The sequence below is a fragment of the Streptomyces sp. NPDC002573 genome, assembly GCF_042889625.1.
Classification (GTDB): Bacteria; Actinomycetota; Actinomycetes; order Streptomycetales; family Streptomycetaceae; genus Streptomyces; species Streptomyces gibsoniae.
In genome coordinates, this window is sequence record NZ_JBIARC010000038.1 from 1 (window position 1) to 57,370 (window position 57,370).

The 57,370-nt window shown below is 72.3% G+C and carries 45 protein-coding genes and 1 pseudogene; 16 read left to right on the forward strand and 30 right to left on the reverse strand.

The genetic code is table 11. The features are described 5' to 3' along the window. Nucleotides 1-689 precede the first annotated feature (689 nt). Nucleotides 690-1,160 (forward strand): GNAT family N-acetyltransferase, encoded by a 471-nt coding sequence (locus ACFYX0_RS29910; RefSeq protein ID WP_355922577.1) that lies wholly within the window; start codon nt 690-692, stop codon nt 1,158-1,160. Between the two features lie 141 nt (nt 1,161-1,301). Here the strand turns inward: ACFYX0_RS29910 and ACFYX0_RS29915 are convergent, their stop codons facing one another. The 11 genes from ACFYX0_RS29915 to ACFYX0_RS29965 form a co-directional block, all read right to left on the reverse strand. After that, complete coding sequence (locus tag ACFYX0_RS29915) at nt 1,302-1,895, reverse strand: hypothetical protein (protein ID WP_388974644.1); 594 nt, start codon at nt 1,893-1,895, stop codon at nt 1,302-1,304. A gap of 183 nt (nt 1,896-2,078) precedes the next feature. Then, entirely contained in the window at nt 2,079-2,744 is a 666-nt protein-coding gene (locus tag ACFYX0_RS29920) for a response regulator transcription factor (RefSeq protein ID WP_355922572.1), read from the reverse strand. After that, nucleotides 2,741-3,847: a sensor histidine kinase gene (locus ACFYX0_RS29925; RefSeq protein ID WP_388974738.1), complete on the reverse strand. Its 1,107-nt coding sequence runs from the start codon at nt 3,845-3,847 to the stop codon at nt 2,741-2,743. Before ACFYX0_RS29925 ends, ACFYX0_RS29920 begins: the two co-directional genes overlap by 4 nt. Before the next feature lie 89 nt (nt 3,848-3,936). Continuing rightward, on the reverse strand, nt 3,937-4,479 hold the full coding sequence (locus ACFYX0_RS29930) for a hypothetical protein (protein ID WP_388974646.1): 543 nt from the start codon (nt 4,477-4,479) through the stop codon (nt 3,937-3,939). Nucleotides 4,480-4,618: 139 nt separating this feature from the next. Then, entirely contained in the window at nt 4,619-4,981 is a 363-nt protein-coding gene (locus tag ACFYX0_RS29935; RefSeq protein WP_355922566.1) for a DUF488 family protein, read from the reverse strand. 277 nt (nt 4,982-5,258) lie between these two features. After that, nucleotides 5,259-5,651 (reverse strand): hypothetical protein, encoded by a 393-nt coding sequence (locus tag ACFYX0_RS29940; protein WP_355922563.1) that lies wholly within the window; start codon nt 5,649-5,651, stop codon nt 5,259-5,261. Beyond that, nucleotides 5,651-8,146 carry a DUF4132 domain-containing protein gene (locus ACFYX0_RS29945; protein WP_388974648.1) on the reverse strand — a complete coding sequence of 832 codons (2,496 nt, stop codon included), beginning with the start codon at nt 8,144-8,146 and terminating at the stop codon, nt 5,651-5,653. Before ACFYX0_RS29945 ends, ACFYX0_RS29940 begins: the two co-directional genes overlap by 1 nt. Before the next feature lie 192 nt (nt 8,147-8,338). Beyond that, a complete protein-coding gene (locus ACFYX0_RS29950; RefSeq protein ID WP_388974650.1) occupies nt 8,339-12,268 on the reverse strand; it encodes a kelch repeat-containing protein in 3,930 nt (1,309 codons plus the stop codon). A gap of 51 nt (nt 12,269-12,319) precedes the next feature. Continuing rightward, a complete protein-coding gene (locus ACFYX0_RS29955; RefSeq protein WP_388974652.1) occupies nt 12,320-12,610 on the reverse strand; it encodes a hypothetical protein in 291 nt (96 codons plus the stop codon). A 102-nt stretch (nt 12,611-12,712) separates the two neighbouring features. Further along, nucleotides 12,713-15,643, reverse strand: a complete 2,931-nt coding sequence (locus ACFYX0_RS29960) for an ATP-binding protein (protein WP_388974653.1) — start codon at nt 15,641-15,643, stop codon at nt 12,713-12,715. 284 nt (nt 15,644-15,927) lie between these two features. Beyond that, on the reverse strand, nt 15,928-16,134 hold the full coding sequence (locus ACFYX0_RS29965) for a hypothetical protein (protein WP_388974740.1): 207 nt from the start codon (nt 16,132-16,134) through the stop codon (nt 15,928-15,930). A 488-nt stretch (nt 16,135-16,622) separates the two neighbouring features. Between ACFYX0_RS29965 and ACFYX0_RS29970 the strand changes: the two genes are divergently transcribed. Beyond that, nucleotides 16,623-17,162: a hypothetical protein gene (locus ACFYX0_RS29970; protein WP_388974655.1), complete on the forward strand. Its 540-nt coding sequence runs from the start codon at nt 16,623-16,625 to the stop codon at nt 17,160-17,162. 166 nt (nt 17,163-17,328) lie between these two features. Here the strand turns inward: ACFYX0_RS29970 and ACFYX0_RS29975 are convergent, their stop codons facing one another. Continuing rightward, nucleotides 17,329-18,495 (reverse strand): Ku protein, encoded by a 1,167-nt coding sequence (locus ACFYX0_RS29975; RefSeq protein WP_388974657.1) that lies wholly within the window; start codon nt 18,493-18,495, stop codon nt 17,329-17,331. A 41-nt stretch (nt 18,496-18,536) separates the two neighbouring features. Between ACFYX0_RS29975 and ligD the strand changes: the two genes are divergently transcribed. Then, the gene (gene ligD, locus ACFYX0_RS29980; RefSeq protein ID WP_388974659.1) at nt 18,537-19,421 is read left to right on the forward strand and encodes a non-homologous end-joining DNA ligase; all 885 of its coding nucleotides are present in this window, start codon (nt 18,537-18,539) and stop codon (nt 19,419-19,421) included. A 37-nt stretch (nt 19,422-19,458) separates the two neighbouring features. Here ligD and ACFYX0_RS29985 read toward each other — a convergent pair whose 3' ends face one another. Next, a complete protein-coding gene (locus ACFYX0_RS29985; RefSeq protein ID WP_388974661.1) occupies nt 19,459-20,262 on the reverse strand; it encodes a nuclease-related domain-containing protein in 804 nt (267 codons plus the stop codon). Between the two features lie 97 nt (nt 20,263-20,359). On the opposite strand from ACFYX0_RS29985, the gene ACFYX0_RS29990 reads away from it, so the two are divergent. The 4 genes from ACFYX0_RS29990 to ACFYX0_RS30005 all read left to right on the forward strand — a co-directional run bounded on the left by ACFYX0_RS29990 (nt 20,360) and on the right by ACFYX0_RS30005 (nt 24,565). Then, nucleotides 20,360-20,866, forward strand: a complete 507-nt coding sequence (locus ACFYX0_RS29990) for a dual specificity protein phosphatase family protein (protein WP_388974663.1) — start codon at nt 20,360-20,362, stop codon at nt 20,864-20,866. A gap of 123 nt (nt 20,867-20,989) precedes the next feature. Continuing rightward, nucleotides 20,990-22,378 (forward strand): FtsW/RodA/SpoVE family cell cycle protein, encoded by a 1,389-nt coding sequence (locus ACFYX0_RS29995; protein WP_388974664.1) that lies wholly within the window; start codon nt 20,990-20,992, stop codon nt 22,376-22,378. Then, nucleotides 22,375-23,961: a penicillin-binding transpeptidase domain-containing protein gene (locus ACFYX0_RS30000; RefSeq protein WP_388974666.1), complete on the forward strand. Its 1,587-nt coding sequence runs from the start codon at nt 22,375-22,377 to the stop codon at nt 23,959-23,961. Before ACFYX0_RS29995 ends, ACFYX0_RS30000 begins: the two co-directional genes overlap by 4 nt. A gap of 73 nt (nt 23,962-24,034) precedes the next feature. After that, nucleotides 24,035-24,565, forward strand: a complete 531-nt coding sequence (locus tag ACFYX0_RS30005) for a DUF3291 domain-containing protein (protein WP_388974667.1) — start codon at nt 24,035-24,037, stop codon at nt 24,563-24,565. Between the two features lie 3 nt (nt 24,566-24,568). Here the strand turns inward: ACFYX0_RS30005 and ACFYX0_RS30010 are convergent, their stop codons facing one another. Beyond that, nucleotides 24,569-25,483 carry an ADP-ribosylglycohydrolase family protein gene (locus ACFYX0_RS30010; RefSeq protein ID WP_388974669.1) on the reverse strand — a complete coding sequence of 305 codons (915 nt, stop codon included), beginning with the start codon at nt 25,481-25,483 and terminating at the stop codon, nt 24,569-24,571. 266 nt (nt 25,484-25,749) lie between these two features. Here ACFYX0_RS30010 and ACFYX0_RS30015 point away from each other — a divergent pair, with 266 nt between their 5' ends. From ACFYX0_RS30015 to ACFYX0_RS30030, 4 genes are all read left to right on the forward strand, one after another. Beyond that, on the forward strand, nt 25,750-26,679 hold the full coding sequence (locus ACFYX0_RS30015) for a diiron oxygenase (RefSeq protein ID WP_355911358.1): 930 nt from the start codon (nt 25,750-25,752) through the stop codon (nt 26,677-26,679). Nucleotides 26,680-26,765: 86 nt separating this feature from the next. Next, the gene (locus ACFYX0_RS30020) at nt 26,766-27,506 is read left to right on the forward strand and encodes a TetR/AcrR family transcriptional regulator (protein ID WP_388974671.1); all 741 of its coding nucleotides are present in this window, start codon (nt 26,766-26,768) and stop codon (nt 27,504-27,506) included. A gap of 34 nt (nt 27,507-27,540) precedes the next feature. Continuing rightward, nucleotides 27,541-27,858, forward strand: coding sequence for a hypothetical protein (locus ACFYX0_RS30025; protein WP_355911352.1), 318 nt, complete (start codon nt 27,541-27,543; stop codon nt 27,856-27,858). 99 nt (nt 27,859-27,957) lie between these two features. Beyond that, the gene (locus tag ACFYX0_RS30030; RefSeq protein WP_388974673.1) at nt 27,958-28,683 is read left to right on the forward strand and encodes a coiled-coil domain-containing protein; all 726 of its coding nucleotides are present in this window, start codon (nt 27,958-27,960) and stop codon (nt 28,681-28,683) included. Nucleotides 28,684-28,704: 21 nt separating this feature from the next. On the opposite strand, the gene ACFYX0_RS30035 is transcribed toward ACFYX0_RS30030, so the two are convergent. The 5 genes from ACFYX0_RS30035 to ACFYX0_RS30055 all read right to left on the reverse strand — a co-directional run bounded on the left by ACFYX0_RS30035 (nt 28,705) and on the right by ACFYX0_RS30055 (nt 34,509). Then, nucleotides 28,705-29,940 (reverse strand): styrene monooxygenase/indole monooxygenase family protein, encoded by a 1,236-nt coding sequence (locus ACFYX0_RS30035; RefSeq protein ID WP_388974675.1) that lies wholly within the window; start codon nt 29,938-29,940, stop codon nt 28,705-28,707. A 76-nt stretch (nt 29,941-30,016) separates the two neighbouring features. Next, nucleotides 30,017-30,664, reverse strand: coding sequence for an ATP/GTP-binding protein (locus ACFYX0_RS30040; RefSeq protein WP_388974677.1), 648 nt, complete (start codon nt 30,662-30,664; stop codon nt 30,017-30,019). Continuing rightward, complete coding sequence (locus ACFYX0_RS30045; RefSeq protein ID WP_355911340.1) at nt 30,645-31,049, reverse strand: DUF742 domain-containing protein; 405 nt, start codon at nt 31,047-31,049, stop codon at nt 30,645-30,647. Before ACFYX0_RS30045 ends, ACFYX0_RS30040 begins: the two co-directional genes overlap by 20 nt. Continuing rightward, nucleotides 31,046-31,549: a roadblock/LC7 domain-containing protein gene (locus ACFYX0_RS30050; RefSeq protein WP_311692778.1), complete on the reverse strand. Its 504-nt coding sequence runs from the start codon at nt 31,547-31,549 to the stop codon at nt 31,046-31,048. Before ACFYX0_RS30050 ends, ACFYX0_RS30045 begins: the two co-directional genes overlap by 4 nt. Next, on the reverse strand, nt 31,546-34,509 hold the full coding sequence (locus ACFYX0_RS30055; protein ID WP_388974679.1) for a nitrate- and nitrite sensing domain-containing protein: 2,964 nt from the start codon (nt 34,507-34,509) through the stop codon (nt 31,546-31,548). Before ACFYX0_RS30055 ends, ACFYX0_RS30050 begins: the two co-directional genes overlap by 4 nt. A 357-nt stretch (nt 34,510-34,866) precedes the next feature. On the opposite strand from ACFYX0_RS30055, the gene ACFYX0_RS30060 reads away from it, so the two are divergent. Further along, nucleotides 34,867-35,655: a protein phosphatase 2C domain-containing protein gene (locus ACFYX0_RS30060; RefSeq protein WP_388974681.1), complete on the forward strand. Its 789-nt coding sequence runs from the start codon at nt 34,867-34,869 to the stop codon at nt 35,653-35,655. A 19-nt stretch (nt 35,656-35,674) separates the two neighbouring features. On the opposite strand, the gene ACFYX0_RS30065 is transcribed toward ACFYX0_RS30060, so the two are convergent. From ACFYX0_RS30065 to ACFYX0_RS30090, 6 genes and pseudogenes are all read right to left on the reverse strand, one after another. Continuing rightward, complete coding sequence (locus ACFYX0_RS30065; protein ID WP_355911331.1) at nt 35,675-36,166, reverse strand: MarR family transcriptional regulator; 492 nt, start codon at nt 36,164-36,166, stop codon at nt 35,675-35,677. A 207-nt stretch (nt 36,167-36,373) separates the two neighbouring features. Further along, nucleotides 36,374-38,791, reverse strand: a complete 2,418-nt coding sequence (gene lon / locus ACFYX0_RS30070) for an endopeptidase La (RefSeq protein ID WP_388974683.1) — start codon at nt 38,789-38,791, stop codon at nt 36,374-36,376. 179 nt (nt 38,792-38,970) lie between these two features. Beyond that, nucleotides 38,971-39,679: pseudogene (locus tag ACFYX0_RS30075) on the reverse strand (hypothetical protein). Next, a complete protein-coding gene (locus ACFYX0_RS30080) occupies nt 39,673-40,047 on the reverse strand; it encodes a hypothetical protein (RefSeq protein WP_388974745.1) in 375 nt (124 codons plus the stop codon). The pseudogene ACFYX0_RS30075 and the gene ACFYX0_RS30080 overlap by 7 nt, the downstream one beginning before the upstream one ends. Next, nucleotides 40,044-40,754: a hypothetical protein gene (locus ACFYX0_RS30085; protein WP_388974685.1), complete on the reverse strand. Its 711-nt coding sequence runs from the start codon at nt 40,752-40,754 to the stop codon at nt 40,044-40,046. The genes ACFYX0_RS30080 and ACFYX0_RS30085 overlap by 4 nt, the downstream gene beginning before the upstream one ends. A gap of 106 nt (nt 40,755-40,860) precedes the next feature. Next, a complete protein-coding gene (locus tag ACFYX0_RS30090; protein WP_388974687.1) occupies nt 40,861-41,655 on the reverse strand; it encodes a rhomboid-like protein in 795 nt (264 codons plus the stop codon). 205 nt (nt 41,656-41,860) lie between these two features. Here ACFYX0_RS30090 and ACFYX0_RS30095 point away from each other — a divergent pair, with 205 nt between their 5' ends. From ACFYX0_RS30095 to ACFYX0_RS30110, 4 genes are all read left to right on the forward strand, one after another. After that, the gene (locus ACFYX0_RS30095) at nt 41,861-42,547 is read left to right on the forward strand and encodes a spermidine synthase (protein ID WP_388974689.1); all 687 of its coding nucleotides are present in this window, start codon (nt 41,861-41,863) and stop codon (nt 42,545-42,547) included. Nucleotides 42,548-42,659: 112 nt separating this feature from the next. Further along, a complete protein-coding gene (locus ACFYX0_RS30100) occupies nt 42,660-43,397 on the forward strand; it encodes a response regulator transcription factor (RefSeq protein WP_311692794.1) in 738 nt (245 codons plus the stop codon). Continuing rightward, entirely contained in the window at nt 43,394-44,500 is a 1,107-nt protein-coding gene (locus ACFYX0_RS30105; RefSeq protein ID WP_355911319.1) for a HAMP domain-containing sensor histidine kinase, read from the forward strand. The genes ACFYX0_RS30100 and ACFYX0_RS30105 overlap by 4 nt, the downstream gene beginning before the upstream one ends. 281 nt (nt 44,501-44,781) lie before the next feature. Continuing rightward, the gene (locus ACFYX0_RS30110; RefSeq protein WP_388974691.1) at nt 44,782-48,597 is read left to right on the forward strand and encodes a multifunctional oxoglutarate decarboxylase/oxoglutarate dehydrogenase thiamine pyrophosphate-binding subunit/dihydrolipoyllysine-residue succinyltransferase subunit; all 3,816 of its coding nucleotides are present in this window, start codon (nt 44,782-44,784) and stop codon (nt 48,595-48,597) included. A 93-nt stretch (nt 48,598-48,690) separates the two neighbouring features. Here the strand turns inward: ACFYX0_RS30110 and fxsT are convergent, their stop codons facing one another. From fxsT to ACFYX0_RS30135, 5 genes are read right to left on the reverse strand one after another with little or no spacing between them, the layout of a single operon-like run. Next, the gene (gene fxsT, locus ACFYX0_RS30115; protein WP_388974693.1) at nt 48,691-51,660 is read right to left on the reverse strand and encodes an FxSxx-COOH system tetratricopeptide repeat protein; all 2,970 of its coding nucleotides are present in this window, start codon (nt 51,658-51,660) and stop codon (nt 48,691-48,693) included. Nucleotides 51,661-51,717: 57 nt separating this feature from the next. Then, nucleotides 51,718-52,869: an FxsB family cyclophane-forming radical SAM/SPASM peptide maturase gene (locus tag ACFYX0_RS30120; RefSeq protein ID WP_355911310.1), complete on the reverse strand. Its 1,152-nt coding sequence runs from the start codon at nt 52,867-52,869 to the stop codon at nt 51,718-51,720. Next, nucleotides 52,866-53,066, reverse strand: coding sequence for a hypothetical protein (locus tag ACFYX0_RS30125; RefSeq protein WP_388974695.1), 201 nt, complete (start codon nt 53,064-53,066; stop codon nt 52,866-52,868). The genes ACFYX0_RS30120 and ACFYX0_RS30125 overlap by 4 nt, the downstream gene beginning before the upstream one ends. Next, a complete protein-coding gene (locus ACFYX0_RS30130; RefSeq protein WP_388974697.1) occupies nt 53,063-56,317 on the reverse strand; it encodes an SAV_2336 N-terminal domain-related protein in 3,255 nt (1,084 codons plus the stop codon). The genes ACFYX0_RS30125 and ACFYX0_RS30130 overlap by 4 nt, the downstream gene beginning before the upstream one ends. Before the next feature lie 7 nt (nt 56,318-56,324). Beyond that, complete coding sequence (locus ACFYX0_RS30135) at nt 56,325-57,362, reverse strand: AAA family ATPase (RefSeq protein WP_388974699.1); 1,038 nt, start codon at nt 57,360-57,362, stop codon at nt 56,325-56,327. Nucleotides 57,363-57,370: the final 8 nt, after the last annotated feature.

Consider the following 57,370-nt stretch of genomic DNA (forward strand, 5'->3'; position numbering starts at 1 on the left):
TCGCTACGACAAGCTCGCGGTCCGCTACGAGGCGACCGTCCTCGTCGCAGCCATCAACGAGTGGCTGTGACCAGCACATTCGATACACGCCCTAGCTAGGACGCGGTCTGTGGACTCTTCGTGGACAGGGCCTTGTGGTGTTTACCCAGGTCAGCCCATCTAGCTGACGAATGGGCTGTGCCCCCGCCTCGGGTCGAAGAGCAGCATGCAGCATGCCGTTGTCGGCAGGCTGTCGGAGCACGGTCCCCTCGCTCCGTACTAACCACGTCTCGGGCTCATCGTCCGACATCCCGTCCCGTTCCTCGTGTCGTTCTGCCTCTGTCCGCACGTTCGACACGTTCGACACGTTCGACACGTTCGACACGTTCGACACGTTCGACACGTTCGACACGTTCGACACGTTCGACACGTTCGACACGTTCGACAGTGGAGGTTGGGCCACATCGTGCTGCCGCCGCAATACCCCTGGGCCGCCGGCTCCGCGCGTGATCGCCAGGACATGCGGTGGAGCTGTCTTGCACACGGTCGCATCCGGGCGTGCCAGTCCCGGTCCCGATCGCCTGTGTCGAATACGCTGCGAAGACGTCCGATCTGGCGTCCTCGACAGCGGACGCATGGGAATGCCGCCCGGTGGCGGCTCTTCACGCAGACGCTGATGGCGTAGCTGCCGGATGCGGAAGGGATGGGGCATGAGATCCCCAGGCGTGCACCTACGGGAGATCACCGACGACAACCGGGATGCCGTTCGCGCCCTCCACGTCCGGCACAACCAGAAGCAGTTCGTCGCCTCCGTGTCCAAGTCGCTCAAGGAGGCGGCGAAGAAACCGGAGGCCAACCCCTGGTACCGGGCCGTGTACCGCGGCGACGAGCCCGTCGGCTTTGTCATGCTGTCGTGGAAACCGCCGGCCGGTCCTTACAAAGGGCGGCACTTCCTCTGGCGCCTGCTCGTCGACAAGCAGTACCAGGGACAAGGGATCGGCCGAGAGGCGCTCGTACAGGTCGCCGCCCTGGTGCGCGCGGACGGCGCCACCGAGCTGCTGACCAGCTACGAGCCCGGCGACGGCGAACCGTGGCCCTTCTACCAGAAGTTCGGGTTCGAGCCCACCGGGGAGATCGACGACGGTGAGATCGTTCTGCGGCTCACCTTCCCCCATCGGTGAACTCGAGCAGGAGAAACAGGCGAACCTCGCAGTCGGCGCTGAGGGGTCGGCCGGGGATGGGGCCGGTAGGCACCCGATGCCGAGTTTCCGGTTTCCGGTGGCGGCTGCCCAGGCTGCGATGGTCTTCAGTCCGCCATGTGATCAGCCTCGCGTCTGGTCGTCGACGCCCAGATCGGCGCGCATGGACTGCTTCAGTGCGCCCAGGTAGGGCCAGACGTCCTCATGGAGATCCCCCTCCAGGGCCGCCAGTTCCTCGGCGTATGTGGAGGGTGCCGCTCCGTACTTCCTGAGCTTGCCGTATGCGGTGTTCAACTGCGTCTTCGCCGTGCTGGAGGCACGCAACACCGCGTCCGGAACGATCATCCGGGAGACCGCGTAGCTGTCCCTGTAGGCCAGCCTGCACGCCTCCAGATTCTGGAGGGACGCGGCAACGTCCTCACTGCGCTGAAGCGCGTGGGGGTAGTTGGTCATCGCCGTCAGATACTGGCGTGAGGCAGTGTTCAGGGTGATGTAGCAGGTGCGCCGCCGTTCAAGGCTCTCGCGCTGCCCTTGCTTGGCCTGCTCCGCCCGGAGCAGTTCCTCGGCATGACCGCGTTCCTCGCGCCGTTGTTCAGCGGCGGCCTGGAGCTCCATGCGCTTGGTGCGGTCCGCGCGGTTCTGCGTCAGCAGCGCGGCCCCCAGCGTTCCCGCCACGCCCACCACGGCGATCAGCAACCCCGTCCAACTGGCGTCCACAATGCCGCTTTGTGAAGTCGGAAGGCCTCGCCCCCCGGCAGCCCCCGTACGCCTTCCGGGACCTCGGACATCCCCCAGGCCGCCGCCGGCAGCCGTGAAGCAGGGTCTCGCCCATCATGCCGGAACACACGTGCCGCGTCCGGCGGTGCGGAACGTGCGGTGGGCAGAGGCAGGGAAACCTGGTCAGGCCAGCCCGGCGTCGATGGCGCGGCGGACGGCGTCGGCCCGGTCGCGGATGTCCGCCTTGGCGAACAGGTTGTTGATGTGGGTCTTCACCGTGGCTTCGCTGATGAAGAGCCGCTCGGCGATAGCCCGGTTGGGAAGGCCCTGGCCGATCAGGGTGAGCACCTCGCGTTCCCGGGGTGTGAGGTCCGCCGGCAGAGGCTGCTGGGGGGCCGGCTGCCTGGTCCGTACGGCGGCGAGGAGCCGGTCCTGGACCTCACGGTCGAGTACCGACTGGCCGGAGGCGGCGGCCCGGATCGCTCGTGTGATGTCCTGGCGTCCGGCGTTCTTGGTCAGGTAGCCGCGGGCTCCCGCGCTCAGGGCGGCCATGATCGAGTCGTCGTCTGCGAAGGTGGTCAGCACCACCACGGCCACGTCCGGGTGCGCCTCGCTCAGCCGGCGAGTCGCCTCGGTCCCGTCCATGACGGGCATTCTCAGGTCCATCAGCACGACGTCCACCGGGCCGGCGGCCACGGCTGTCAGAACCTCACTCCCGTTGGCCGCGGTCGCGACGACGTCGATGTCCTCGGCCAGTGAAAGGACCGCGGCCAGCGGTTCCCGGACCGCGGCCTGGTCGTCGGCGACGATCACTTTGACAGGCCGGGAGACGTCGGTGGACTCGCTCATCCCGGGATCACCGCCTCCACCTGCCAGCCGCCCCGGTCCGGTCCCTCGGTGACCGGTCCCGTGGTGATGGTGCCGCCCAGCAGGGCGACGCGTTCGCGCATTCCGATCAGTCCCATCCCGCTGCCTGGGCCCGTGGCCACCGGGTTGGTGGCGGGGCGGTTGCGGATCGTCAGTGTGGTCGATCCCTCGGCGAACCTCAGCTGCACGCCGACCTCGCCGCCGGGCGCGTACCGGGCGGCGTTGGTCAGTGCCTCCTGGGCGATCCGCAGCAGGTTCTGCGTCACCTGCGCCGACAGCTCACGGACGGCTCCGGTGACGGTGAGGGCGTTTCTGTGGCCCGACGACTCGAGCATCGCGGTCAGGCTCTCCCGCAGCGGCAGGGAGTCCTCGCGCAGGGCGTGCACGGTCCACTGCGCCTGTTTCAGGCTCTCCCTGACCAGACTGTGGGCCTTGCCGGTGGCCTCCCGGACCTTCTCCAGGTCGCCGGTGTCGATCAGGGCGTCTGCGAGTTCCAGTTGCATGTTGATGCCGGCCAGCGAGTGCGCCAGGACGTCGTGGACGTCCCGGGCGATCCGGCTGCGCTCGGTGAGCACCGCGGTCCGGGCTTCGGCCCGGGCGGCGCGCTCGGAGGCCTCGGCCGCGGAGATCGCCGCCTGTGTGGCCTGGGCCCGGCTGCGTGCGGCCATCCCGGGCAGTACCGCGATGCCGGTGGCGAGACCGACCACCACGGTCAGCGCGTGGTTGTCCGGTCCGGCCCGGAAGTACAGGACACCGCCGCACAGCAGGCTGCAGAACGCGGCGAGCGCGAGGGCCGGCCTGGTGTCCAGCCGGTACCCGATGTGGCCGGCGAGGAAGAATGCGAAGAGGTAGGCGGACCCGGTGCGGCTGGTGCCGAGCAGTGCCGCTGCCGCCACGACGCCGAGCGCCAGCCACACGACGACGAACCGTTCGGGGACGAGATCCTCCGGCAGCAGCCGGGCTGCCAGCACCGCGCAGTTGACGAGGAAGAGAAGGGCGACCACCAGACCCAGGCCGCTGAAACCCATCGGCCGGATGGTGACGATGCCGGCGATAACGGTCGCGGCCACCATCAGCCACGGCATACGGACGTCCCACCGCGGAAGCCGATTCCCGGCCGCCGCGGGGGGACGGTCGGTCTTCGCCGCTGCCATACCGCGACCATAACGCACGGTCAGCCCACACGGTCCGTGACGAGTACGGGCTTCGCAGCAGCCTCGACCGGCCCGCGACGGGTCAGCATCCGGCTGCGGACGAAGATCGTGGCCAGCCGCGTGACCACCTCGGTCAGTGCCATCAGCAGCAGCGCCGCCACCCACGCCTGCTCGCCGGTGATCTGGTGGTCGATGCTGAAGCGTGCGACGTCGTCGGCGCCGCCGTGCTCGACCCACTGCTGGAAGCCGAGGCGTGCGCCCATGCCGATCACCCACAGGACCGCCGAGATCACACCGGCCTTGATCAGGACGTGCTCGCCGGCGGTCCGTATGCGGGTGAAGACGCCACCGCTGACGCCGAGCACGACGCCGACGCCCACCAGAGCGCCGATCAGGACCAGGTCGTTGCCTCCGGTGGGAACGGTGTGGAGGTATTTGTAGGCCACGAAGGAGACGATCCCGAGCGGAAGCAGATAGGTCCTCGGGCCCAGACGGCCTTCCCGCAGCTGCCGGAAGACGATCAGGATGAGGGCGGTGTCGGTGAACCATTCGGTCGTTGTCATGCCCTCAAGGCTGCTCTGACCAGACGGGAAGCACCTGGACCCATAGGTGGAGCCAGGGGTGGAGATCGGAGCGCGAGCGGTGTCCACCCAGGCGGACGGTCCGGGGGATGGCCCGGATTTTCTCCGTCATTCCCGCACGTCACCGCTTCTTGGTCAGCCACTCGGCCAGGACAGCGGCCTGGCTGTGATCCACGTCCTTGGTGGCGGTCAACAGCATGAGCTTGTCGTGCGCCGCCAGGTCTCGCAGATGCTCGGCCGCCTCACGATGCCCCGCATCCCGCAGTTCTGCCAGGTAGCGACGGCGGAACTCGGTGAAGCGGCTGGGCTCATGGCCGTACCACTTGCGTAGCTCGGTCGTCGGGGCGACATCACGCAGCCACTCGTCCAGATGCGCGTCCTCCTTGCGCATGCCCCGTGGCCACACCCGGTCGACGAGTACGCGCTTTCCGTCCTGCGGCGAGGTCTCCTCGTAGACCCTGCGGCAGGTGATCTGTTTGGCCATAACGGTGCCTTTCCAGATCCGCCGGCCGACCCGGCCGCGCGCGGATGGACAGATCCGCCTCCGCTGCGGAGGGGATTTTTCCTGATTCGCCCATTTTATCGGAGACCGGTCATGCGAACCGGGTCGAGTTTCTGCGCACCATTGACGATCCACCGGCAGTCCCTGACCACCACCTCGAAAGGCCACATCCGAATCCGAGTCACAGTTTCATGCGGCGGCTTCCGCGTACCGGTCCCTCGTGTGCAGACCAGGTTGGCGCGTTCGGGGTGTGCGTCCTTCAACCGCCCACAAGCGCGACGAGCTTGATGAAGACCAGGTCCGGGGCCGTGGTGAGGTCCACGACTTCGTCGAGGGTATCCGCCTGCTGGTTGCCCGTCAGGACGAAGAAGCCGTTCGTCAGGAAGGCGCGTTCGGCGATTTCCGCCTGGCGCTCCCAGTTGATGTGGCGGGGCTCGCGGAGGTGGTAGCCGTTCAGTTCCGTTTCGGCGTCGTCGGGGCGGACGAGGCCGTTGAAGTGGTTGCTCGGGCGGGCGTTGTACCGGGCGACCTCCTCGCGGACCCGGAGTCTGATCAGCTCCCGTACGGTCATCCGTTCCGGCAGCCCGGCCACCTCCCACTCGGTGACCGGCTTGCCCGTCGCGGTCTCGTCCCGGAATGTCACGGTCGCCATCAGGTACCCCTCTTGATCTGGCGGAGGATCGTCATGTCGGTGATCTTCGTGTCCGCGGCGAGCAGGAACGCCTTGCTGAGGATCAGGGAGAGGCGGTCGTCCTCGAACGGGAGGAACACCTTGGCGTCGGCACTGCCGCGTGACGGGACGATGCACAGGTAGGCGTCGTCCGGTTCCATCAGGATGTTGGACGAGCCCAGGTGGATCTTGTACGTGCACAGGTCCCCGCGGACGAGCAGGAAGCGGCCGTCGAGCGTGCACCGGTCGGCGATCTTCAGGCGGGGCACGATCCGTTCCAGCGCCGCGCGGCGGACCTCGGCGCTCTCCGTCAGGGCGCCGAACGTGGCCGTCCGCCAGTACCCGGCATAGCGGCCCTCGCCCCGGTCGGTCCAGTCGGGATCCGCGGCGATCGAGGTCACGCCCACGAACAGGTCCACGTCCCGCATCGCCTCGCTGAACACCGGCGGGGGCACCTCGGCCAGCGGGACCTCCTGCCAGCGCCGGCCGTTCCGCCGCTCGAAGCGAACCTGGTCCGTCGCGGCGTGCTCGGGCGCGTAGCTGCCGTCGTCGTCCGCGGCGGGCTCGTGGTGGAAGCAGGCCCGCCACTCGCCGTCCCCGAACTCGGCCCGCGCGAGCCCGTCGTAACCGCCGTCGTACGGGCCGAGGAAGTTGGACTGCCAGCCGCGTTCCTTGAACAGCGCGTAGAGCTGCCGGTAGTGGACGATGTGGGCGGCGAACCGGTTGGAGTAGACGCCGGTCTCCTCCTCCGCCGGGGTGAGCAGGTAGATCTCCCGGAAGGCCTGTTTGAACGGCTGCCGCAGCCGCTCGGCCACGAGCCGCTCCCGCCATGCCCTGATCTCGTCCGCCGACGCCCGGATGGGATGCCACAACCGGACGCGCTCGGGTTCGCCGGGCGGCTCGGCCATGGGTGCCACCGCATGCCACTGGCCGACCGTGTCCTGGAACTCCCATATCAGGCCGCGGACGAGCGTCCCGGTGACCGGATGGTCGCGGTAGTGGCGGCACCACTCGTCGTACGGCCACTCGCGCCCCGTGGACATCAGCGCCTCGACGCGGGCCCGCTCACCCGACAGGGTCCCCCGCACTTCCTTGGCCAAGGCCTTCAACTCCCGGAGTTCGTCCGGGAAGCCGTCCTTCACCGCCGCCGGAGCCGTAAGGGACCTCCCTCCGTCGGGGCGCGTGAAGGTCAGCCGCACGGTCGCGGCGTCCTCGATCGTCATCCGGACCCGGTGTCCGCCCAGCTCCCTTTCCAGCGAGCCGTCCGCCGCCAGGCCGTGGTCCGGCACGCTGCGCTCGACGAGCTGCTCCGCCGTGATGCCCTGCTTCCCGGCTGCCGTCACCAGCGCGGTGTCGAGCTGCTTGCGCAGCGCCCGGTGCCTGATCCGGGACCGCAGCCGCCACAGGGTTTCCAGAGAGGCCGGATCGCCGGTCTCGGCCAACGCGTTGATCGTCGCACCCGCGAGCTTGAGGTCCTCGATCACGTCGGACCCGGGTCCGCCGGCTCGCAGGGCGAGCGCGCCGAGGTGCCGCACCGTGGCCTGGCCGCCGGTCAGCGCGGCCGCCCAGACGACGCCACGGGCCAGGTCGCCGTCGCTCTGCTGGACGAGGTAGTGATAGTGGTGACGGCCGCTGAGCCAGCCGGTGTGCGCGCCGCTTCTCCTGCTGCACAGCGGGTCGTCCTCGGCCAGTGCCCGCAGGGCGCCGGCCACGAGGTTCCGCGCCGTCGCCGCGTCCGCGCGTTCGAGGCACGTCCGTCGCCACCGCTGCGTGGGACGCGGTCCGGACAGAGCTGCCAGGTGCCGGACGAAGTCGGCCAGCTCCGCGGTCGGCAGCGTGTTCGCACGGTCGCGCAGCGGGGCGGCCCAGGGGGCGTACGGCGGGATCAGCCCCTCGGGGATGTCCGCCTCGTCCGCTCTGGTGAGCAGCGCACGGAGGCGTTTGACGAGCGGCCCGCGCACATGCGCGGAGGCTTCGCCGCTCATGAGCTTCGCGTGGGCGCGCCGCAGCCAGGGCGCGACCGCACGGCAGCCGTCGGCGCCGAGCCGCTCGGCGGCGTCCAGCGCCGTCCCCAGGGGGCCGGCGGACCAGTAGCCCATGTCGAACTCGGTGACGCGGACCAGCATCACCGCGACCTCGTCCGGCGTCCAGCCGTGCACCCGTGGGAACGCGGTTCCGATCTCGGAGTCGTACCGCCAGGATCCCGCGCTGTCGAAGCGGGAGGCCAGCATGAGGCACAGGACCGCGGCCCGGCCCTCCTCGTCCGCGCAGGCCGCGAGCCGACCGTCGATCCGGGCCCGGATCGCCGCTTCCTCCGCCTCGGACGGCCGGTGTTCGGGTCCCATGGACCATCGGGCCTCGGTCCGCTGACGTTCCAGGAGGTCGACGAGCCAGCGGACGCGGCCGAGCGCGGCGGACCTCACGTCGTCGAGCGGGTCGTTCTTGCGGGATTCGGCCACCAAGGAGTCGTACAGCATGGGGGGATGGTGGCAGCAGGCACTGACAATGCGATCAACTCGGAGGTGCTCGCGGCTCGATGACTCCGGGAAGCTCGCTACGGGCGCGGTGCCGACATCGGAACGGGGCTCCCGGTGCGGTTCCCGGGAGCCCCGTCAGATCGTGCAGGTCGTGCCCAGTCGGTCGGCCGTGGGCCGGTCGACCGTCCGCGGTCAGTGCTTGGCGGTCACCTTCATCGTCGCGGGAAGCGCCGGGACGGCGTACGGCGAGTCGGTGCCGACGGTCAGCCCGCTCGTGTAGGTGCCGGCCCGGTCGACCTCGTTCGCGTCGAGGGTGACCGGTACCGTCACCGCGGCGCCTGGGGCGACGGTGACGGTGTGCGGCGCCGACAGCCAGGTGACGGCGCCCGAGTCACCGCAGTCGCCGTACCCCGGCAGCTGCTCGACGCCGGAGACCGGATGGTTGCCGCCGTCCGCGCCGCCGACGACGTACAGACCGCAGGTGCCGCTGCCGCGGTAGACCAGCGCGTCGGCCGCCGGGAGAGCCGACCAGGAGTCGGTCGCCGGGTCGTACTCCTCGGCCTGGTTGGTCAGCCGGCCGCCGGTGACGCCGCCGACCAGCTGGAGCCGTCCGCCGGAGGAGGCGGAGGCCATCGCCCAGTCCGGGTACGGCAGTTCGGCCCGCGCGGTCCACACGCCGGTGGCCGGGTCGAAGGCGTACGTCGCCGTCGTCTCCTCGCCGCTGACCGGGTCGGTCCCGCCGGCGCAGACGACCTGGCCGTCGATGCCGGCGCAGGAGAGCCACGAGTCGGTGATCGGGTAGTTCGCGACCTGGCTCCAGGCGTCGGCCCGGGGATCGTAGACGTAGGTCGCCTGCGAGGCCGGGAAGCAGTTGCCGCCGCAGCCGGCGACCACGTAGATCCGGCCGCCGAGGACCGCCGTACCGCCGGCCACCACGCCCGCGGGAAGCGAGGCCGCCGTGGACCACGAGTCGTGCTTCGGGTCGTAGCGGTACACCGCCGCCGAGGCGTTGCGGGTGCTGTTCCAGCCGCCGACGACGTAGATCTCGCCGCCGACCGCCTCCACGCCGGGCTTCTCCAGCGCCTGCGGCATGTTCGCCAGCCGTCGCCACCCGCCGGTGGCCGGGTCGTGGACGTAGGCCTTGAACAGCACGTTCGCCCCGTCGGTCCCGCCGAAGGCGTACACCTTGCCGCCGAGCGTCACCGTGCCGCCGTCCATCACCGACGTCGGCAGGGCGTCGGCGGTCGTCCACGCGGTGGCGCCCGCCACGGTGGCCGCGCCGGTCGAGCCCGCCCGGGTCGCGGCCTCGTGCGACCCGCCTGTGAGCAGCGACCCACGGGTGAAGTCGCCGGCGGCGTGCCGGACCGGTGCGCCGGTGCCGCGTTCGCCCGTCTGCCCGGAGTGCGACTCCGGCGTGTACGAGCCGTCCTGCGGGTTGAGGACGACGTGGACGGGTGCGGTGCCGGTGTTGCGGAGCGTCACGGTCCGGGTCGCCGACCGGCCCAGCGGCTGGGTGACCCGCAGCGAACCGCCGGACACGCTGATCCGGCCGGCGCCCAGGCGCCAGTCCTTCCCGGTGACCCGGTCGCGGGCGACGGCGACCTTCGCGGTCGAACCCGTGTACGCGCCGTCGACGACCCCGAGCGTGGTCCGGCCGGAGTTGTCGGCGGCCGAAGCGGGCGCGAACAGCTCGTAGGCGCCGTCGGTCGTCGTGGCCGTGGGGGTACCGGCCACGCTGACACCGGCGCCGGAGAGTGCCTTGCCGGTGTTGGCGTCCTCGACGGTGCCGGCCACGAGCCCGCCGGCGGCGGCGTCGCAGGAGCGGTTGCCGATGAAGACGTCGTCGACCTTCCAGTACCACGAGTGGACCGCGTCGTAGCGGAACCGGACCTGCACATCGCTCTTTCCGGCGGCCTGCGGGATCGCGACGGCCTCGGGGCCGTAGGCGATCGTGCGGGACATGTGCCAGACCGAGGTCCAGGTCTGGCCGCCGTCGACGCTGACCTCGACGTAGGCGTTGGAGTTGTAGCGGGGGGAGGTGAAGGAGTTGTCGAAGGAGACGATCGGCGTGGCATCGCCGCTCAGGTCGAGCACCGGCGAGACCAGGCTGGTCGTCTCGTGCGTGTCGATGCCGCCGTCGCGGGAGTCGACCTCGGCGAACTCGCCGGTGCCGCCGGTGTCGTTGCCGGTGCCGCTCGGGTCGTCGAAGCGCCAGGTGACCCCGGAGCCGGCGGTGTCGGTGACGGTCCAGCCGTCCTTCGGTGCGGCGCCGGTCCAGCCCTCGAAGCCGGTCGTGGTGCCGTCGTATCCGAAGCGGTAGCCGAGCGCGGTGCAGGCGCTCGCGTCCACCGGCAGCGCCATGTCGTGGCGTACGTCGCCGGTACCGACGGCGACGGTGTCGTCCGACGTCCGGTAGCCGGGCAGGGTCGCCGCGACGTGCAGCTTGTAGTTCCCGTCGTCCGGCAGCCGGACGGCGTACCGGCCGGTGGCCGGGTCGGTGTCGACCGCGCCGCCCGGATAGCCGTCGACGGTGATCGTCGCGGCGAGCGGCCAGGCGTGGCCCGAGGCGTCGGTCACGGTGCCGGAGACGACGTGGGTGGGCAGGGCGCGCAGCGTGAGGGACTTCTTCGCGGTGAGCCCCTCGGTGACCTTCAGCGTGGTGGTGGCCGTCGCGTAGCCGAACTGCGCGACGGTCAGGGTGTAGTCGCCGGGCGCGGGGGCGATGGTGAAGTCGCCCGACGCGTCGGTCGTGGCGGTGTAGCTGCGGCCGTCCGCGTCCGTGGCGGTGACCGAGGCGCCCGGGACAGGCCCGTGGGCCGTTGCCGAGCCGGTGCCGCGCACGGTACCGGTGACCATACCGTGCGGGCCCTGGCGGAACGCGCCGACGCCGGCGGGCGAGCCGAGCCCGGTCGGGCCGTCCCAGCCCGTGCGGGCGTTGCAGAGCTGGTTGCCGCAGTAGCCGTCGGAGCCGGAGGTGACGTCGGTGAGGTCGCCGGCGTTCGTGTCTGCGTACGGGTAGGTCACCGGGTAGGTGCCGGGCGTCGGGGTGCCCGCGAGGGCGTACATCGCGGCGACGAGCGGCGAGGAGAGCGACGTGCCGCCGACCCGGAGCCAGCCGCCGACCGCGGGGCTCGAGTTGTAGATGCCGAGGCCGGTGGCCGGGTCGGCGTCCGCGGACACGTCGGCGATGGCACGGTTGTCGCAGCCGGTGTCGATGCCCTGCTGGTACGCCGGCTTCGGCTCGACGCTCGAGCAGCCCGAGCCGCCCCTGTCCCAGGCCGCCTCGGTCCAGCCGCGGGCGGTGGTGCCGTCGCGGGTCAGCGTCGTCCCGCCGACGGCGACGACGTTCCCGTTCGACGCCGGCCAGTTGACGATGTTGCCGTAGTCGCCGCTGGACGCGGTGACCGCGATACCGGGGTGGTCGTAGTCGTGGTCGTACGCCGTCGCGAAGCTCCCTCCCTCGCCGGGGATGCCGTAGGAGTTGGAGATGGCCACGGGGTGGTGGGCGGCGGCGGTGTTCTCGGCCTGGCCGAGGTCGTCGATACCGGGTGAGTCGGCCTCGACGAGCAGGATGCGGCACTCCGGGCAGGCGGCGGAGACGGCGTCGAGGTCGAGCGCGGTCTCCATGGACCAGTCGGCGTCCTCGGGCGGGAGGTTGTGGCCGCCGTTCTGGTCGAGCTTGGTGAAGCAGCCGTTCGCCGTCGTGCACGCGGGAAGGCCGTAGGTGCTGCGGTAGACGGCCAGATCGGCTTCGGCGGTCGCGTATCCGCCGGCGTCGACGATGGCGACCGTCGTGCCCGAGCCGCCCTTGGGCAGCTCGTACGCCGCCCTGAGGTCGTTCGGGGTGAGGGCGTCGGCGGGCGGGGCGGACGAGCCTGCGGCCAAGGCACCGTGACTGTCGGTCACGCCCATGAGGTCGCAGGTGGCGTAGGGCGCGTCACCCTTCCGCTCGGAGGCGGGTACGGGTTCTGCGCATCCGGCGGGCTTGTAGCCGGCCGTGCTCGTCGGGGTGCCGTCGCTCGCGGTGGGCGCCGCCTGCGCCGGGGCGACGGCCGTCAGGCCGAACGCCACGGAGCAGGCGACCGCCAGTCCGGCGGCCCATATGCGTAGTCGTCTGTGCATCGCTCTTCCCGGGAGGGTGCGTCGGCCGGGCCGACTCGAGTGGGTTGCTGGTCAGACCGGCCGGTACACCACGCCGGTCTTCCGCCGGTACTCACGCGGCCGGTCCGCGCTCGTCGCCGGGGCCGGGTCCGAGGCCGGACCGACGGTGGTGTCCGCCGCACCGTCGTCGGCGCCCTCGTGGGAGTCCACGCCGAAGTCCTCGTCGGAGTCCTCGTGTGAGTCCTCGGTGGAGTCCTCGTGTGAGTCCTCGTCGGAGTCCTCGGTGGAACCCTTGAGGGGTCCGTCGATGGGGCCGACCGCCGACTCCTCGCCGGACCGTTCGACGCCGTTGCCAGAGGTCATCGCGGCTGCTCCGTTCTGTCCCAGAGCCAGCAGTGAACGCCGCACGCCGAGGAGCCGACAATGCGCAGAACTACCCGGCAAATTCCGGTGGCTGTACGGCGACTACTCCGTCAGCAGCTGCCGCGGCACGCTCCCCGGCAGCGGTACGTCACCGGACTCCACCGCGACGACGGCGAGCGCGGTGCGCGAGGGCGCGCCCCGTTTGCGCATCGCGGAGTGGACGTGCTTCTCGACGGTGCGGGGCGAGAGCCCGAGGACGCGGGCGATCTGTGCGCTGGTCCGGCCCTCCACGAGCAGGCGGACCACGTCGAGTTCGCGCGGCGAGAGCCGGTCACCGTAGCCGGGCCTGCCCACCCGCGCTCCGATGCGGACCCCCTCGTCCGCGAGGGTGCGCCGCACCCGGTCCGCGTCCCCGGTCGCGCCGAGGGCGGTGAGGCCGTCGAAGACCTCCCGGAGCACGCCGACGGCCCGGACCCGCTCGCCGCCGACGAGGCGGCAGCCGGCCGCCGCCTCGCGGGCCAGCAGGGCGTCGTACGGTCTCGGCAGTGCGGTCCAGGCGGCGCTCGCCTCCTCGAAGTGCCCGGCGGCGCCGCTGAGATCACCGTCGGCGCGGGCGAGCAGGGCCGTGATCTGCCGGCGGGCCGCCGTCGCCACCGGCGCGTCCAGACCGCGGGTACCCGCCGCGAAGTCCTCGGCCGCGCGGGCGGCCTCCGCGACGCGCCCCTCTTCGAGCAGGGCGCCGATCCGGAGCGGGGCGATCTCGGCGGCCCAGAGCCAGAGCCCCTTGGCCTCCACCAGCCGCCAGGCGGCGTCGGTGGCGGCCAGCGCCTCCCCGGGCCGGCCGGCGGCGATCGCCAGCCGCGCGAGCACGGCGGACGGGTCGCGCGAACCGTCGGCGGGACCGCGCGGACGCCCGACAGCGAGCGCGGCGCGGACCTGCTCCTGTGCCCGACGGTGGTCACCGCGAGCGGCGTCGAGCAGACCGGCCAGCAGCAGTGCGTCGGCGCGCAACACGGGTTCGTCGGCGTCGAGGGCCGAGGCGTGCCACTTCGCCGGTCCCGTCCAGTCGCCGGTGAGCCAGTCGAGGTGAGCGAGGGTCGCCCCGACGAGGTCGCGCAGGCGCAGATGCTGGTGCTGCTCGGCCAGGGCGGCGGCCGCGTCGAGCCGGCGCCGGGCGTCGTCGTAGCGGCCCCACAGCATCGCCGCCTCACCGAGGTTCGCGAACCCCCGGGCACGCTGCAGCACTTCGCCCGGGGTCCGCCCGTCGGCGGGAAGGTCGCGCGCCGCCGCCCAGCCGGTGGGATCGCCGAGTACGAGGAGCGTGGCGGCGCGGTCCATGAGAAAGGCGAGCCGGACCTCGGCCGACGGGCCCGGCGCGGCCTCGATGAGACGTCCGGCGCGCTCCAGCCAGGCACGGTGATGCGCCGCCGGGTGGGCGGTACCGAGCGGGCGGGCGAGCATCATCATCGCGTGGACCGCGGCGACCGGCCGGTCCTGGACCAGCCCCGGCACGGCCCGCTCCATCTCGACCGAGGCGGCGTCCACGTCACCGACATGGAACATCAGCCGGGCCAGCTGCCAGGCGACCTCGGTACGTTCCGCCGGCGGGAGTTCGCCGGCTGCGGTCTCGCGCAGCACGGTGACGAGTTCGCGCAGTGGTCCGTCACCAGGTGCGGCGTACAGCGGCATGCGCTGCACCAGACGGGACACCGCCGCGCCGCGGACGGCACCGCCGGTCAGGAGGGCGAGGAGCAGTCCGAACGCCGTGCGCGGGTCGCCCGACGAGATCGCACGCTCCGCCGCCTGCTCGGCGTACACCGCCCAGCGGCCCGGATCGCCCGCCTCCCGGAAGTGCCGGGCCAGCTCGGCGACGCGGCGTACCGGCTCCCGTTCGAGGGCTTCCCCGGCGCGGCGGTGGAGACGACCGCGCTCCAGGGCGCCGAGGGCGTGGTGGACGCTGCGCGCGGCCAGCATGTGACGGAACCCCACCCGGGCGTCGCGGTCCTCGTGCAGGAGCCCCCCGGCGAGCGCCTCGACCAGACCGTCCTCCGCCTCGGCCAGGGGTATGCCGGCGACCTCGGCGACCAGTGCCGGGGCCCGCTCCCCCTCGAGTACGGCGAGCGCGGCCAGCGCCGCGCCGGCCGCCGGGCCGAGACGGGAGGTCCGCTCGAGCACGGCGTCGCGGATGCTGGGCGGAACGTCGAGCTCCGCGACGTCGCGCCGCAGCCAGGCGCCGTCCTCGCAGACCAGGTCCGCACGGTCGTGGAGCAGGCGGACGGACTCCTCGATCGCGAGCGGCAACCCGTCGGTGTGGCCGCGGAGGAACTCGGCGAACTCCTCCGAGACCGGCTCCCCGCCAAGCATCGAGGACACCAGGTCCGCCGTCCCGGCGGTGTCCAGGGGCCCGGGTTCCAGGCGGGTGACCCCGGCCTGGGCGAGCAGCCGGCGCAGCAGCGACGCCGGGCGGACGTCCTCGGGCCGGTAGGTGAGGACGAGGCGCGGGCTCGGCTCCCGCCGGGACCGCAGGAAAAGCAGGAGTTCGAGCGTGGTCTCGTCGGCCCAGTGGGCGTCCTCCACCACGAACAGCCCGACGCCGAGGGCGTCGACGAGTTCGACGAGCGCGCGGAGCAGACGGTGCCGGGCGGCTGCGGCGTCGGGCAGCGGCTCGGGCGCGGGCGGCAGTTGCCCGGCCCACTCCGGGAAGACGGGCCGCAGCGCCCCCGCCAGCCCGGTGAGCGGCAGACCGGCGACACGGTCGGTCAGCCGGCGTACGGCGTCGACGACCGGGCCGAGCGTGTAGGGCTCCCGGAACGGCGGGCACACCGCGACCAGCGCCGTCTCCGGGCGCCGCCGCAGGAGTTCGTGGAGCAGCCGGGTCTTCCCGATCCCCGCCTCACCCGCCACGACGACGAATCCCGGCCGCCCGTCGAGGGCCTGCTCGAGCAACGAGAGGTCGCGGTCGCGGCCGACCAGGCGGGGTACGCCGAGATCGGATCGGCGTGACGACGCACCGGCGCTCTCCGCAGCAGTCATCTCCGCCTCCGATCCGGCCCGTCGGACTCATTCCGCCGGGCGCCCCTTCGCTCTCTTCCTGGCGCTCCGCGCGCCCCTTGCGGGGCCGGTTCCTACGCTCGAAGCGACCTGATGAGCGGGGATTTCGACGGGCCTACGGAGCGCCGCCGTACAGTAGCGCGCCTCCGGTCTCGGCAGATCGGTCCCCTGCCGGAGGCAGTGCCGGGTACAGCCCGTGGTGCTTGGCGGCCAGGGTCTGGTCGGGCGGGACGACTCACCACATCGCCGGGGCCGGTCGCGCGGGCTCAGGGCAGGTGCTCAGTGAGCTGCTCGGTCGCCCACCGGGCCCACTCCTCCGCGGTTCGGGGGCCGCGGATGCCGTATTCGAGGATGAGCCAGCCGGCGATCTGGGTGGGGTCGCCGGTCCACTCGACGTTGTCGCGGATGGCTTCCAGCGTGGCGAGGCGCTCACGGTTCTCGCGGGCGAACGGATCGCGCGATCCGCGCATCATCACTAGCGGACGATGTCGTTCAACTCCCCCGGCCATCGAACACTCATACGATCGCTGGCGGCCTCGGGAGACACCCGTACGGCCGGCGAAAGAGGGGGCACTGTGTCAGGAATTTCCAGACGATCCCTGCTCGGACACTCCGGTACGACCGCCGCGGGCGCGATGCTCGGCGGCGCGGCGGCAGCGCAGCCGGCCCAGGCCGCGGAGACCACGGAGGCTGCCAGGGCCACAGAGGCCGACGCGCAGACCGCCACGTCGACCGACTCCCCCGGAGGGACACTCTTCAGCCGGACGGTCACCTTGTCCGGCATCGACAGAGGGTTACCGGCGCATGCTGAGCTTCGTCGACTCCATCCACCGGCCGGGGACTCTCCGTGAGGATCTCCACTTGATCTGACTGTCCGTCAGTTACACTGGCGCCGTCACACACCGTGAGGGGTCATGTGATCAGCGTGAACGAAATCCAACGAAGGCCGCGACGTCACCTCGTGCTCGGTGCTGCACTGATCGCCGCGCTCGTCGTGCAGTCCTTTGCGCTCATCTCCGAGCAGGCGCAGATCGACGATCTGCAGGCTCATCAGATCGAAGTCGGCCCCTCGGGCCCGCCCGGCCCGGCCGGGCCGGCCGGTCCGCAGGGCATCCAGGGCAAGGACGGGAAAGACGGCAAGGACGGAAGAGACGGACATGAAGGCCAGGACGGCCAGGACGGGCAGGACGGCCGCGAGGGCAGGGACGGAACGGACGGCCGGGAGGGCAAGGACGGAACGGACGGAAAGGACGGGCAGAACGGCCAGAACGGCCAGAACGCCAACGGCTCCCCGAGGCCGTCCGCGTCCCACAGACACCACAGGTACAGCTTCGACAGGGCCCTGCCGAACGACATGCCGTCCCCCCTGCCGTCTCCCTACCCCGGCTCGGATTCCGTGACGCCTGCCGCCACCCCGAGCGACAGCCTTCCGCCCCAGGTTCCCGGCACCCCGCCGCCCGACGGGACGCCGTGGGGCGACTTCGGGGCCCCGGGTGCGTGACGTCGGGGTGCGAGGGGAGAGCCGGCGGGAGGCACAGGGCGCGTAGTCGTCGGGCGCCGCCCCGCGCCCCCCCGCCCCGTACGCCTCCCCCGTCTCGCCCCGTCTCGCCCCGTCTCGCCCCGTCTCGCCCCGTCTCGCCACGGCCGCTTGCGCTCCAGCACCCGCCTCACCCCGCCCGCTGCCGCCCGGACGCCTTCTTCGCGGTCGTCTTCGCGGTCGTCTTCTTGGCCGCCGTCTTCTTGGCTGCCGTCTTCCTGCCCGCCGACTCCGACCTCGCCGCGGTCGACTTCGCCTCGGTCGACCTGGCCGTGGGCGTCTTCTTCGCCGTCGCCTTCTTGCCCACCGTCTTCTTCGCCGTCGTCTTCCTGGCCGTGGGCGTCGACTTCGTCGTGGCCGCCGTCGTCTTCTTCGGCGCGGCCCTCGTCGCCGTCGCCTTCTTCGCCGTGGACGTCGACTTCTTGCCGCCCACCTCCTTCGGAGTCGCACGCGACGACTTCCGGGACGGCATCTGTCGTACCTCAGCCTCCTGGCCCGGCTCCGCGCCCCGGGACTCCCGCGCGGCGCGCACGCTCTTCTCCAGGGCCGCCATCAGATCCAGGACCTTGCCGCCCTCGGGCTCGGGGACCGGCGGTGGCTCCCGGCCCTCCGCCTTCGCGGTGATCAGCTCTTCCACCGCCTCGCGGTACTCGTCGTGCAGCTCGTCCAGGTCCACCTCCCCCAGCGTGTCCATCAGCGTGTCGGCGAGGTCCAGCTCCTTGTCCCGGATGGCGACGTCGGCCTCCGGCGCCACCCCCTCCGCCGCCCGGATCTCGTCCGGCCACAGCAGGGCGTGCATGGTGAGCACGTCGTCGACCACGCGCAGCATGCCGAGCCGCTCCCGGCCCCGCAGCGCGTACTTCGCGACGGCCACCTTGCCGCTGCGTCTGAGCGCCTCCCGCAGCAGCGCGTAGGGCTTGCCGGCCGGGGCGCCGTTCGCCGACAGGTAGTACGCCGTGTCCATCTGGAGCAGGTCGATCCGGTCGGCCGGTACGAAGGCCACGATCTCGATGGTCTTGGCGGTCGGGAGCGGCAGCTGCGCCAGGTCCTCGTCCGTGATGGGCACGACCGAGCCGTCCGCGTCCTCGTACCCCTTGCCGATCTCCGGCGACGAGACCTCGCGGTCCTCCAGCTCGCAGAACTTCCGGTAGCGGATGCGGCCGCCGTCCTCCAGATGGATCTGGCGAAAGGAGAGCGAGTGGTTCTCGGTGGCGTTCATCAGCTTGACGGGGATGCTGACCAGGCCGAACGAGATGGCGCCGTTCCAGATGGATCGCACGTGCCGCACCTTTTCCATCGTTGCGTCGATATCAGCCGGTTTCGTGGGATTCTCATCGTATGACGCCGATCACCGAGGTGGAGGGGCACCGGCTCGCGCTCAGCAATCTGGAGAAGGTCCTCCATCCCGCGACCGGCTTCACCAAGGGCGAGCTGCTGCACTACTACGCGACCACCGCGGACGCCCTGCTGCCCCACCTCCGCGACCGGCCGCTGTCCTTTCTGCGCTACCCGGACGGCCCGGACGGCCAGGTCTTCTTCGCCAAGAACGTGCCGCCGGGTACGCCCGACTGGGTCACCACGGCCGAGGTGCCGCGTGCGGAGGGCCCCGCGCGCATGGTGCTGGTCCAGGACCTGGCGAGCCTGATGTGGGCGGCCAACCTCGTCACCGAGTTCCACACGCCGCAGTGGCGCGTCGAGACCCCCGACGTCGCGGACCGGCTGGTGTTCGACCTGGACCCGGGCGCACCGGCGACCGTCGTCGAGTGCTGCCGGGTCGCGCTGTGGCTGCGGGAGCGGCTCATCGCGGACGGGATCGAGGCGTACGCGAAGACGTCCGGCTCCAAGGGGCTGCATCTGCTGGCCCCGGTGGAGCCCACGCCGTCGCAGCGGACGACCGAGTACGCCAAGCGGCTCGCCGTGGAGGCGGAGCAGGCGATGCCCCGTCTGGCGCTGCACCGTATGACGCGGAGCCTGCGGCCCGGGAAGGTCTTCGTGGACTGGAGCCAGAACGCGGCCCGCAAGACGACGGCGGCGCCCTACACGCTACGGGCGCGCCCGGAGCCGACCGCGTCCGCGCCGGTCACCTGGGAGGAGGTGGCCGACTGTGGGTCGCCGGGGGCCCTCCTCCTGTGCGCCCGGGACATCGCTCCGCGCCTCCAGGCGTACGGCGATCTGCTGGCCCCGCTGCTCGATCCCGCCCGCGCCCGGCCGCTGCCCGCCTGAGCCGCTCGCCCTGCGCCTCGTCACGCCCCCCGTCCGGTCACACCCGGACCCAGGTGTGCCGGTCCCGTGCCATCGCGTGCAGGGCCTCCACGTCGGCCGGCTTGAGGACGCCGCCCAGGCGGGCGAGGCCGGACAGGTCGGCGTCCGCCAGCACGCGGATCTCGCGCAGCGGGGCCGTGACCTCCAGACGGGCGGGTTCCGTCACCGCCAGGACCGGATGCACCTCGGCGGTGAGGGCGTACGACGCCCGGTCCGCGTCGGCGCGCACCCGGCGCAGCAGCGGGCTGGGCTCGCCACGGCCCACCGTCACCACCGGGTCGGCCACGAGGACGCGCTGTCTGCGGGCGTGCAGCGCGTGGACGACGAAGAGGCCGCCGGGGCCGATCACCAGGTGGTGGACGCGGTCCCCGCCGGGCAGTGGCACCGAGTGCAGGGTGCGCCAGCCCGCGCCCTCCAGTTCGTCCAGTGCCTCCCCCACCGCCTGCTCGGCGGCGAGCGCCCGCCGCCGGGGGTCGGCGCGCAGCCGGTGCGCGGGCCCCGGGTCGCGGTCCAGGGCGATCAGCAGGGCCTCGCCGGGCCGGTTCGGTGCCAGGTCGTCGTCCGGATGGAGGGAGAGCCGCGCCAGCTCGGCGGGGGTGGGGACGGGCGGCGGCCCCACGGTGACCGGGCCGGTCAGATACGGTCGCAGCACGTCCAGGACGTCCTGCCGCCGGTCGTCGCCGAGCACGTTGACACGGCCCGTCTCGCGGTCGTACCAGGCCAGGTTCCTGCCGTGAGCGTCGCACACGTACAGGCGTTCCAGGCCGTGTCGCCAGGTCGGTATGACGCGCAGTCCGTCCATGCACCATCACCCCATGACCATGGGAACAGGCGGGGTGCTCCAGGGGCAAGAACCCGGTTACCTTTGTGAGCAGTTGGGGACTCGGTGGGAGGCGCCGTTGCGGACCCGCAGAATGCAACCCGAGGTTCCCGCGCCGGACGTCCCGTGGAGCGAGATCGTGCCTGGCCTGTGGATGGGCGGGCACGAGTTCGCGGGACGTTCCGGGCAGCGGGAATTCGCCGTCGTGAGCGACGAGTTCGATCTCGTGCTGACTCTGCTGCGGCTGCCGGGATACGGGCCGGACGCGGGGGTCGAACACCATGTGTGGCCCATTCCGGACGGGCCGCTGGACGGGACGCAGCTCGCGGGTGTGATGCGGCTCGCGCAGACGGCCGACGACGCGCTGGAGGACGGCCGGAGGGTTCTCGTCCGCTGTTACCACGGGTACAACCGTTCGGGGCTGGTCGTCGCCCAGGCGCTGATCCGGGCCGGTCACAGCGCCGAGGAGGCGATCCGGATGATCCGCGCCCGCCGTGGCCCCTGGGCGCTGCACAACGAGCTGTTCGTGGAGTACCTGCGGGCCGGTCTGGACACGGCCCGGCTGCTGGAGGAACTCGCGGAGTGACGGACCTGTCCGGCACGCGGCGGACCACGGTCGAGGGCCGGCGTTGGCGCGACGTGTACCGGAACGGCCCGATTGACCCCCTATAACGGGACATGTCACTCGCACGCTTGCTACGTTCCGCACATGATCGAGCCCGGAACGCGAGGAGCGGAGACGGCGCAGAAGGCCCAGCCGGTGACGGAGGCCCTCGCTCCCGTCGCGCTGCGTCCGCCCCGGCGCCGTGGCATCGAGTGCGCCCTCATCGTCCTCGCCGTCCTGCTCTCCGTGTACGGCTACTGCGCCGTCGGGCTCGCCGACCACGGCAGCGTGCCGCCCGGAACCGTGCGCTACGGCGCCGGGCTCGGGCTGCTCGCGCTGCTCGCGCACGGCGCGGTGCGGCTGCGGGCCCCGTACGCCGATCCGCTGCTGCTGCCGATCGCCGTCCTGCTCAACGGCATGGGCCTGGTGCTGATCTACCGCCTCGATCTGGCGACCCCCGGCGACCGGGCCGCCCCCACCCAGCTGTACTGGTCGACGGTGGGCGTGGCCCTGTTCATCACCGTGGTCCTGCTGCTCCCCCACCATCGGGTGCTCCAGCGCTACGCCTATGTCTGGGTGGTCGCCGCGCTGCTGCTACTCATCCTGCCGATCTTCTTCCCGGCGGTGAACGGCGCCCGGATCTGGCTCAGGATCGCCGGGTTCTCGATCCAGCCCGGGGAGTTCGCGAAGGTACTGCTGGCGGTGTTCTTCGCGGGGTATCTGGCCACCAACCGGCATGCGCTGGTGTCGACGGCCAGCCGTGCGGGACGGCTGCGGCTGCCCGCGGGGCGGGTGCTCGGCCCGGTCGTGGCGGTCTGGCTGCTGAGTGTCGGCGTGCTGGTCCTGGAGCGCGACCTCGGGACCTCGCTGCTGTTCTTCGGCCTGTTCGTGGTGCTGCTGTACGTCGCCACGGGCCGTACCGGCTGGATCGCCGTGGGTCTGGTGCTCGCCGTCCTCGGGGCACTCGCGGTCGGCCGGCTGGAGCCGCATGTGCACAGCAGGGTCGCGGACTGGCTGCATCCCTTCGCCTCGATCGAGGCCGGGCAGGGCGCGGGCCAGCTCGCGCAGTCGCTGTTCGCGTTCGCGGCCGGAGGGGCCCTCGGCACCGGGCTCGGGCTGGGGCACTCGGTGCTCATCGGTTTCGCCGTCAAGTCGGACTTCATCCTGGCCACGGCGGGCGAGGAGCTGGGGCTCGCGGGTCTGTCCGCACTCTTCCTGGTCTACGCGCTGCTCGTGGAGCGCGGCTATCGGGCGGGCCTCGCGCTGCGCGACCCGTTCGGGCGGCTGCTCGCCATCGGGCTCGCGTCGATCGTCGCGCTCCAGGTGTTCGTGATCGCGGGCGGGGTGACGGGGCTGATCCCGCTCACCGGCATGGCGATGCCCTTCCTGGCCCAGGGCGGCTCCTCGGTCGTGACGAACTGGATCATCGTGGCGCTCCTGATCCGGATCAGCGACTCGGCACGCCGCCAGCCCGACGGGACGGCGATGCCATGAGCCTCCCCCCGGATCTCGACGTCACCCGGCGCTGGGAGATCCCCACCATCCGCCGGGCGGCGGCCCTGTGCGCGGTGCTGCTGCTGGCGCTGCTGGTGAACGCGACCCGGGTGCAGATCTTCGAGTCCGAGCCGTACGGCGACAACCCCGCCAACCACCGGCAGGCGATCGACCGCTACGGCCGGCCGCGCGGCGACATCCTGGTCGACGGGCGGTCGGTGACCGGCTCCCGGGACACCGGCGGGATCTTCCGCTACGAGCGCACCTACACGGACGGCCCGCTGTACGCGCCGGTCACCGGCTTCGCCTCGCAGCGGTACGGGACGACGCTGCTGGAGAACACGCAGGACCCGGTGCTGACGGGCACCGATCCGACGCTCTCGCTGTTCCCCCTGTGGAACGACCTGGTGCACAAGCACCCGCCGGGCGGCCAGGTCGTCACCACCCTCAACGGGGCGGCGCAGCGGGCCGCCTACCGGTACCTGGCCGGGCGCACGGGCGCGGTGGCCGCGATCGAGCCGTCCACCGGGCGCATCCTGGCGCTGGTCTCGGCGCCGTCGTACGACCCCGGGCAGCTGTCGGGGGGCTCGGCGTCCACCGCCCGCGCCTGGGCGCGGCTGACCGGGGACTCGGCGCAGCCCATGCTGAACCGGGCGATCCGGCAGACGTACCCGCCGGGCTCCACCTTCAAGGTGGTGACGGCCGCGGCGGCGCTGGACTCGGGGCTGGTGTGGAACCCCGACGATCCGACGCCGTCCCCGGATCCCTACCTCCTGCCGGGCACGACGACCCGGCTGACCAATGAGACGGACGGCTGCACGAACGCGTCCCTGCGCTATGCCTTCGCGTGGTCGTGCAACACGGTGTTCGCGAAGCTGGGCGTGGCGGTGGGGCTGCGGACGATGGCGGCGACCGCGGAGGGCTTCGGCTTCAACGACCCCGGGCTGCGGGTGCCGTTCGCGGTGGCGCCGAGTACGTTCGACCGGAAGCTGGACCAGGCGCAGCTGGCGATGTCCTCGATCGGGCAGTTCGACACGAGGGCCACGCCGCTGCAGATGGCGATGGTCGCGGCGGCGGTGGCGGGCGGGGGTTCGGTGCAGGCGCCGTACCTCGTGGAGAGGACGACGACGAGCGCCGGCGCGACGGTCAGCATGACCGGCCCGCGCACCCGGTACCGGGCGATGAGCCCGATGACGGCGGCGCTGCTGCGGCAGATGATGACGGACGTGGTGCTGGGGGGCACGGGCCGCAACGCGGCGATCCCCGGCGCCGTGGTGGGCGGCAAGACGGGCACGGCCCAGCACGGGGTCGGCAACTCCGGCATGCCCTACGCCTGGTTCATCTCCTGGGCGCAGCCGGACGGGGCACCGGAACCGGCGGTGGCGGTCGCGGTGGTGGTGGAGGACGCGGCGGCCGAGCGCGGGGAGATCAGCGGCGGCGGGGACGCGGCGCCGATCGCGAGGGCCGTGATGCAGGCGGTACTGGGCTCCCGGCCGGGATACGGGCCGAACTCACGCCCGGGGTCCGGGGCGGACCCGCGCACACCGCACGGGAGCAACTCTCTCTCCCCCACGGCCCGTTGAGCAGGCGTCGACCGGGCCCGCATGGCGAGACGGGGCTGCCGCGCACCGGGCACGGCGACCTACCGTTCGGTCCATGACCCACACCGACCGCCCCGCAGCCGCCCATGAACTCGCCCAGGTCAACATCGCCCGCCTCCTGGCCCCGCTGGACTCACCGCAGCTCAAGGACTTCGTGGACGCCCTGGACCCCGTGAACGCGGTGGCCGACGCCTCGGCCGGTTTCGTCTGGCGCCTGCAGAGCGAGGCGGGCAACGCCACGGACATCCCGGTCCTCGGCGACGAGTGGCTCATCGTCAACATGTCGACCTGGCGGGACACCGACGCCCTGACGGCGTTCATGTACCAGGGGCAGCACCGGGAGCTGCTGGGGCGGCGGCGGGAGTGGTTTGCGCGGATCAAGGAGGCCGTCACCACACTGTGGTGGGTTCCGGCCGGACATCGTCCGACCGTGCCGGAGGCCGAGGAGCGCCTGCTGCATCTGCGCGCCCACGGGCCGACGCCGTACGCCTTCACCCTGCGCACCTCGTTCCCGCCCGGGAAGGCGGCGCCGGCGGCCGGCCTGCCCGGTGGGGTCGTCCACGAGGATCCGGGCAGCCCGGTGTGAGCGTCAGCGGACGCGCTCGCCGGGGAGCGGCTCCCTGCGCCGCAGCCACTCCGGTGGTACGCCGTCGAGTCCCGTGGCGGCGGCCACGATGCCGCCCGTGATGGCGCAGGTGGTGTCGACGTCGCCGAAGCCCTCGGCCGTGGCCCACAGGGCGGCCGTGAGGTCGTCCGGATGCCGGGCCGCGGTCCACACGGCGAACGGGACGGTGTCGTCGGCCCTGATCCGCTGTCCGTTGCCGAGGATGTCGGAGGCCTTCCACGGCTCGGTGGCGAAGGGGAGCTCCGCCGCGCGGACGAGACCGTCGCGCACCGCGCTCGGCGGGGTCAGCGAGACCACCGTGTCGATGTCCGGCCGGCCCTGCGCGCTGAGCGCGGCCGCGACCGCCACGGCGACCGCGCCCGCGACGCCCTCGGGGTGGGCGTGGGTGACCTCGGCGGACAGGGCCGCCTGCTCGACGACCCGGGGCAGGTCGGCATGGAACCATGCGCCGAGGGGCGCCACCCGCATGGCCGCCCCGTTGCCGAGGCTGCCCTCGCCGTCGAACAGCTCCCGCGACAACTCCCGCCAGCGCTCGGCCTCGTCGAGCAGCCGGGGCAGCAACTCGTGCATCCCGCGGCCGTATCCGCGGGCCGGGTCGGCGTCGTAGCCCAGCGCGAAGGCCTGGGCGAGGGCCTCCTGGCGGATCTCCCCGTGCTCGTCCAGCACCCGGAGCACGGCGAGGGCCATCGCCGTGTCGTCGGTCCAGTGCCACTCGGGCTCCTCGGGCGTGCGCCGGGCGCGTATCTCCGCCAGCGCCTGCGCGGGGGCACGGAGGAGCGGGAACCAGCGCTCTCCGAAGGCGTCGCCGAGGGCGAGGCCCGCCAGGCTGCGGCGGGCGGCGGCGCTGTCCGCCGTGGGGACCCGGTCTCGAACCTCCACCGTTCAAGCCTCCGTTCACCGGTCACGAGGGAGATGCCCCGGCCGGTCGCGGCGACCGGCATCTCGTCGACCCGCTGATTCTCCTTCGCCGTACGGCGTTCCGCGCCCGGATTTCGGCCGTCCTGCGGTCCTGAGTTCGGCGCCTCCTGGTAGACGCGGCGTCAACAAGTGGCGCCCAGGGGATTGACGCCCTTGCTGACACGCAGTCTCATAAGGCGTGACCGCCGGTAACAGCGGCCCGTACGACGACGTGGTGGGGAACAGCGATGACGACCGTGACCGAAGCCGACGTACTGCGCGACGCGCTCGGCCTGATCAAGGACCGGGAACAGGTGGCCGAGCGGCTGCTCGCCTCCTCCGCCAGGCACTCCTTCGACCCGGACAGCGAACTGGACTGGGATGCGCCCTTCGAGGACGGCAAGTGGTTCTGGCCGCCGGAGCTGGTGTCGCTGTACGGCACCCCGCTGTGGAAGCGCATGGGCGAGGAACAGCGGATCCTGCTCTCCCAGCACGAGGCCGCCTCGCTCGCCTCGCTCGGCATCTGGTTCGAGATCATCCTGATGCAGCTGCTGGTGCGGCACATCTACGACAAGGCGGCCACCAGCGCGCATGTGCGCTACGCGCTGACCGAGATCGAGGACGAGTGCCGGCACTCCAAGATGTTCGCCCGGCTGATCACACACGGCGGCACGCCCTGGTACCCGGTCAGCCGGGTCCACCAGAGCCTGGGCCGCGTCTTCAAGACGATCTCGACGACCCCCGGGTCCTTCACGGCCACGCTCCTCGGCGAGGAGGTGCTGGACTGGATGCAGCGGCTGACCTTCCCCGACGAGCGGGTGCAGCCGCTGATCCGCGGCGTCACGCGCATCCATGTCGTGGAGGAGGCCCGGCACGTCCGTTACGCGCGCGAGGAGCTGCGCCGCCAGATGCTGACCGCCCCGCGCTGGTCGCAGGAGTTCACCCGGATCACCTCGGGCGAGTTCGCACGGGTGTTTTCGGTCGCCTTCGTGAACCCCGAGGTGTACGCGAACGTGGGTCTGGACAAGCGGGAGGCCGTGGCCCAGGTGCGGGCCAGCGGCCACCGCCGGGAGGTCATGCAGACGGGCGCGCAGCGCCTGACCGGCTTCCTCGACGACATCGGGGTGCTGCGGGGAGTCGGCCGGCGACTGTGGAAGGCCTCGGGGCTGCTGGCTTGAGCACGGCGCGCGGGCGGGCGACAACCGGACGCCCGCTTCTCCGGGCGACCGCCCCTTCCCGCAGCGTCCCGATTACGCTGCGGAACATGACCTCCGAGACCCCGGCCCGCGCGTACCGCAGGCTCAGCGTCGAAGAGCGCAGGACCCAGCTCCTCGACGCCGCGCTGTCCCTGTTCGCGCACCGCGCGCCCGAGGAGGTCTCGCTGGACGACGTGGCGGAGGCGGCCGGGGTTTCCCGTCCGCTGGTGTACCGCTACTTCCCGGGCGGCAAGCAGCAGCTCTACGAGGCCGCGCTGCGCTCCGCGGCCGAGGAGCTCCAGCAGTGCTTCGCCGAGCCTCCCAAGGGCCCGCTCACTCGGCGTCTGGGCCATGCCCTGGACCGTTACCTGGCCTTCGTCGGCCGGCACGACGCCGGGTTCAGCGCCCTGCTCCAGGGCGGCAGCGTCGTCGAGACGTCCCGCACCACCGCCATCGTGGACGGGGTGCGACGGTCCGCCGTCGAGCACATCCTCAGCCACATCGGCGCCGAGGAGCCGGGACCGCGGCTGCGGATGACCGTGCGGATGTGGATCACCACCGTCGAGGCCGCCTCGCTGATCTGGCTCGACGAGGACAAGCAGCCGCCGGCCGAGGAGCTGAGGGACTGGCTCGTGGAGCAGTTCGTGGTGTGTCTGCTGTTGACGGCGGGGCGCGACGCGCAGACCGCCGCCGTGGTCCGTGCCGCGCTGGCCCTGGAGAGCGCCGAGGGGCCGGTCGGCGCCCTGGTCCGCCGCGTCGTGCCGGTGCTCGGTGACGCGGGGCACCTGCTCCGGCCCGGTGCCGCGTGACCCGGTCCGCTGCCCGGCGGAGGACACTGGTGCCGTGAAGAGCCAAGACACCCCGTTCGTGGGCGGCCCCCTGGACGGGCGCGTCCTTCCGGTCCTGCTCGGCCTGACCGGCCATCCGCCGAAGACGTACCGCGTCCCGGTCCCGGACGCCGACGGCGGACCGCCCACCGTCCTCGTCTACCGCCGCGTCCCGGCCGGGCCTCCCGGCAGATTCGGACTCCACCCCGGTTGGAAGTACACCTACGACCCCGAGGGGGACCTCGGCGGACGTCAGCGGTGGCCGTGGCCGAAGCCGCGCACGAAAACGGGCGGCACGCCGCACGGCGACGGACCGGACACCACCACCGGGTGACCTCACTGCGCCGACCGGACCACCGGGCGCGCGCCCGGCCGGTGCGCGTCCCATGCTGCCGGTGCGAGGGGGAAGCACACCCGCACCGGAGGTGATCACATGGCGCAGCGGGTGCTCCGCCTGATGTGCGCGGCGGCGGTGACGGCCTCGGTCCTGCTCGCCCCCACGCCCGCGCTGGGGGCTCCGGACCCGTCCCCCGACTCCGGCCGGGCTCCGGACGCGGACCGTACGCTCTCCGATCTGCTGAGGGACCTCCGGGGGACCTATCGGCGAGCCGAACAGGCGACCGAGACCTACAACGTCACCGCCGAGCAGCTGAAGAAGCGGGAGGCCGAGGCCGCACGGCTGGACGGACAGCTCACCCGGGCCCGGCTCGCCCTGGAGGACAGCCGCCGCGCGGCCGGACTGCTGGCCCGGCAGCAGTACCGCAACAGCATGGAGATCTCCTCGTACGTACGCCTGCTGATGGCCCGGAACCCGCAGCTCGCCCTGGACCAGGGCCATGTGATCGCGCAGTTGGCCCAGCAGCGGGCGGAGCAGGTGCGCGACATGACCGACGCCGAGAACCGCGCGGCCGAACGGGCCCGCGCGGCCCACAAGGCCCTCGACGCCCAGCGCGCCCTGACCGACCGGCAGCGGAAGGAACGCGACGCCGTCGAGCGCCGGCTGAGCGACATCGAGAACCGCCTCGCCTCCCTGAGCCCCGACCAGCTCGCCGCCCTCACCGACTACGAGCGCGCCATGGCCGAGACGGCCCGGCAGCGACTCCTGACGCACGAGACGGCCCCGGCGGCGCTGCCGGGGCCGTCCGGGGACGGTCGGTGACGGCCGACGGTCGCAGGCCGGTCAGAGCCCGGCGACCGAGGCCAGGTACTTCTCCGTCAGCTCCGGGTCGTAGAAGAAGTCCTCGAAGTCGGCTGGGTCGTTGAAGCCGTTGGCGAAGCGATCGGCCACCGGGGGGAGGGAGCCCGCCGCGCCGATCAGGTTCAGGACGTGCTCCGGCGGCACGCCGAGCATGGCGTTCGTCCACTTGGTGACGTACTGGGCCACGTCCCAGTAGCGGTCGAAGGTCGCCTGCATCCAGGCCTCGTCGAACTCCTTGTCGCCGTGCTCGAGGATCGAGGCGAGGTAGCTCGCGGCGCACTTGGACGCCGAGTTGGAGCCCTGGCCGGTGATCGGGTCGTTCGCGACGACCACGTCCGCCACGCCCAGGACCAGCCCGCCGCCGGGGAGGCGGCCGATCGGGTTGCGGACGGTGGGCGCGTAGCGGCCCGCGAGGGTGCCGTTCGCGTCGGTCAGCTCGACCTTGGTGGCCCGCGCGTACTCCCAGGGGGTGAAGCGCTCCATGAGCTCCAGGGTCAGGGCGAGGTGCTCGGAGGGGTCCTTGACGCCCTTGAAGACGTCGAGCGGGCCGCCGGGGATGCCCTCCCAGAACAGGATGTCGGCGCGGCCGGAGGTGGTCAGGGTCGGCATGACGAACAGTTCGCCGACGCCCGGCACCAGGTTGCAGCGCACCGCGTCGTAGTCCGGGTGCTCCGGGCGGGGGCCCATACCGTGGACGTAGGCGACCGCGAGGGCGCGCTGCGGCTCGCTGTACGGGGAGCGCGAGGCGTCGCGGCCGAACATCGAGACCAGTTCGCCCTTGCCCGCCGACACCAGCACCAGGTCGTAGGCGCGGGAGAAGTAGTCGAGGTCGGAGACCGCCGCGCCGTGGATGACGAGCTGGCCGCCGCGCTGCGCGAACGTCTCCATCCAGCCGGCCATCTTCACGCGCTGGTCCACCGACTGCGCGTAGCCGTCGAGCCTGCCCACCCAGTCGATGACCCGCTGCGACTCCGGACCCGCCACGGAGACACCGAGCCCCTGGATCTTCGGGGCCTGGGACTCCCAGAAGTTCAGCTGCAGATCGCGCTCGTGCTGAAGCGCCGTGTGGAACATGCACTGCGTCGACATGACCCGGCCGGTGCGGATCTCGTCCGCGGTCCGGTTGGACATCAGGGTGACCTCGTACCCGTGCGACTGGAGGCCGAGGGCGAGCTGGAGTCCGGACTGGCCGGCTCCGACGACGAGTATCTTCCGCATGCGAGTGGTGCTCCTATCAGGACGAGGGGGAGTCGTATGGATCAGCGCGCACCGCGTAGACCCATAAGACGCTCCCTCACTCGGGGGTGACGTCCAGCGCGTGGCCGACCAGGGCCAGGAGGGTCTCGATCACCGAGATCCGGCGCCGCGCGTCCATGATCATGACGGGTATGTGTGCGGAGATCGTGAGGGCGTCGCGCACGTCCTCGGGCTCGAACCGCTCGCTGTCGTCGAAGTGGTTGACCGCGACCACATAGGGCAGGCCGCTGCTCTCGAAGTAGTCGAGCACCGGGAAGCAGTCCGCGAGCCGACGCGTGTCGGCCAGCACCACCGCGCCTATCGCGCCGCGCACCAGGTCGTCCCACATGAACCAGAACCGCTGCTGTCCCGGTGTGCCGAAGAGGTAGAGCACCAGGTCGTCGTCGAGGGTGATACGGCCGAAGTCCATCGCCACCGTGGTGGTGAGCTTCTCCGGCGTCTCGGTGAGGTCGTCGGTCTCCTGGCTGGCCTCGGTCATCAGCGCCTCCGTCTGGAGGGGCGTGATCTCCGAGACGGCGGTCACCAGGGTGGTCTTGCCGACGCCGAAGCCGCCCGCCACCACGATCTTCGTGGCGATCGGGGCGCGCGTGCGGTCCGTCTGCCAGGCCTGGAGGTGCTCCTGCTCGTCGTGGTCGACGGAGAGCGGTGAGACGCCCGGGGAGGCGTCAGAGACGACGGAGTCCACTCAGCACCCTTTCCAGCAGAGCGCGGTCAGGCTGTCCGGGGCCGTGACCGGTTCCGTACACACGGATCTTTCCCTGGTCCGCGAGGTCGCTGAGGAGCACGCGGACCACCCCGAGCGGCATCTTCAGCAGAGCCGCGATCTCGGCCACCGTGCGCATACGGCGGCAGAGTTCGACGATGGCCCGCATCTCGGGCATCACTCGGGTGGCCAGTGAACCATTGGTCAGTTCACGGCGTTCTTCGGGGGCCTCCAGAGCCGCCACGAAGGTCTCGACCAGCAGCACATGGCCGAAGCGGGTACGGCCGCCGGTGAGCGAATAGGGGCGTACGCGGGCGGGTTTGCGGTCGCCGCCGCGCACAGGAAGCTTCTTCGGTGCACTGCTCATCGGGCGCTCCCCGTCGACTGGGCCTCTAGGGACTTGCGCAGTTCGCTGCGGAGTTCCGGCGTCAGGACGTGTCCGGCGCGGCCGACGAAGAGCGCCATGTGGTACGCCACCACGCTCATGTCGCAGTCCGCGGAGCCGTGCACGCCGAGCAGCGAGCCGTCGCTGATGGACATCACGAAGAGGCTGCCCTCGTCCATGGCGACCATGGTGTGCCGGACCCCGCCGAAGTCCATCAGCTTCGCGGCGCCGATGGTGAGGCTGCCGATGCCGGAGACGACGGTGGCCAGGTCGGCCGACGACCCTCTGGGGCCGCCCGGTTTGTCCGCGTGGCCGGCGCGGGCCTGTGCGTTGCGGCCGGGGTCGGATGAGAGGAGCAGCAGGCCGTCGGAGGAGACCACCGCGACCGACAGCAGTCCCGGCACCTCCTCGACGAGGTTCGTCAGCAGCCAGTGCAGGTTGCGGGCCTCACTGCTCAGTCCGAAGGTACTGGGCGCGGTCAACTGCTTGCCTCCTCGACTGTGCCCCCCGATGGATCAACGTCCGGTGCGGTCCCGGGTGTTGCGTTCTGAGGTGGTGCTGCGGGGCGCTGCGCGGGCGCCCTGTTCTCCCCGGTCCTCTCGGTGATCTCCGCCTCGACGTGCTGGTAGCCACGCGCGGCGCCGCGGTGGAAACCGCCGAGCCTGCGGCGCAGCGCATCGGCGTCCACCCCGCCGGCGCGCGGACGGGGCGCGGGGGCGGGCGCGGAGATCTTCGGGGTGCGCTTGGGCAGGCCCTTGTCGGTGAGCCGGGGGGCCTCGGGGTCCGCGGGGTCCTGGGGGGCGGGGGCCGCCGCGGACTCTCCCTCGTCGACGGTGCGTTCGTGGGCGTCGGGGCCTATGGCGTACGGGTCCGCGGCGGGCCCCCCGGTGGCACCTGCGTCGGGCGCGGGCTGCTCCGCCCGGGGCGACGGAAGCAGCAGCTCCATCGTGGTCTCGACGAGGGGCTCCGGGGGCAGGTCCGCGAACTCCTGAGCCGGGACGGCGGGCCCCCGCACGGGCAGGTCGTTCCGTGCGGCTTCCGCGTTCCGTACGGCTTCTTCGCCGCGTGCGGCCTCTTCGCTGCGTACGGCTTCTTCGTTCCGTACGGCCTCTTCGTCCCGTACGAAGCCTTCGCCGGGTACGGCCTCTTCGTCCCCCACGGCCTGCACGGCCTGCACGGCCTGTTCCGCCGCCGTGATCAGCGGGTCCTCGTCACCGCGCGGCTCCTGGACGGTGATCCGGGTGCGGCCGGTGAGGACGTTGGAGTTGGCCTCCGCGTCGGCGCCGGGCAGGGAGACGGCGGCCGCGCCGCCCGGCACCGGGCCCGTGCCCGCCGTGGGTACGGCCGCCGCCGGGGCCGCGGCGAGCAGGGTCTTCGGCAGGACGACGACCGCCGCCACACCGCCCTGCTTCTGCTCGCGCAGCTGGACGCGGACGCCGTGCCGGTGGGCGAGGCGGGCCACCACGTACAGGCCGAGCCCGAGGCCCTCGCCGCCCTCCTGGTCGTACGGCTCGGTCGGGTCAAAGTCGGCGAGCCGGGCGTTGAGCCGGCTCATCCGCTCGCCGGTCATGCCGATGCCCTCGTCCTGGACGGAGAGCATCACCTCGCCGCTCTCCAGCAGCCAGCCGGAGATCTCCACGGTGACGTCCGGCGGCGAGAAGGAGGCGGCGTTCTCCAGCAGTTCGGCCACCAGGTGCGAGAGGTCGTCAGCGACGAAGCCCGCGACATGCGCGTGCGGCGGCAGCGCGGCGATCCGGACGCGCTCGTACCGCTCGATCTCGCTGACCGCGGCCCGCACCACGTCCACCAGCGGCACCGGTCCGGCGTGCTGCTGGACGTGCTCGGCGCCGGCGAGGACCAGGAGGTTCTCGCTGTGGCGGCGCATCACCGTGGCGAAGTGGTCGAGCCGGAAGAGGGTGGCGAGCCGCTCGGGGTCCTGCTCGCGCTCCTCCAGGCCCTCGATGACGGCCAGCTGCCGCTCGACCAGGCCGAGGGTGCGCAGCGCGAGGTTGACGAAGGTGGAGTTGATGCTGTGCCGGACCTGCTCCAGGTGGCCCGAGGCCTCGTCGAGCTGGGCGCGCAGCGCGGCGCGCTCGTCGGCCATGGTCTGGCGCTGGCCGACCAGGTGCTTGCGGTCGGTCTCCAGGGTCCCGAGGCGCTCCTGGAGGGCGACGGCGTGCGCATGCAGGGCGTTGACGGAACGGACGACCTGGGCGAACTCGTCGTTGCGTCCGGTGAACTTCACCGGCTCCTGGCCGGCCGGCCCGGCGGCCAGCCGGGCCGAGCCGAGGCGCAGCACGGCCAGCGGGCGGGTGAGGCTGCGGGCCATGGCCATGGCGACGCCCACGGCGACGAGCATCAGCGCGCCGAGGACGGCGATCCGGATCTCCAGCGCGGTGACGTCGTCGTCGCGCAGCTGCGCCAGGTCCTTGCTCCGGCTCTCGTAGAGCGAGGACTCGACGCCGCGCATCAGGTCGACGCGGGCGGACAGGGCCGCGTCGACCCTCTTGGTGCTCAGGGCGAGGTCGCTGTCGGAGAGCGTGGGCTGGTCGGTGAGGGCGGCCAGGTACTTCTCGGCGGAGGTGACCTCCGGGCCGGTGACCGTGGAGTCGTAGGAGGACTTGGCCGTCTGCGTCGCGTTGTCCTGGAAGTCGGCGACGGCGGCGTCGGAGCGTACGGCGGCCTGCTGGGCGGCGGCGGTGAGCGCGTCGCGCTGCTTGGTGTCGGCGGTCGAGGAGCCGCTGACGGTGGTCGGCAGACCGGTGATCGGACTGATGATCGTCCGGGTGGAGTGCGGGACGTTCAGGGCCGCGAGGAGCAGTCCGCGGGCGGCGGCGGACTGCTGCACGGCGGTGTCCAGCTCGGCGAGCGCGTAGGCGCCGGAGCCCGCGCGGGGCGGGATCTTGCCGGCCAGCTGGTCGGCGAGGGCGTGCAGCTCGGTGATCACGGCGGAGTACGCCCGGTGCACGTCGAGAGCGCCGCTCTTGCCGACGAGCGCCGCTCGCCGTACGGAGCCGACGTCGTCGAGGTCCTTGCCCAGCGGGGCGGGGAGGTCCTGGTCGGCACGCAGGTCCTGGATCTCCCGGTCGACGCGGGCGCTCTGCTGCTCGGCCGGCGTCTGCGACTTGGGGCGCCCCGCGGCCACATACGTGGTGACCGCGTCACGCTCGTCCGCCAGCGCGTGGGCGAGGGTGAGGGCGTCCTGGGTCTGCTGGGCGAGCGTCACGAGGTTCTGGGAGTCGTTCAGCTGCCCGGAGGCGGCGATGACGCTCGGCGCCCCGGCGCCCGCGATCGCGGCGGCGACCACGGCCACCGCGACGATCAGCCGATTGCGCACGTGGGCGGTACGGCCGCTGCCCGTGGACTCGGACGAGACACCCCGTTCGGTGGCCGTCTGCTTGCCTGTGCGCCGAGGCCGCGTCTTCTGCACCGGTGCTCGCATTCCTGACTCGTGTACCCATGGCCGGGTGACGGTCCGTCATCGGGGACGTCGACCCGGTACGACGGCTTCCGACCCTCCCAGTGGCGATGCACAGAGGTCTCGCTTCGCCTGACCCGCCACCCGAAGGAGTGAACATCGCCGGGGAGTTGGCGGGCAAGTTCCTGTGGCCCGTGCGAGTGGCCCGTACAGCGGGCCGGTTGGACGTCGGCGGCACGCTTTGGCAGTATTCGCCACCACGCTTCGCCGGAGTCGATCATTCCATGCCAAACCAGGCGGCTGACCTGGTCGGTCGCACCGATTCCACGGTCGTTGCCAGCCTTTCGTGGACCTTGTGAAGGGCTGGTGCAGACTGGCCGGATGCGTATGGAACTGATTTCCGAGCCCGGCGACGCGGCCCGTCCCGACGAGGACTTCGCCGCACTCTCCGTTCCGGCTTCAGGACAGGGCGGAGCGCTGGTCGTACTGGACGGGGTGACTCCGCCGGTGGGCGACGACGGGTGTCTCCATTCGGTCCACTGGTTCTGCGCACGGCTCGGCGGGGCGCTGACCGAACTGTCCGTTTCCCGCCGGGATCTGACCCTGACGGAGGTCCTGGCGCAGGCCCTGAGCCGTACCGCCGAGGCTCACGAGGCCACCTGTGACCTTTCTCACCCGCGCACGCCGCAGGCGACCGTGGTCCTCGCGCGCTGGTCCGAGGCCGCGGTGGAGTACCTGGTGCTCTCGGACTCGGTGCTGCTGGCCGAGGCCCCCGACGGCACGGTCACGGCCCTGCTGGACGAGCGGCTCGCCCGCGTCCCGCGCGCCTCGCTGGCCTCGGACGCCATCGCGGACGCCACGGTCCGCAACAAGGAGGGCGGCTTCTTCACGGCGGCCGCCGACCCCTCGGTCGCGGCCCGGGCGGTGACGGGCGAGCTTGCGCGCACGGCGGTGCGCACCCTCGTGGCCCTCACGGACGGCGCGACCCGCTGGACGGAGAAGTTCCGCCAGGGCGACTGGACGGACCTGTTCACGCTGGTGCGCAAGGAGGGGGCGGCGGCGCTCGTGGAGCGCGTACGGGCCCTGGAGGACGCCGACCGGGAGCGGCGGGAGCACCTGGGCCGCAGCAAGACGCACGACGACGCGACGGTGGTGTACGTGGGCCTGTGAAGCAGCCCGCGGCCGTCGTCTACTTCTCCATGCCCCGGTTCAACTGGTTCAGCAGCCGGGCCAGTTCGGCCACCTCGCGCTGGTCCCAGTGGGCGAGCTGACGCACATAGCGGGCCCGGCGGGCCTCGCGGACCCGGCCGACGCGGCTGCGGCCCTCCTCGGTGAGATGGACCAGCCAGGCACGGCCGTCGGCGGGGTCGGGCTCCCGGGCGACGAGACCGAGGTCCTCCAAGGCGCGCAGCTGGCGGGACATCGTGGCCTTGCCGACACCGATGTAGGCGGCGAGGGCCGTGGCGCGCTGACGGCCGCACTCGTCGAGCCGTACGAGAAGGCCGTAGGCGGCGGTCTCCAGATCCGGGTGGACCTCGCGGGCCATCTCACCCTGGCTGGCACGGGCGCGCCGCAGGAACACGGTCAGCTCGCGCTCCAGTGACAGGAACTCCTGGTCCGCACCGCCGCCCGAGATGCCGGGTTCGACCGGCCACTCCTCGCCGTGTGAGTCCTCGCGCACGTCAGCACCCCTGCCCCGGTTGTCCGATCCTGAAGGTTTCTGCCACATCTCACCCATTGCCGCAGCTCCGCCAGTATTTCGCAGGCGTAGACCAAGGGCGGCCTCCGGCCCCCTCTCAGACACGGCGAAGGCCCGGGCCTCCCTCACGAAACCCGGGCCTCCGGTCATCCGGGGGCGTCCGTCACTCCGCCACCGGAATCTCTGGTGTCACGCCGCCACCGGAACCTCCCGCGCCGCGTCGCTGGTGGCCGGCGCGAGCGCCAGCTCCAGGACCTGACGGACGTCCGTGACGGCGTGCACGTCGAGCTTCTCCAGCACCTCGGACGGGACGTCGTCCAGGTCGGCCTCGTTACGCTTGGGGATGATGACGGTCGTCACGCCCGCCCGGTGCGCGGCGAGCAGCTTCTGCTTCACCCCGCCGATGGGCAGCACCCGGCCGGTCAGGGAGACCTCGCCCGTCATCGCCACGTCCGTACGGACCAGACGGCCCGACAGCAGCGAGGCCAGCGCGGTCGTCATCGTGATGCCCGCGCTGGGGCCGTCCTTCGGGACCGCGCCCGCCGGGAAGTGGATGTGCGCACCCCGGTCCTTCAGGTCGCCCACGGGCAGCTCCAGTTCGGCGCCGTGGGAGCGCAGGAAGCTCAGCGCGATCTGCGCGGACTCCTTCATCACGTCGCCGAGCTGACCGGTGAGGGTCAGGCCCGCCGCGCCCGTCTCCGGGTCGGCCAGCGACGCCTCCACGAAGAGCACGTCACCGCCCGCGCCGGTGACCGCGAGACCGGTCGCCACACCCGGGACCGCCGTCCGCCGCTCGGCCGGGTCCTGGGCGGACTCGGGCACGTGGTGCGGACGCCCGATCAGCTCGCGCAGGTCCTCGTCCCGGACGGTGAAGGGCAGCTCCTTCTCGCCCAGTTCGTGCTGGGCCGCGACCTTGCGGAGCAGCCGGGCGATCGACCGCTCCAGGTTTCGTACGCCCGCCTCGCGGGTGTACTCGCCGGCGAGCTTGCGCAGCGCGCTCTCGTCGATCGTGATCTCGGCCTTGTCCAGGCCCGCCCGCTCCAGCTGACGCGGGAGCAGGTGGTCACGGGCGATGACGACCTTCTCGTCCTCGGTGTAGCCGTCCAGGCGGACGATGTCCATACGGTCGGCCAGCGCCTCCGGGATGGCCTCCAGGAGGTTCGCCGTCGCGAGGAAGACCACGTCCGACAGGTCGAGTTCGACCTCCAGGTAGTGGTCCCGGAAGGTGTGGTTCTGCGCCGGGTCCAGGACCTCCAGCAGGGCGGCGGCCGGGTCGCCCCGGAAGTCCGAGCCCACCTTGTCGATCTCGTCGAGCAGGACGACCGGGTTCATCGAGCCGGCCTCCTTGACGGCGCGCACGATCCGGCCGGGCAGGGCACCCACGTACGTGCGCCGGTGACCGCGGATCTCGGCCTCGTCGCGCACACCGCCGAGGGCGACGCGGACGAACTTGCGTCCCATGGCGTGCGCCACGGACTCGCCGAGACTGGTCTTGCCCACACCGGGCGGGCCGACGAGCGCGAGCACGGCACCGCCGCGCCGCCCGCCGACGACACCGAGGCCCCGCTCGGCGCGGCGCTTGCGCACCGCCAGGTACTCGGTGATCCGTTCCTTCACGTCCTCCAGGCCCGCGTGCTCGGCGTCCAGGACGGCCTTGGCGCCCCGGATGTCGTACGCGTCCTCGGTGCGCTCGTTCCACGGCAGTTCGAGCACGGTGTCGAGCCAGGTGCGGATCCAGGAGCCCTCGGGCGACTGGTCGCTGGACCGCTCCAGCTTGTCGACCTCCTTGAGGGCGGCCTCACGGACCTTCTCGGGCAGGTCGGCGGCCTCCACCCGGGCCCGGTAGTCGTCGGACTCCTCGCCGTCCTTGGCGTCGCCGTTCAGCTCGCGCAGCTCCTTGCGAACGGCCTCCAGCTGACGGCGCAGCAGGAACTCGCGCTGCTGCCTGTCGACGCCCTCCTGGACGTCCTTGGCGATGGACTCGGCCACGTCCTGCTCGGCGAGATGGTCGCGCAGCTGCTGGGTGGCGAGCTTCAGCCGGGCGACCGGGTCGGCCGTCTCCAGCAGTTCCACCTTCTGCTCGGTGGTCAGGAAAGGTGAGTAACCGGAGTTGTCGGCGAGCGCGGAGACGTCGTCGATGGCCTGGACGCGGTCCACGACCTGCCAGGCGCCGCGCTTCTTCAGCCAGCTGGCGGCGAGCGCCTTGTACTCCTTGACGAGTTCGGTGACCTGGCCGGGCAGCGGGTCCGGCACGTCCTCGTCGATCCTTGTGCCCTCGACCCACAGCGCCGCACCCGGACCGGTGGTCCCGGCGCCGATCCGCACGCGGCTCCGGCCGCGGATCAGGGCGCCCGGGTCACCGTCGGCGAGCCGGCCGACCTGCTCGACCGTGCCGAGCACACCGGTGGTGGCGTACGTGCCGTCGATCCGGGGCACGAGCAGCACCCTGGGCTTTCCGGGCTCCGACCGGGCGGCCGCCTGAGCGGCTTCCACGGCCGCGCGCACGTCGGAGTCACTCAGGTCCAGCGGAACCACCATGCCGGGCAGCACGACTTCGCCATCGAGCGGCAGTACAGGCAGGGTGAGCGATGTGGGCATCGAAGCCATGATCTCCCCTTCGGCAGTCAACTTGAGCTATGCCGACTCAATGCGCGGCACGATCCCATTGTTCCCCCGGGCACGTTCGCTCTGAGCGATCACGCGATGGCCTGCGATTTCCGGGTGTTGGGCGGGGTGACGGGGGCCCGGCGGGTCGGTCCGGGCGCCGTGACGGACGTCGGTGCGCGTCAGTCCGACGCGCGTTCGCGGCCTGCGGGGTCGGGGGCGGAGGTGGAGGCGCCGTGGTCCGGACTGGTGACGTCCGGGCTGGTGGAGTCCGGGCTCGTGAACCCCGGAGACGTGAAGCCTCTCCCGTCCTCCTCCAGCGCCGCCCCAAGGCAGGACGCCGCGCTCCAGCAGTGCCGTCCACCAGGCCTCTTGGGCTCGTGCGACCTCCGGCGGCAGCGCGCCGACGGGTTCTGGTCCCTTGCCGGAGGGGCCGCCGCGCCGGGCGATGACCAGCAGGCCGATCACGTCGGCCACGATCACCGCCGCGGTCAGCGCACCGAAGCACCAGCCGGCGGTCACAAGGGTCTGGCGGGGGACGCGGCCGGGACCAAGAGCTTGAGGGCGTAGCCCAGGAGCAGGAAGATCACCGCGGCGGTACCGGCGAGTGCGGGAGCGAGCACCGCGGCCAGGGCAAAGGCTCCGGCGCCCTCCGTGGTCCCCCCGCCGCGGCGGCGAACCCCTCAGGGCGCGCCTCCTCACGGTCGTGGACGTAGTGGTGGTACCCGGTCGCCGCGGCGGCGGCGATCAGGGGGGTGGCGTCGAGTGCCATGACGCGCAGTTGCTCGGGGCCGAGCGTTGCCCCGCGGCGACCGGCTCCGGGCCGTACGGGGCGGAGCGCAGTGCCTCGTCGAGAACGCGCTCGTAGTCAGGGCGGTCCTCGCTCAGCAGGTGCTGCGGTGCACCGTCCGCCCTCGGCCGCGGGTACGGCTCGCGCCGTGCGGAGGTCCGGCGCGCCCGCGGGTCCGGGGGCCTTCCGCCTCCGTCCCCGGGAGCGGACGGCCCCCCGCCTCGGGCACGGCCCGGTTCGGCTCGCTCGTGGGCCCAACAGCCGGGGCCGACTGCCGGGCAAAAATCTCCGGGACCCCCGGGACCTCGCCCGTCGGCCCGCCGACCCGTACGCCCAGGACGGCGGCCAGCACACGCCGGCCGAAGGGCAGACCGCGACGCGCCGCCACCTCGGCGCGTCCGCGCCCCGGCCGGTCCACGCCCAACAGCGACGCCGCGACGCGGCGGCCGGCGGAGGAGCGTCCGGTCATGGCGCCCCCTCCTCTCCGGCGGCCGGCTCACGGTCCAGGGACTCGTCACGACCGCCCCGGTGCCGGGGCGCGGCACCCTGGCCGCCCCGGCCCCGGCCTGCCCCCTCCGCCGGATCGCCGGGCCGGCCGTTCGGTTGCGGTCGGGCGGCCTCGGGGTCCGGACGGAGTGGGCCGGGCGGCGCGCCGGGCAGCGGCTGGGGCGGCACCCGCGCCGACGCGGACGCCGGCGGCGAGCCGTCGGCCGCGGCGGCAGCGGGTCCTGGCAACGTCTCGGGATCCGCCGCGGGCGACGGCCAGGCCGGCACCACGGGCGGCGCGCCGGCGAAGTCGCCGGGGTCGGCGGGGGTGTCCTGGCCGCCACCTCCGCCGACCGCCTGGCTCACCGCCTGGACACGGGAGAGCTGGGTCAGGATCACCGGAGCCGAGGTGCCGACGACGATGGCCGCGTACGGGCCGCCGATCTGTCCCGTTCTGCCGAAGAGCACCGCCAGTCCGGCGCCGATCATGCTGTGCACAAGAGCCGCGACCACGTCGACGCCGGGGTCGAAGTAGTCCCGGACACGGGGTGTCGTGCCCTCCTCCCCGGGCGGGAGCCGCCGATGGGCACTGCGGGCCGAACGCCAGTTCACGAACTGGATGTAGAAGTCGAGGGCTCCCCGCAGCGCTCCTCCCGCCGCTCCCAGCAGGACCAGCGCCGGCACGTCCACGTCTCCCCCGGCGTCCCGGTCCGTCGGGGCTCCGGCGTGTGGAGCCCGTACAGCGAGGGGCGGAGCGTGAGAAAGACGGCCGGGCGCGGCAGTCGACACCAGGAAGTCAGCCGTGGGCGCGGGCGTCCTGACGGCCCGTCCACTGCCAGCGGCGTACCCATGGCCAGGTCCCTATGCCGATGGCCAGGGACAGCAGATGGCCCCAGTTGCTCAGGGGGTCCGTGAACTGGGCCAGATCGTCGAGCAGTATCCCGCCGAACACCGTGAGCACCGTCCACCGAGCCCACGGCGGCAGCAGTCCCGCCAGCGCGCCGAGGCTCGCCGCGACGCCGAAGCTGATGCCGTAGTCGAGGCGGTGCAGCGAACTGTCCGGCAGATGGCCGACCATGACCGCCAGGCCGACCGGGACCTCGGTGGCCAGGGTGGCGAGGACATGGCCGAGCAGAAAGACGACGGCGGTGCGCGGGCCGCCGATGCGCCGCTCCAGCGTCGGCAGCACGAGCAGGAAGAGAAGCGCGTACGACGAGGTCAGGCCGCCCGCGATCCACAGCGCGCTGGCGACCAGCACCAGCGCCGGGCTGCTCACCAGATGGGCGACGTCGGTGCTGGACTCCTGGTACAGGGTGTGCACCAGCGAGGGGTCGGCGTACTGGGCGAACAGGGACGTCACGACGAGGACGGCCGTGTATCCGAGGGTGAACGGGGTGTCCGTGAGGGTCGGCAGGAGTCCCTGGGCCCGCACACCCGGGCGCGCGGCGGGGGCGGCGGGGGCCGGGACGCGAGGCGCGGACGGGGCCACGGAAAGCGGTACGGTGCGCTGACGCGGCATGCCGTCGAGCAGGGGCGTGGCCGTCCCGGGGGCCGTGAGCATGGCGTCAGCCGCCGAGACCGTGCGTTCCAAGGCGAGGAACTCCTTCCGTTCATCCCCCACCCTTCGTGCCGCCCGAGCCGCTGTCTATGACCGACGCCACCACTGGGCGGATTCAAAGCAACTTCTCAGGTGGGTTCTGCGTCCGCGCTGCACAAACCCGAACATAAGTGCGCATCCGGGGTGACACAGGAAAACCCCTCGCCCCTGGAGCCAGTTCGTCACCACAATGTGACTCATGCCTCATCCGTACGACATCCGTCAGACCCCTGAAGTCCTGGACCGTCGCGATGGCCCGCACGGCGAGGTCGTGCTGCGCCGCCACGGTGAGCTGCTCCAGATCATCGCCAACGGCTGTTTCCTCATGGACACCTCCGACGGGCGCTCGGAGCGACTGCTCGTGGACGCCGCGCACCGGGCCCTGGGCGCATGCCCGGCGCCGAGCCTGCTGATCGGCGGACTCGGTGTCGGCTTCTCGCTCGCACACGCGGCGGCGGACCCGCACTGGGGAGGCATCACAGTCGTCGAACGTGAGCGCGCGGTCATCGACTGGCACCTCGACGGCCCCCTGGGCGCGCTGTCCGCACCCGCGCTCGCCGACCCGCGCACCCGTGTCCTGGAGGCCGACCTCGTCGCGTATCTGCGTGAGACTTCCGCCACGTACGACGCCCTGTGCCTCGACATCGACAACGGACCCGGCTGGACGGTCACGGACGACAACGACAGCCTGTACTCGGCGGCCGGACTGGCAAGCTGCGCACGGGCGTTGAACCCCGGCGGGGTACTGGCGGTATGGTCCGCCCAGCCCTCTCCGGATTTCGAAGGAACCCTCTGGAATGCCGGGTTCCGGCAGGTGCATACCGAAGAGGTCCCCGTTGCCCGGGGCGTTCCCGACGTCGTGCACCTCGCCGTCCGACCTGGATAGCCGACCGGCGGTAACTCCCCGTACCCTGCTTCCCTGACGCGGATCATTCAAGCGTCAAACGCAGTCATGGGATCACCCCACGGATTCCGGAAAGCAACCCCAGGGGCGGGCGATGGAGCAGACACACACCGCGCACAACGGCACGACGGCGACCCCGGGCGCGCAGCGACGGGTTCTGGTGGTCGAGGACGACCCAACGATCGTCGACGCCATCGCCGCCCGGCTGCGCGCTGAGGGATTCCTCGTGCAAACGGCAGGCGACGGTCCGGCGGCGGTCGACACGGCCGAGGCATGGCAGCCGGACCTGCTGATTCTCGACATCATGCTGCCGGGCTTCGACGGCCTGGAGGTCTGCCGCCGGGTGCAGGCGCAGCGCCCGGTACCGGTGCTGATGCTCACCGCGCGCGACGACGAGACGGACATGCTGGTCGGGCTCGGCGTCGGCGCCGACGACTACATGACCAAGCCGTTCTCGATGCGTGAGCTGGCGGCACGGGTGCATGTGCTGCTGCGGCGGATGGAGCGGGCCGCCCTGGCCGCGGCCACACCCCGCAGCGGCATCCTGCGCCTCGGCGAACTGGAGATCGACCACGCCCAGCGGCGGGTCCGGGTGCGCAGTGAGGACGTCCACCTCACACCCACCGAGTTCGATCTGCTCGTGTGCCTGGCCAACACACCGCGCGCGGTGCTCTCCCGGGAGCAGCTGCTCGCGGAGGTGTGGGACTGGGCGGATGCCTCCGGCACCCGCACCGTGGACAGCCACATCAAGGCCCTGCGGCGGAAGATCGGCGCGGAGCGCATCCGCACCGTGCACGGGGTGGGCTACGCCCTGGAGACCCCGACGCCATGACCGACGGGCCGGACGCGCGGAGGAGCCCCGGGGAGCCCTGGGGCGGCGTACGCCCGTTCTCGATCAAGACCAAGCTGGGCGCGCTGGTCGTCATCTCGGTGCTGATCACCACGGGGCTGCTGCTCATCGCGGTGCGCACCGAGACCGAACTGCGTTTCATCACGGTCTTCTCGATGATCGCCACACTGCTGATCACGCAGTTCGTGGCGCACTCGCTCACGGCGCCGCTGGACGAGATGAACGCGGTGGCCCGGTCGATATCGCACGGCGACTACACCCGCCGGGTCCGTGACCACCGCCGCGACGAGATGGGTGACCTGGCCCACACGATCAACCTGATGGCCGACGAGCTGGAGGCCCAGGACCGCCAGCGCAAGGAGCTGGTGGCGAACGTCTCACACGAGCTGCGCACCCCCATCGCCGGGCTGCGCGCGGTGCTGGAGAACATCGTGGACGGCGTCACGGAGGCCGACCCCGAGACCATGCGCACCGCGCTGAAGCAGACCGAGCGGCTCGGGCGCCTGGTGGAGACCCTGCTGGACCTCTCCCGCATCGACAACGGCGTGGTCCCGCTGAAGAAGCGCCGCTTCGAGGTGTGGCCGTATCTCTCGGGCGTCCTCAAGGAGGCCCAGATGGTGTCCTCCGCCCGGGCCGGCATGGCCTCGGGCTCCGGCAGCCACACCCGCACGGACGTCCATCTTCACCTCGACGTCTCCCCGCCGGAGCTGACCGCGCACGCGGACCCGGAGCGCATCCACCAGGTCGTCGCCAACCTGATCGACAACGCAGTCAAGCACAGCCCTCCGCACGGCCGGGTCACGGTGAAGGCCCGGCGCGGGGGCGGCCCGGACTCCCTGGAGCTGGAGGTGCTGGACGAGGGCCCCGGCATCCCGCAGTCGGAGTGGCACCGGGTCTTCGAGCGGTTCAACCGCGGCGCCGTGAACCGGCCGCACGGGCCGGGCAGCGACGGCGGCACGGGCCTGGGCCTGGCGATCGCGCGCTGGGCGGTGGATCTGCACGGTGGCCGGATCGGGGTGGCCGAATCCGCCCGGGGCTGCCGGATCCAGGTCACTCTTCCGGGAGAGTCATCTCTCCCAAGTTGACGTAAAGTTCGAACCGGAACGACAAGATCCACGGATGGACCGGCTGACGGACACGTGTGATCAGGCACAGGCCCGCGCAGCCTCCGCGCCGGGCTCCCGTCGGCGTACCCCTCTGAGAGCGGAACCACGCTTGTTTCCCGCCATTTCCCGTCCCGAAACACGCTCTCCGATGTGACTTGCGCGACGATGAACCGGCCTGACCTGACCTTCACCCTCAGGGAGGCGTAGCCTTTATTTCCGCTGTCCATAACCTTGTGAAGCGGAAGAGGGCGGTTGCCGCCGTGTCGCCACAGTCCCCCAGTAACTCGAGTGTCTCCACCGACGACCAAGCCGGGAAGAACCCCGCGGCCGCGTTCGGTGCGAACGAGTGGCTCGTCGACGAGATCTATCAGCAGTACCTCCAGGACCCGAATTCGGTAGACCGTGCCTGGTGGGACTTCTTCGCCGACTACAAGCCGGGAGCCCCTGCCTCGCCCGCTGCGGCGGGCACTGCGGCCGCGGGGGCCGCAGAGACCACCACGCAGGCCCAGGCAGCTCCCGCCGCCCCGGCACCGGCCGTGACGGCCCCGGCTCCCGCGGCACCGCAGGCACCGGCCGCGCCGGCCCCCGCCGCGCAGCCCGCCGTCGCTGCCGCCCCGGTCAAGCCGGTCGCAGCCGCTCCCGCCGCCGCGAAGCCCGCGCCGGCCCCTGCCCAGCCCAAGAAGGACGAGCCCGTGGCCCAGGCGCCCGAGGGTCCCGAACTGGTGACCCTGCGCGGCCCCTCCGCCGCCGTCGCGAAGAACATGAACGCCTCGCTGGAACTGCCCACGGCCACGTCCGTGCGCGCGGTGCCGGTGAAGCTGCTCTTCGACAACCGCATCGTCATCAACAACCACCTCAAGCGCGCCCGGGGCGGGAAGATCTCCTTCACGCACCTGATCGGCTACGCGATGGTCCAGGCCATCAAGGCCATGCCGGCGATGAACTGGTCCTTCGCGGAGAAGGACGGCAAGCCGACCCTGGTCAAGCCGGAGCACGTCAACCTGGGCCTCGCCATCGACCTGGTGAAGCCGAACGGTGACCGCCAGCTCGTCGTCGCGGCGATCAAGAAGGCCGAGACGCTCAACTTCTTCGAGTTCTGGCAGGCCTACGAGGACATCGTCCGCCGCGCCCGCGACGGCAAGCTGACGATGGACGACTTCACCGGCGTCACCGTCTCCCTCACCAACCCCGGCGGCCTCGGCACGGTCCACTCGGTGCCGCGTCTGATGCCCGGCCAGTCGGTGATCATGGGCGTCGGCTCGATGGACTACCCGGCGGAGTTCCAGGGCACCTCCCAGGACACCCTGAACAAGCTCGGCATCTCCAAGGTCATGACGCTCACGTCGACCTACGACCACCGGGTGATCCAGGGTGCCGCCTCCGGCGAGTTCCTGCGCGTCGTCGCCAACCTCCTGCTCGGCGAGAGCGGCTTCTACGACGAGATCTTCGAGGCCCTGCGCATCCCCTACGAGCCGGTCCGCTGGCTCAAGGACATCGACGCCTCGCACGACGACGACGTCACCAAGGCCGCCCGTGTCTTCGAGCTGATCCACTCCTACCGGGTCCGCGGCCACGTCATGGCCGACACCGACCCGCTGGAGTACCGCCAGCGCAAGCACCCCGACCTGGACATCGTCGAGCACGGCCTCACCCTGTGGGACCTGGAGCGCGAGTTCGCCGTCGGCGGCTTCGCCGGCAAGTCGATGATGAAGCTGCGCGACATCCTCGGCGTGCTGCGCGACTCGTACTGCCGCACCACCGGCATCGAGTACATGCACATCCAGGACCCCAAGCAGCGCAAGTGGATCCAGGACCGCGTGGAGCGCCCGCACTCCAAGCCGGAGCGCGAGGAGCAGCTGCGCATCCTGCGCCGGCTGAACGCGGCGGAGGCCTTCGAGACCTTCCTGCAGACCAAGTACGTCGGCCAGAAGCGCTTCTCCCTGGAGGGCGGCGAGTCGGTCATCCCGCTGCTCGACGCGGTGATCGACTCGGCGGCCGAGTCCCGCCTGGACGAGGTCGTCATCGGCATGGCCCACCGCGGCCGGCTGAACGTCCTCGCCAACATCGTCGGCAAGTCCTACGCGCAGATCTTCCGCGAGTTCGAGGGCAACCTCGACCCGAAGTCGATGCACGGCTCCGGCGACGTGAAGTACCACCTGGGCGCCGAGGGCACCTTCACCGGCCTGGACGGCGAGCAGATCAAGGTCTCCCTCGCCGCCAACCCGTCCCACCTGGAGACGGTCGACCCGGTCATCGAGGGCATCACCCGCGCCAAGCAGGACATCATCAACAAGGGCGGTACGGACTTCACGGTCCTGCCGGTGGCGATCCACGGCGACGCGGCCTTCGCGGGCCAGGGCGTGGTGGCCGAGACCCTGAACATGTCGCAGCTGCGGGGCTACCGCACCGGCGGTTCGGTCCACATCGTCATCAACAACCAGGTCGGCTTCACCGCGGCCCCCGAGTCCTCGCGTTCCTCCATGTACGCGACGGACGTGGCCCGCATGATCGAGGCCCCGATCTTCCACGTGAACGGCGACGACCCGGAGGCGGTCGTGCGCGTCGCGCGTCTGGCCTTCGAGTTCCGCCAGGCGTTCAACAAGGACGTGGTGATCGACCTCATCTGCTACCGCCGCCGCGGTCACAACGAGTCGGACAACCCGGCCTTCACCCAGCCGTTGATGTACGACCTGATCGACAAGAAGCGCTCGGTGCGCAAGCTGTACACCGAGTCCCTGATCGGTCGCGGCGACATCACCCTGGAAGAGGCCGAGCAGGCCCTGCAGGACTACCAGGGCCAGCTGGAGAAGGTCTTCACGGAGGTCCGCGAGGCCACCTCGCAGCAGGTGGTGGCCCCGGCCCAGGAGCCGCAGGACGGCTTCCCGGTCGCGGTCGGCACGGCCATCTCCTCGGAGGTCGTCAAGCGCATCGCCGAGTCCCAGGTCAACATCCCCGACCACTTCACCGTTCACCCGCGTCTGCTGCCGCAGCTGCAGCGCCGGGCGTCGATGGTCGAGGACGGCACGATCGACTGGGGCATGGGCGAGACCCTGGCCATCGGCTCGCTGCTCCTCGAGGGCACGCCGGTCCGGCTCTCCGGCCAGGACTCCCGCCGCGGCACCTTCGGCCAGCGCCACGCGGTGCTGATCGACCGGGAGACCGGCGAGGACTACACCCCGCTGCAGTACCTGTCGGAGGACCAGGCCCGCTACAACGTCTACGACTCCCTCCTGTCCGAGTACGCGGTCATGGGCTTCGAGTACGGCTACTCGCTGGCTCGCCCGGACGCGCTCGTGATGTGGGAGGCGCAGTTCGGTGACTTCGTCAACGGTGCCCAGAGCGTCGTCGACGAGTACATCTCGGCGGCGGAGCAGAAGTGGGGCCAGACGTCCGGCGTCACCCTGCTGCTCCCGCACGGCTACGAGGGCCAGGGCCCGGACCACTCCTCGGCCCGTCCGGAGCGGTTCCTGCAGCTCTGCGCCCAGAACAACATGACGGTCGCGATGCCGACCCTGCCGTCGAACTACTTCCACCTCCTGCGGTGGCAGGTGCACAACCCGCACCACAAGCCGCTGGTGGTCTTCACGCCGAAGTCGATGCTGCGCCTCAAGGCCGCCGCGTCCAAGGCGGAGGAGTTCACGACCGGCCAGTTCCGCCCGGTCATCGGCGACGCGTCGGTGGACCCGGCCGCGGTCCGCAAGGTCGTCTTCTGCGCCGGCAAGGTCTACTACGACCTGGAGGCCGAGCGGCGGAAGCGCGGTGTGACGGACACGGCGATCATCCGCCTCGAGCGCCTGTACCCGCTGCCGGGTGCCGAGCTCCAGGCCGAGATCAAGAAGTACCCGAACGCCGAGAAGTACCTGTGGGCGCAGGAGGAGCCGGCGAACCAGGGTGCCTGGCCGTTCATCGCTCTGAACCTGATCGACCACCTGGACCTGGCGGTCGGCGCGGACGTCCCGCCGGCCGAGCGTCTGCGCCGCATCTCGCGTCCGCACAGCTCGTCCCCGGCCGTCGGTTCCGCGAAGCGGCACCAGGCCGAGCAGGAGCAGCTCGTGCGCGAGGTGTTCGACGCGTAAGGCCACCGGCCGACCCCGGTCGGCCTCCGGTCGCACAAGGGGCCCGCGCCCGAGCTTCGGCTCGGGGCGGGCCCCTCGGCGTTGCCGCCGATCTCACATCATCTGCGGCTCGAAGTCCCAGTAGGGGCGCCGTCCTTCGAGCATGTACCGCACCTGCCGGTGCTCCTCGAAGAAGTTCTCGGTGAGCCGGCGTACGGCGTCCACGCGCACGGTCTCCGCCTCGTCGTGCCGGCCGGTCGCCGCCAGGTCCTGCGCGAGTCCCGCCGCCAGATTGAGGGTGAGGACGTGGGTGTCCCCGACCGCGGTGCGCGCCCGGCCCAGGGCGTCCCGGCCCAGGGCCACCGCGCGCTCCAGCTCACCGGTCCGGGCGAGCGCCGTCGCGGTGTTCATCGCGCACCCGACGGACCAGACATGGGCGGTGCCCAGGGCCCGTTCCATCCCCGCCCTGGCCCGCTCCGCGCGCTGCCGGGCGCCCGCCAGGTCTCCCTGGTCGCCTTGGACGAGGGCGCAGTTGTCCAGGGCTCCCGCGATGTAGGGGTGGCCGTCGCCGAAGAGGTCCGTGAACCCCTTGAGGGCGGACTCGGCGAGCTCCCGTGCCTCCTCGAACTCGCCGATCTCGCGCAGCAGCATCGCGTAGTCCGTGGTCAGCCGCAGCGTCTCCCGGGGGCCGTGCCTGCGCAGGCTGCGGTCGCGCGCCTCGCGCATCAGCCCGCGCGCCCGCAGATGGGCGCCGTCGCGGCGCAGGCACAGGGCCAGGTTGTGCTGGGCGAGCAGTGTCTGGGCGTGGTCACGGCCGAGCACCTCGCGGTGCAGGCGGTGGTTCAGCTCCTGGATGGCCAGCGCGTCGCCGTAGCGGCCCAGCAGCCGCAGCGTCCAGGCGGTGTTGAGGCCGGCCAGAAGCGTCGAGGAATGCCGGCCGCCGCCGAGCGCGATGTACGCCTCCAGGACGGACCGCTGCAGGGCGAGGGCCTCCTCGTAGCGGCCCAGCAGCCGCAGTGCCAGCGCGAGGTTGCCGCGGATGTCGAGGGTGCGCGGCACCTCCTGCTCCCCGAGGTCGGCGGCCGCCTGGGCCGCGGCGTCCTCGTAGAGGAGCCGGGCGTCCTCGTACCGGCCCAGCGCCAGCAGTGCTCCGCCGAGCCCGTTCTTGGCCCGCAGCACCTGCACCGAGCTGCGCCCGGGATCGGCGGTGACCCGGCGCAGCACGTCCCGTGCGATGCGCTCGCTCTCGCGGTAGCGGCCGAGGCGGCGTTCCATGTTGGCCAGTTGGTGCACGGCGACGAGGACGGCGGGGTCGGTGTCGCCGGAGACCGCGCTCCAGGAGGCGACGGCCGCGCCGCAGAGCCGCCTGCCCTCCTTGGCCTCGCCGCGGATCCGCAGATACTCGATGCAGTTGAGCACCACCGTCCGCACGTCGGGGTCGGCGGAGTGCAGCGCCCCCGTCGGCTCCAGATGCGGTATCACCTCCGCGTACCGCGACCAGTTGGTGCGGTCGCCGGGGCGGCGGGGGTCGGCGGCGACGAGCACCCGGCGGGCGGTCTCGGCCGACAACCGGGCCTCCTCGGGGCCCAGATGACCGCGGACGAAGCGGTGGAAGAGCCGGTGCATACGCAGCGTGCCAACGGTCTGGATGTCCATCGGTCCCTGCTCGTACTCCAGCCGCATGGAGGTGGCCTCGGACAGCACCCGCAGCGCGGTGTTCCAGCTGCTCGGCTCGGTGACCAGGGACACCAGATGCGGGGGCAGGTCGCCGACGCGGGCCGACTGAACCAGGCCCAGCGGGATCACGTCGGGCGAGAAGAACGCGAAGAGGGAGAGCAGTTCGTAGGCGTTGGGGTGCTTCTCGCGCAGGGTGTTGACCGTCTGTGCCCAGGCGGCCTGGAACTCCTTGCGGTACTCCTCGGAGGAGACGACGGGGACGGCGTGCGGGTCGCCCTCCTGGATGCGGGTGATGTACGTGTCGATGTCGGCGGTCTCGTTCAGCTCCACCCAGGCCGCGGTCTGGTCCAGGAGCAGCGGATGGTCCTCGACGGCCGCGGCGAGCCGGTCCGCGCTGTCACGGGTGAGCCGGCGGCTGCGCCGGCACGCGAAGTCGACGGACTCCTCGCGGTCGAACGGGGGCAGGTCGACGACCTGGCCGACCCAGCGGTGCCATTCCTTGCGCGGGGTGGTGACCAGCAGATGGCCCGGGCCGTCGGGCAGCACCGTCCCGAGGTCCTCGGGGTCCTCCGCCCCGTCCAGGACGACCAGCCAGCGGATACGGTCGCCCAGGGCCCGCTTGGCCGCCTCGATCCGCCCGCGCAGGGCGTCCCCGGTGTCCGGTTCCGCGCCCAGCTTGTCGGCGAGCCGGGCGAACTCCTCGCGGGCCCGGTTGCGTACCGACGCGTTGACCCACCAGACGATGTCGTACTCGCCCTTGTAGCGGTGCACGTACTCGGCGGCCGTCTGGGTCTTGCCGATCCCGCCCGGGCCGCGCAGCGCGATGCGGGTGCCCTCACCGCCCTCCGTGAACTCCTGATGGATGCGCTCCAGGACGCGTTCGCGGCCGGTGAAGTCGCGGTGGTGGCGCGGGGCGTTGTCGATGCCGGGCCGGTCCTCGGGGAAGCGGGGGCCGCGGGCGCGGTCGAGGCTGACCGGGCCGCCGGACGGCGAGGCCACCTCCAGCGCGTCGACCAGCACCTCGGCGGCCCGCTCGGCGTCCAGGCCGCGCAGCGGGAGCACCCGGCCGAGCCGTTCGGCGGCCGGCGGCAGGGTGGCGGCGGTGATCGACGCGGCGACGATCCGGTGCCCCTCCCGGGGCATGATCTCGGCCAGCACATCGGCCCAGGCCTGCCGGCGGGCCTCGTCGAAGCGCACGAACCAGTCGTCGATCAGAAGCAGCAGCTTGCCGGGGGCGGCCAGCAGGCCGGTCAGCCGCTCCGGTTCCGGTGCGGTGTGCAGCGGGTCCCAGCGGACCGCCTGCGGGACCGCTCCGGCGTGTGCGAGACGGTGTTCGATCCACGTCGCCCAGGACCATGACTGTCCCGCGTAGACGATCGTGACATGCTCGGGGGACGCGGATGGCATGCCTGGGGTCTCCTTCTGACGTAGGGGAGCGCTACGTCGCGGTTCGTCAACTCCACGTTAGACCAGACTCCTTGACGACACGGAGAGCTGCTCGCCGATCCGCGCGGCGGCGTGCCGGATGATGCGCTCCAGATCGGCGCAGTGCACACTCGGCTGCCGGAAGTGACCCGTGAGGGCGGAGTAGCGGTGGGCGTAGTTGCCGCCGCCGCAGATCCGCACCACCGGGCAGGCGCGGCAGTCCTCGCCGAGCGCCTCGGATCCGGCCCGCAGCGCGGCGACCCGGGGGTGGCGCAGCGCCTCGTCGAAGGAGTTGCGGAAGACGTCGAGACCGGTGGCGGGAGCGTCCGGGAAGGCCGTCTTCAGCGAGTCGAGCCGTTCGATGGTGCCGTCGGTCTCCACCACGATCGCGGCGATCGGCGACAGTCCCACGGCGTCCGTCCGTGAGGAACCGCCCAGCAGCAGCGCCGCGATCTCGGTGAACAGACGCACCCGCGGCCGGCCCGGGGTGGTGTCGTCCCACCACAGGTCGAACGCCTCGGCCAGCCAGTCCCCGTACGGCGTGGGGGCGGGCCGGTGGCGGCCGGGCGGGCGGGTGCCCCAGTGCAGATGCGGGAGCAAGAAGTCGAGCGCGGGCGGGGCCAGAGCCCTGAGCGAGCGGTAGACCTCGGCGGGGTCGGTGGCCGGGTCGACGGTGCACAGCAGCCCGGCGTAGACGTCCGGCCGGCGTGCGGCCAGCAGCCGGGCGGCGCGGCGGGCGGCGGGCCAGGAGGGGCGCCCGGCGTGGTCGACCCGGCGGGCGTTGAGGGCGGCCGTGCCGCCGTCGAGGCTGATCCCGACCCGGATGCCGGCGTCGGCGAGCCGGTCGAGCGCGGGCCGGGTGAGCAGGGTGCCGTTGGTCTGCACGGTGACCGCCACCTCGGTGCCGTCCGGCACGGCGTCGCGCACGGTGTCGGCGTACGCGACAAGGGGTTCGGGGCCGGTCAGCAGGGGCTCCCCGCCGTGCAGGTCGACCCGCACGGACCGGGGACGGTGCGTCTCGACGTGCTCGGCGATGCGCCGGGCGGTCTGCCGCATGGTCCGCTCGTCGGCGTGGTGCGGGCGCTCTCGCCAACTGCGGTCCGGGCTGCGGTAGATGTAGCAGTACGTGCAGTCCAGATTGCAGCGGCTGTGCACCTTGAGGACGAACTGCCGCAGGCAGTCGGCGCTCACGGCGCGGCCCCCGCCGGCGGGCGCGGCGCCAGGGGGTCGGGCGAGTCGCCGTAGTAGGCGGCCGGGGCGTCGTCCTCGGCCTCCCGGGCGCGCAGTTCGGCGAGCACCGCGGCGAGCACGGGGTGGGGGGTGCCGTCCGGGCCGGGGCGCTCGAAGCTGGACAGGGCTATGCCGGGGACGTCGTCCGGCCCTCTCATACGCCGTCCCCGCCCCTCGGGTCCAGGGCGTCGAGGGCGGCCCGGGCCTGCTCCGCCTCGTCCCCGTCGCCCAGCCCGGCCTGCTCGTAGAGCCGGAGCGCCGTGCGGTACTCCTCGGCGGCGCGGGCGGGGGCGGAGGCACGGCCGAGGGCCTGGCCGCGGTCGACGCGCACCCGGGCCTCCGCCGCCGTGAGCTCCAGGTCCCGGTACAGTTCGGCGGCCCGCAGCAGATGGTCGGCGACCGCCTCCCAGTCCGACCACTGCGCCGTGTGCCCGGCCAGCCGCCCGGCCGCCGTGGCGCGCAGCCGCCAGGCCCGGGCGGCGAGCAGGTCGTCGTCGGTGTCCCGGGCGGCGGTGCCCACTATCCAGTCGGCCTCGTGCACATCGGACAGCCCGCCCTGGCGCAGATTCCGGTGCAGGAGCGCGTCGCCCAGTTCCACCCGGCGGCGCGGCAGTTCGGGGTCCTGCTCGGAGGACTCGTCGACGGCCATCCGCAGCACCCGTACGGCGTCGGACCACTCGTCGGCCGCGCCCAGGGCGAGACCCAGCCGGAGCAGCAGCGCGGGCCGGGCCGGATCGTCCAGGGACAGTTCCCCGGTCGCCTGCCACCAGGACCAGACGGCCGCCTCCAGGTCGTCCCGGCCGCGGGTGAGTTCGTACGACGCCAGATAGGCCTCGCCCAGCCGGTCGAAGCACTCGGCCCGCAGTTCCGGGGCCTCGCCCGCGTACTCCAGCGCCTGCTGGAGCACGGTGACGATCCGACGGCGGGTCGGGACATCGTGCTCCGCGTCTCGGGTGAGGCCCAGGGCGGCGGCCGTCTTCAGGCAGATCCGGGTCAGTTCCTGGGTGCCGGCGCCCTCGGCGGCACGCAGCGGGAGCGCCTCGCGGAAGCCCACCTCGGCCAGTTCGGCGGAGCGGTGGGCGAGGGCGCGCCGCTCCGGGCCGGGCTCCCAGGGCCTCGCGCCGCGTCCCGAGTCGTGCCGGGCCAGCGCGAGCAGGGCCCGGGCCTCCAGCAGCCGGGAGGACGACTCGCCGTTGCGCAGCCGGTACTGGGTGGCGAGGCCCGCCGCCTGTTCGAACTGCTGGGCGGCCCAGTCCTGCGGGGTCCCCTCGTCCGGGCCGAGGACGGCGGCGCCGGCCCGGGCGGCCAGGGACGCCGCCTGGAACGCCGCGGTGGCCCGCAGTTCCAGGGCGCGGGTGGCCCACCGCTCCGCGTCGGGCGGGATCTCCTCCAGCCGCTGCCGGGCCTGCTGGTAGGCCAGCAGGGCCAGCCGGCGCGCGGAGGCGTCGGGCTCGCCCAGATCGTGGCCGAGCCCCGCGGGCCGGCTCGCGGCGGCCGCGCCCGCGGTCTCCAGATCGGCCGCCAGGTACAGCAGGATCTGCGCCTCCATGACGAGTTCCTGCGCGTCGCTCTTGCGGTGCCCGGGCAGGACCTCGTACGCCTCCCGGAGGTTGTCCGCCGCCCCGACCACCCGCCAGCGCTCCAGCAGGGCCCTGGCCAGCCGGGTCCGCAGCGCGCGCTGTTCCGACTGCCGGCGCTCGACCTCCAGGGCCCGGCGCAGCAGGGCGATGCCCTCGTCCAGGTCGCGGGCGGTGCCCTGGTCGTCATAGCGGTCGAGCAGCCGGTACGCGCGGGAGGCCAGCTCGGCCGGGCCCGTGTCGGTCAGCACCGGGACCCTTCCGTAGCGGGCGAGGACCTGCGAGGAGACCCGGGCGAAGGCGCGCAGCAGCCGGTCGTCGGCGCCGTCCTCGGTCACGGGCTGTGCGGCCGTCGCACCGGAGAGGTAGGCGGCGGCCAGCGCCGGGAAGTTGCGGGCCGCGCGGCCGTACTGCCGCTCGACGTACTGCGAGCTGTGCTTGAGGACGAGTTGGGCCTCGCCGCCGGGCAGATGTCGCAGCAGTTCCTCGCGCACGCTCCCGATGAACTCGTATCCGCCGTCCGCGTCGGCGTCGCTGCGCCTCATCAGCCCGCCGAGGAGGACCTCCGCCATCGCCTCGGGGCCGCTGCCGGGCAGCATGGCGCGCTGCACGAGCTGCATCACGGGCAGGGCGAGGGGCACGGTGGCCAGGTACTCGGCGAGATGCCGCGCGTCCTGCGAGGCGGTGCGCCGGAAGGCCCGGACCCGGTCGCGCGAGGTGATGTCCCGCTCGGCGAGCGGCCGTGCGGCGGTCGCCGGGTGGTCGGCGCGCACCCAGGCGGCGGAGGCGATCTGCCGCTGGGCGGTCGCGTCGCACACGAGGCGGACCCAGCCCGCGAGGGAGGAGGGGCGCAGGGCGAGCACGGGCACGGGCAGGGCGCGCCGCGGCGCGGGTCCGGCGCGTTCCGACCGGAACTCCAGGCCGCCGGCCAGTCCCTCGTGGCGGCGCAGTTCTCCGGAGTAGGCGGGCAGATGGGTGCCGCGCCACATCCGCTGCGGCAGCGGCTGGAGGACGGCGACGGGCGCGCAGGTGGCCCAGTCGTGCAGCATCCGCTGCATGCTGCCGCTGCGCCACAGCGGCCCCGCGCAGTCGCTGAGGACCAGGGTCAGCCGGTGTCCGCTCGGATCGCGCAGCAGACCGGGGCCGTCGGCGGGGGACGAGGGGTCCGGTGCGGACGCCACCCGTGGTCCGTTCCGCCCGCCGTCGTGGAGGTAGTAGGTCCGGATCTCCCGGAACGCGCCGGCCCGTTCGCAGACCTGGCGCAGCTCCGCGAAGGTGTGCTGCCACACCACGGTGGACGAGGAGACGTCCATGACGAGTTGAAGGCGCGCCTCACGGCGCTGCCCCGGGGCGGGCACCGGGACGACCACCCCGGTGTCGGCCGCCCGCTGCGCGGTCGCCTCCTCGTCCAGTCCGGACCACGAGGGGCCGCTCGGCGACCGGTAGCGGTTCAGCGGCCGTAACGCCCGTTGCAGGGCGAGCGGTTCGGGCAGGACGGAGGCGGCGGGTACCTGGGTGGACACCACCGTACCGGTGCCGCCCGCGGGACCCTCGGTCGCAATGCCGCCGACCGCCGGGATCCGGCGGTCCGCGGCCTGTTTCCGGGCCGCCACGACCAGCGACGTCTCGGGCGGGACGGTGCTGCGGCCGTTGCCGGGCCGCGTGCCGGGGGCCGGCTCGACGGTGTCCTCGGCGGTGGAGGGTGCCGTCGCCGTGCTGCCGGGGACATGGCGGGCGAGCCAGAGCGCATCCGCGAGTTCCTCGGCGTCCGGAGCGATCCCGGCCTCGCGCAGCCGGCGGGCGAGCAGCTCCAGGGAGTCGGCGACGGTCATGGCCGGATTACCGCTGCCCGGAGTCGAGTGAACCCATCAGCAGCCGCGCCAGTTCCGTACGGTGCGGACTGCCCGGCGGGGCGACCTGCTGGGTGAGGAAGATGGCGTTGAGGAGCTGGTCGGTGGGCCGGTGCGAGCCCGTCCCGTCCGTGGTGAACAGCTCCAGCAGATCGTGGTGGTCCCGGTCGGCGCCCTCGCCGAAGTGGGCCTGCACCATGGCGGCGAGGCGGTCGCCGCGCGGCGGGTCGAGGTGCAGATGGATGCAGCGGCGCAGCAGCGGGGCGGGGAACTCGCGCTCGCCGTTGCTCGTCATCACGATCACGGGGAACGCGCGGCAGCGGATCCGTCCGCCGGTGACGGGCGCCCGCAGCCCGTCGTCGGTGAGGACCTCCACGGTGCCCTGGCCCGGCCGGTCGGCGATGCGCTCCAGCTGTGGGATGCCGAACTCCCCCTCCTCGACGACGTTGAGCAGGTCGTTCGGCAGGTCGATGTCGCTCTTGTCCAGCTCGTCGATGAGCAGGACCCGGGGGCGTTTCATCGGGAGCAGGGCCGTGCCCAGCGGACCCAGCCGGATGTAGCGGCCGATCGAGAGGTCGCGGCGCGTCCCGGGCGGCTCCTGGGTCTCCTCGGCTCCCGCGCGGTCCAGTTGGGCGTCCTGGAGACGGCCGATCGCGTCGTAGGCGTAGAGTCCCGACGTCAGTTCGGTGCGGCTGACGACGGGCCACTGCAGGACCCGGCCGAGCCCCAGCTCATGGGCCAGCGCGTGCGCCAGGGTGCTCTTGCCGGCGCCGGGCTCCCCCGTGACCAGCAGCGGGCGCCGCAAGTAGAGGGCCGCGTTGATGAGTTCCACGGCGCGCGGGTCCTGCACGGGCAGCGGGGGGCGGCGGCCGAGCCGCCGGGAGGAGGCGCTGTCGAGGGCGGGTACGGTGTAGACGTCGTCGAGGGGCACACCGTCGAACCGACGCCAGACCGGCGGCTGTGGCAGGGCGTCGACGCGCGACGGCGCGGGCTCGCCCTTGCCCCGGTAGACCAGCCACTCGCTCATGGTTTGCT

Excerpts from the sequence above, each read along its gene's own strand:
- ACFYX0_RS30035 (WP_388974675.1), bottom strand. The coding sequence starts at position 29,940 with ATGCGGAAGATACTCGTCGTCGGAGCCGGCCAGTCCGGACTCCAGCTC.
- ACFYX0_RS29910 (WP_355922577.1), top strand. The coding sequence starts at position 690 with ATGAGATCCCCAGGCGTGCACCTACGGGAGATCACCGACGACAACCGG.
- ACFYX0_RS30060 (WP_388974681.1), top strand. The coding sequence starts at position 34,867 with ATGCGTATGGAACTGATTTCCGAGCCCGGCGACGCGGCCCGTCCCGAC.
- ACFYX0_RS30130 (WP_388974697.1), bottom strand. The coding sequence starts at position 56,317 with ATGACCGTCGCCGACTCCCTGGAGCTGCTCGCCCGCCGGCTGCGCGAG.
- ACFYX0_RS29975 (WP_388974657.1), bottom strand. The coding sequence starts at position 18,495 with ATGGAAAAGGTGCGGCACGTGCGATCCATCTGGAACGGCGCCATCTCG.
- ACFYX0_RS29935 (WP_355922566.1), bottom strand. The coding sequence starts at position 4,981 with ATGGCCAAACAGATCACCTGCCGCAGGGTCTACGAGGAGACCTCGCCG.
- ACFYX0_RS30055 (WP_388974679.1), bottom strand. The coding sequence starts at position 34,509 with ATGCGAGCACCGGTGCAGAAGACGCGGCCTCGGCGCACAGGCAAGCAG.
- ACFYX0_RS29925 (WP_388974738.1), bottom strand. The coding sequence starts at position 3,847 with ATGCCGTGGCTGATGGTGGCCGCGACCGTTATCGCCGGCATCGTCACC.
- ACFYX0_RS29940 (WP_355922563.1), bottom strand. The coding sequence starts at position 5,651 with ATGGCGACCGTGACATTCCGGGACGAGACCGCGACGGGCAAGCCGGTC.
- ACFYX0_RS30125 (WP_388974695.1), bottom strand. The coding sequence starts at position 53,066 with ATGAGAGGGCCGGACGACGTCCCCGGCATAGCCCTGTCCAGCTTCGAG.
- ACFYX0_RS29995 (WP_388974664.1), top strand. The coding sequence starts at position 20,990 with ATGATCGAGCCCGGAACGCGAGGAGCGGAGACGGCGCAGAAGGCCCAG.
- ACFYX0_RS30005 (WP_388974667.1), top strand. The coding sequence starts at position 24,035 with ATGACCCACACCGACCGCCCCGCAGCCGCCCATGAACTCGCCCAGGTC.
- ACFYX0_RS29920 (WP_355922572.1), bottom strand. The coding sequence starts at position 2,744 with ATGAGCGAGTCCACCGACGTCTCCCGGCCTGTCAAAGTGATCGTCGCC.
- ACFYX0_RS30105 (WP_355911319.1), top strand. The coding sequence starts at position 43,394 with ATGACCGACGGGCCGGACGCGCGGAGGAGCCCCGGGGAGCCCTGGGGC.
- ACFYX0_RS30030 (WP_388974673.1), top strand. The coding sequence starts at position 27,958 with ATGGCGCAGCGGGTGCTCCGCCTGATGTGCGCGGCGGCGGTGACGGCC.
- ACFYX0_RS29960 (WP_388974653.1), bottom strand. The coding sequence starts at position 15,643 with ATGACTGCTGCGGAGAGCGCCGGTGCGTCGTCACGCCGATCCGATCTC.
- ACFYX0_RS30080 (WP_388974745.1), bottom strand. The coding sequence starts at position 40,047 with ATGACCGGACGCTCCTCCGCCGGCCGCCGCGTCGCGGCGTCGCTGTTG.
- ligD (WP_388974659.1), top strand. The coding sequence starts at position 18,537 with ATGACGCCGATCACCGAGGTGGAGGGGCACCGGCTCGCGCTCAGCAAT.
- ACFYX0_RS29965 (WP_388974740.1), bottom strand. The coding sequence starts at position 16,134 with ATGATGCGCGGATCGCGCGATCCGTTCGCCCGCGAGAACCGTGAGCGC.
- ACFYX0_RS30020 (WP_388974671.1), top strand. The coding sequence starts at position 26,766 with ATGACCTCCGAGACCCCGGCCCGCGCGTACCGCAGGCTCAGCGTCGAA.
- fxsT (WP_388974693.1), bottom strand. The coding sequence starts at position 51,660 with ATGCCATCCGCGTCCCCCGAGCATGTCACGATCGTCTACGCGGGACAG.
- ACFYX0_RS29930 (WP_388974646.1), bottom strand. The coding sequence starts at position 4,479 with ATGACAACGACCGAATGGTTCACCGACACCGCCCTCATCCTGATCGTC.
- ACFYX0_RS30095 (WP_388974689.1), top strand. The coding sequence starts at position 41,861 with ATGCCTCATCCGTACGACATCCGTCAGACCCCTGAAGTCCTGGACCGT.
- lon (WP_388974683.1), bottom strand. The coding sequence starts at position 38,791 with ATGGCTTCGATGCCCACATCGCTCACCCTGCCTGTACTGCCGCTCGAT.
- ACFYX0_RS30045 (WP_355911340.1), bottom strand. The coding sequence starts at position 31,049 with ATGAGCAGTGCACCGAAGAAGCTTCCTGTGCGCGGCGGCGACCGCAAA.
- ACFYX0_RS29950 (WP_388974650.1), bottom strand. The coding sequence starts at position 12,268 with ATGCACAGACGACTACGCATATGGGCCGCCGGACTGGCGGTCGCCTGC.
- ACFYX0_RS30135 (WP_388974699.1), bottom strand. The coding sequence starts at position 57,362 with ATGAGCGAGTGGCTGGTCTACCGGGGCAAGGGCGAGCCCGCGCCGTCG.
- ACFYX0_RS30100 (WP_311692794.1), top strand. The coding sequence starts at position 42,660 with ATGGAGCAGACACACACCGCGCACAACGGCACGACGGCGACCCCGGGC.
- ACFYX0_RS29985 (WP_388974661.1), bottom strand. The coding sequence starts at position 20,262 with ATGGACGGACTGCGCGTCATACCGACCTGGCGACACGGCCTGGAACGC.
- ACFYX0_RS29945 (WP_388974648.1), bottom strand. The coding sequence starts at position 8,146 with ATGCTGTACGACTCCTTGGTGGCCGAATCCCGCAAGAACGACCCGCTC.
- ACFYX0_RS30000 (WP_388974666.1), top strand. The coding sequence starts at position 22,375 with ATGAGCCTCCCCCCGGATCTCGACGTCACCCGGCGCTGGGAGATCCCC.
- ACFYX0_RS29955 (WP_388974652.1), bottom strand. The coding sequence starts at position 12,610 with ATGACCTCTGGCAACGGCGTCGAACGGTCCGGCGAGGAGTCGGCGGTC.
- ACFYX0_RS30015 (WP_355911358.1), top strand. The coding sequence starts at position 25,750 with ATGACGACCGTGACCGAAGCCGACGTACTGCGCGACGCGCTCGGCCTG.